At 40.5% G+C, this 57,671-nt stretch carries 59 protein-coding genes and 3 riboswitches (1 of these 62 running past the window's edge); of the genes, 48 read left to right on the top strand and 11 right to left on the bottom strand.

Features of this window, described 5'->3' with window-relative positions:
- The 11 genes from K0R93_RS12115 to K0R93_RS12065 all read left to right on the top strand — a co-directional run.
- Nucleotides 1-216, top strand: the 3' portion of a protein-coding gene (locus K0R93_RS12115) for an ASCH domain-containing protein (protein ID WP_300301619.1). 258 nt of this gene lie to the left of the window's left edge; only the last 216 of its 474 coding nucleotides appear in the window; the start codon falls outside the window, past its left edge; the stop codon is at nucleotides 214-216.
- Between the two features lie 214 nt (nucleotides 217-430).
- Nucleotides 431-898, top strand: coding sequence for a QueT transporter family protein (locus tag K0R93_RS12110; RefSeq protein WP_300301617.1), 468 nt, complete (start codon nucleotides 431-433; stop codon nucleotides 896-898).
- Between the two features lie 154 nt (nucleotides 899-1,052).
- Nucleotides 1,053-1,409, top strand: a complete 357-nt coding sequence (locus K0R93_RS12105) for a hypothetical protein (protein WP_300301615.1) — start codon at nucleotides 1,053-1,055, stop codon at nucleotides 1,407-1,409.
- A gap of 110 nt (nucleotides 1,410-1,519) precedes the next feature.
- A riboswitch (TPP riboswitch) is annotated at nucleotides 1,520-1,624 on the top strand.
- A 99-nt stretch (nucleotides 1,625-1,723) separates the two neighbouring features.
- On the top strand, nucleotides 1,724-1,924 hold the full coding sequence (thiS, locus tag K0R93_RS12100; protein ID WP_300301613.1) for a sulfur carrier protein ThiS: 201 nt from the start codon (nucleotides 1,724-1,726) through the stop codon (nucleotides 1,922-1,924).
- A 4-nt stretch (nucleotides 1,925-1,928) separates the two neighbouring features.
- Nucleotides 1,929-2,696, top strand: coding sequence for a thiazole synthase (locus K0R93_RS12095; RefSeq protein WP_300301611.1), 768 nt, complete (start codon nucleotides 1,929-1,931; stop codon nucleotides 2,694-2,696).
- Nucleotides 2,697-2,715: 19 nt separating this feature from the next.
- The gene (thiH, locus tag K0R93_RS12090) at nucleotides 2,716-3,819 is read left to right on the top strand and encodes a 2-iminoacetate synthase ThiH (protein ID WP_300301609.1); all 1,104 of its coding nucleotides are present in this window, start codon (nucleotides 2,716-2,718) and stop codon (nucleotides 3,817-3,819) included.
- A gap of 9 nt (nucleotides 3,820-3,828) precedes the next feature.
- Nucleotides 3,829-4,455, top strand: a complete 627-nt coding sequence (thiF, locus tag K0R93_RS12085; protein ID WP_300301606.1) for a sulfur carrier protein ThiS adenylyltransferase ThiF — start codon at nucleotides 3,829-3,831, stop codon at nucleotides 4,453-4,455.
- A 4-nt stretch (nucleotides 4,456-4,459) separates the two neighbouring features.
- Entirely contained in the window at nucleotides 4,460-5,089 is a 630-nt protein-coding gene (thiE, locus tag K0R93_RS12080; RefSeq protein ID WP_300301604.1) for a thiamine phosphate synthase, read from the top strand.
- Nucleotides 5,090-5,099: 10 nt separating this feature from the next.
- Nucleotides 5,100-5,897: a bifunctional hydroxymethylpyrimidine kinase/phosphomethylpyrimidine kinase gene (gene thiD / locus K0R93_RS12075; RefSeq protein WP_300301602.1), complete on the top strand. Its 798-nt coding sequence runs from the start codon at nucleotides 5,100-5,102 to the stop codon at nucleotides 5,895-5,897.
- A complete protein-coding gene (thiC, locus tag K0R93_RS12070) occupies nucleotides 5,898-7,199 on the top strand; it encodes a phosphomethylpyrimidine synthase ThiC (protein ID WP_300301600.1) in 1,302 nt (433 codons plus the stop codon). It begins immediately after the preceding gene.
- A 189-nt stretch (nucleotides 7,200-7,388) separates the two neighbouring features.
- On the top strand, nucleotides 7,389-8,540 hold the full coding sequence (locus K0R93_RS12065; protein WP_300301598.1) for a THUMP domain-containing class I SAM-dependent RNA methyltransferase: 1,152 nt from the start codon (nucleotides 7,389-7,391) through the stop codon (nucleotides 8,538-8,540).
- Between the two features lie 131 nt (nucleotides 8,541-8,671).
- Here the strand turns inward: K0R93_RS12065 and K0R93_RS12060 are convergent, their stop codons facing one another.
- The gene (locus K0R93_RS12060) at nucleotides 8,672-8,929 is read right to left on the bottom strand and encodes a hypothetical protein (protein ID WP_300301596.1); all 258 of its coding nucleotides are present in this window, start codon (nucleotides 8,927-8,929) and stop codon (nucleotides 8,672-8,674) included.
- Between the two features lie 257 nt (nucleotides 8,930-9,186).
- On the opposite strand from K0R93_RS12060, the gene K0R93_RS12055 reads away from it, so the two are divergent.
- From K0R93_RS12055 to K0R93_RS12040, 4 genes are all read left to right on the top strand, one after another.
- Complete coding sequence (locus K0R93_RS12055) at nucleotides 9,187-9,753, top strand: cysteine hydrolase family protein (protein ID WP_300301594.1); 567 nt, start codon at nucleotides 9,187-9,189, stop codon at nucleotides 9,751-9,753.
- A gap of 108 nt (nucleotides 9,754-9,861) precedes the next feature.
- The gene (locus K0R93_RS12050) at nucleotides 9,862-10,059 is read left to right on the top strand and encodes a hypothetical protein (RefSeq protein WP_300301592.1); all 198 of its coding nucleotides are present in this window, start codon (nucleotides 9,862-9,864) and stop codon (nucleotides 10,057-10,059) included.
- Between the two features lie 47 nt (nucleotides 10,060-10,106).
- Nucleotides 10,107-10,850: a tRNA pseudouridine(38-40) synthase TruA gene (gene truA, locus K0R93_RS12045; RefSeq protein ID WP_300301590.1), complete on the top strand. Its 744-nt coding sequence runs from the start codon at nucleotides 10,107-10,109 to the stop codon at nucleotides 10,848-10,850.
- 17 nt (nucleotides 10,851-10,867) lie between these two features.
- A complete protein-coding gene (locus tag K0R93_RS12040; protein WP_300301587.1) occupies nucleotides 10,868-11,416 on the top strand; it encodes a GNAT family N-acetyltransferase in 549 nt (182 codons plus the stop codon).
- A gap of 42 nt (nucleotides 11,417-11,458) precedes the next feature.
- Here the strand turns inward: K0R93_RS12040 and hcp are convergent, their stop codons facing one another.
- Complete coding sequence (hcp, locus tag K0R93_RS12035) at nucleotides 11,459-12,817, bottom strand: hydroxylamine reductase (RefSeq protein ID WP_330685153.1); 1,359 nt, start codon at nucleotides 12,815-12,817, stop codon at nucleotides 11,459-11,461.
- Between the two features lie 576 nt (nucleotides 12,818-13,393).
- Here hcp and K0R93_RS12030 point away from each other — a divergent pair.
- The 8 genes from K0R93_RS12030 (at nucleotide 13,394) to K0R93_RS11995 (ending at nucleotide 22,637) form a co-directional block, all read left to right on the top strand.
- Complete coding sequence (locus tag K0R93_RS12030) at nucleotides 13,394-16,807, top strand: 5'-nucleotidase C-terminal domain-containing protein (RefSeq protein WP_300301585.1); 3,414 nt, start codon at nucleotides 13,394-13,396, stop codon at nucleotides 16,805-16,807.
- Nucleotides 16,808-16,878: 71 nt separating this feature from the next.
- Nucleotides 16,879-17,050, top strand: a riboswitch (cobalamin riboswitch).
- A gap of 81 nt (nucleotides 17,051-17,131) precedes the next feature.
- Nucleotides 17,132-17,644 carry an ECF transporter S component gene (locus K0R93_RS12025; RefSeq protein WP_300301583.1) on the top strand — a complete coding sequence of 171 codons (513 nt, stop codon included), beginning with the start codon at nucleotides 17,132-17,134 and terminating at the stop codon, nucleotides 17,642-17,644.
- Nucleotides 17,634-18,356 carry an AIR synthase related protein gene (locus K0R93_RS12020; protein WP_300301581.1) on the top strand — a complete coding sequence of 241 codons (723 nt, stop codon included), beginning with the start codon at nucleotides 17,634-17,636 and terminating at the stop codon, nucleotides 18,354-18,356. The genes K0R93_RS12025 and K0R93_RS12020 overlap by 11 nt, the downstream gene beginning before the upstream one ends.
- Nucleotides 18,357-18,477: 121 nt before the next feature.
- Nucleotides 18,478-19,041, top strand: a complete 564-nt coding sequence (locus K0R93_RS12015; RefSeq protein WP_300301579.1) for a biotin transporter BioY — start codon at nucleotides 18,478-18,480, stop codon at nucleotides 19,039-19,041.
- A 19-nt stretch (nucleotides 19,042-19,060) separates the two neighbouring features.
- Entirely contained in the window at nucleotides 19,061-20,038 is a 978-nt protein-coding gene (gene bioB / locus K0R93_RS12010; protein WP_300301577.1) for a biotin synthase BioB, read from the top strand.
- Between the two features lie 60 nt (nucleotides 20,039-20,098).
- The gene (bioD, locus tag K0R93_RS12005) at nucleotides 20,099-20,842 is read left to right on the top strand and encodes a dethiobiotin synthase (RefSeq protein WP_300301574.1); all 744 of its coding nucleotides are present in this window, start codon (nucleotides 20,099-20,101) and stop codon (nucleotides 20,840-20,842) included.
- Nucleotides 20,835-22,178 carry an adenosylmethionine--8-amino-7-oxononanoate transaminase gene (gene bioA / locus K0R93_RS12000; protein ID WP_300301572.1) on the top strand — a complete coding sequence of 448 codons (1,344 nt, stop codon included), beginning with the start codon at nucleotides 20,835-20,837 and terminating at the stop codon, nucleotides 22,176-22,178. Before bioD ends, bioA begins: the two co-directional genes overlap by 8 nt.
- A gap of 111 nt (nucleotides 22,179-22,289) precedes the next feature.
- Complete coding sequence (locus tag K0R93_RS11995; protein WP_300301570.1) at nucleotides 22,290-22,637, top strand: hypothetical protein; 348 nt, start codon at nucleotides 22,290-22,292, stop codon at nucleotides 22,635-22,637.
- 38 nt (nucleotides 22,638-22,675) lie between these two features.
- Here K0R93_RS11995 and K0R93_RS11990 read toward each other — a convergent pair whose 3' ends face one another.
- Both K0R93_RS11990 and K0R93_RS11985 read right to left on the bottom strand, forming a co-directional pair.
- Entirely contained in the window at nucleotides 22,676-23,422 is a 747-nt protein-coding gene (locus K0R93_RS11990; protein WP_300301567.1) for a hypothetical protein, read from the bottom strand.
- Between the two features lie 98 nt (nucleotides 23,423-23,520).
- A complete protein-coding gene (locus K0R93_RS11985; RefSeq protein ID WP_300301565.1) occupies nucleotides 23,521-25,170 on the bottom strand; it encodes an MBL fold metallo-hydrolase RNA specificity domain-containing protein in 1,650 nt (549 codons plus the stop codon).
- A 172-nt stretch (nucleotides 25,171-25,342) separates the two neighbouring features.
- Between K0R93_RS11985 and K0R93_RS11980 the strand changes: the two genes are divergently transcribed.
- The 22 genes from K0R93_RS11980 to K0R93_RS11875 all read left to right on the top strand — a co-directional run bounded on the left by K0R93_RS11980 (nucleotide 25,343) and on the right by K0R93_RS11875 (nucleotide 47,557).
- A complete protein-coding gene (locus K0R93_RS11980) occupies nucleotides 25,343-26,248 on the top strand; it encodes a fumarylacetoacetate hydrolase family protein (protein WP_300301563.1) in 906 nt (301 codons plus the stop codon).
- 217 nt (nucleotides 26,249-26,465) lie between these two features.
- Complete coding sequence (locus K0R93_RS11975; RefSeq protein ID WP_300301561.1) at nucleotides 26,466-27,854, top strand: L,D-transpeptidase family protein; 1,389 nt, start codon at nucleotides 26,466-26,468, stop codon at nucleotides 27,852-27,854.
- A 229-nt stretch (nucleotides 27,855-28,083) separates the two neighbouring features.
- The gene (locus K0R93_RS11970) at nucleotides 28,084-28,863 is read left to right on the top strand and encodes a lipid II flippase Amj family protein (RefSeq protein ID WP_330685152.1); all 780 of its coding nucleotides are present in this window, start codon (nucleotides 28,084-28,086) and stop codon (nucleotides 28,861-28,863) included.
- A gap of 203 nt (nucleotides 28,864-29,066) precedes the next feature.
- Nucleotides 29,067-30,395, top strand: coding sequence for a tetratricopeptide repeat protein (locus K0R93_RS11965; protein ID WP_300301559.1), 1,329 nt, complete (start codon nucleotides 29,067-29,069; stop codon nucleotides 30,393-30,395).
- Nucleotides 30,396-30,419: 24 nt separating this feature from the next.
- Nucleotides 30,420-30,554: a hypothetical protein gene (locus K0R93_RS11960; RefSeq protein WP_300301557.1), complete on the top strand. Its 135-nt coding sequence runs from the start codon at nucleotides 30,420-30,422 to the stop codon at nucleotides 30,552-30,554.
- A 329-nt stretch (nucleotides 30,555-30,883) separates the two neighbouring features.
- Entirely contained in the window at nucleotides 30,884-31,069 is a 186-nt protein-coding gene (locus tag K0R93_RS11955; protein ID WP_300301555.1) for a hypothetical protein, read from the top strand.
- Between the two features lie 236 nt (nucleotides 31,070-31,305).
- Nucleotides 31,306-32,802 (top strand): putative glycoside hydrolase, encoded by a 1,497-nt coding sequence (locus K0R93_RS11950; RefSeq protein ID WP_300301552.1) that lies wholly within the window; start codon nucleotides 31,306-31,308, stop codon nucleotides 32,800-32,802.
- A gap of 112 nt (nucleotides 32,803-32,914) precedes the next feature.
- A riboswitch (purine riboswitch) is annotated at nucleotides 32,915-33,015 on the top strand.
- A 131-nt stretch (nucleotides 33,016-33,146) separates the two neighbouring features.
- Complete coding sequence (locus tag K0R93_RS11945; protein WP_300301550.1) at nucleotides 33,147-33,716, top strand: xanthine phosphoribosyltransferase; 570 nt, start codon at nucleotides 33,147-33,149, stop codon at nucleotides 33,714-33,716.
- A 32-nt stretch (nucleotides 33,717-33,748) separates the two neighbouring features.
- Entirely contained in the window at nucleotides 33,749-34,861 is a 1,113-nt protein-coding gene (locus K0R93_RS11940) for a BMP family ABC transporter substrate-binding protein (protein ID WP_300301548.1), read from the top strand.
- A gap of 68 nt (nucleotides 34,862-34,929) precedes the next feature.
- Nucleotides 34,930-36,438: an ABC transporter ATP-binding protein gene (locus K0R93_RS11935; RefSeq protein WP_300301545.1), complete on the top strand. Its 1,509-nt coding sequence runs from the start codon at nucleotides 34,930-34,932 to the stop codon at nucleotides 36,436-36,438.
- 11 nt (nucleotides 36,439-36,449) lie between these two features.
- A complete protein-coding gene (locus tag K0R93_RS11930; RefSeq protein WP_330685151.1) occupies nucleotides 36,450-37,559 on the top strand; it encodes an ABC transporter permease in 1,110 nt (369 codons plus the stop codon).
- Nucleotides 37,537-38,469, top strand: a complete 933-nt coding sequence (locus tag K0R93_RS11925; RefSeq protein WP_300301543.1) for an ABC transporter permease — start codon at nucleotides 37,537-37,539, stop codon at nucleotides 38,467-38,469. Before K0R93_RS11930 ends, K0R93_RS11925 begins: the two co-directional genes overlap by 23 nt.
- 106 nt (nucleotides 38,470-38,575) lie before the next feature.
- Nucleotides 38,576-39,208, top strand: coding sequence for an orotate phosphoribosyltransferase (gene pyrE / locus K0R93_RS11920; RefSeq protein ID WP_300301541.1), 633 nt, complete (start codon nucleotides 38,576-38,578; stop codon nucleotides 39,206-39,208).
- Between the two features lie 220 nt (nucleotides 39,209-39,428).
- Nucleotides 39,429-41,567 carry a ribonucleoside triphosphate reductase gene (locus tag K0R93_RS11915; protein WP_300301539.1) on the top strand — a complete coding sequence of 713 codons (2,139 nt, stop codon included), beginning with the start codon at nucleotides 39,429-39,431 and terminating at the stop codon, nucleotides 41,565-41,567.
- Nucleotides 41,568-41,738: 171 nt separating this feature from the next.
- The gene (locus K0R93_RS11910; RefSeq protein WP_300301537.1) at nucleotides 41,739-42,467 is read left to right on the top strand and encodes a GNAT family N-acetyltransferase; all 729 of its coding nucleotides are present in this window, start codon (nucleotides 41,739-41,741) and stop codon (nucleotides 42,465-42,467) included.
- A gap of 213 nt (nucleotides 42,468-42,680) precedes the next feature.
- Nucleotides 42,681-43,238 carry an NUDIX hydrolase gene (locus K0R93_RS11905; protein ID WP_300301535.1) on the top strand — a complete coding sequence of 186 codons (558 nt, stop codon included), beginning with the start codon at nucleotides 42,681-42,683 and terminating at the stop codon, nucleotides 43,236-43,238.
- A 66-nt stretch (nucleotides 43,239-43,304) separates the two neighbouring features.
- Nucleotides 43,305-43,775 carry an NUDIX hydrolase gene (locus K0R93_RS11900; protein WP_300301533.1) on the top strand — a complete coding sequence of 157 codons (471 nt, stop codon included), beginning with the start codon at nucleotides 43,305-43,307 and terminating at the stop codon, nucleotides 43,773-43,775.
- 64 nt (nucleotides 43,776-43,839) lie between these two features.
- Nucleotides 43,840-44,391 (top strand): GNAT family N-acetyltransferase, encoded by a 552-nt coding sequence (locus tag K0R93_RS11895; protein WP_300301531.1) that lies wholly within the window; start codon nucleotides 43,840-43,842, stop codon nucleotides 44,389-44,391.
- 62 nt (nucleotides 44,392-44,453) lie between these two features.
- Entirely contained in the window at nucleotides 44,454-45,185 is a 732-nt protein-coding gene (locus K0R93_RS11890) for a hypothetical protein (RefSeq protein WP_300301529.1), read from the top strand.
- A 157-nt stretch (nucleotides 45,186-45,342) separates the two neighbouring features.
- A complete protein-coding gene (locus tag K0R93_RS11885) occupies nucleotides 45,343-46,029 on the top strand; it encodes an anaerobic ribonucleoside-triphosphate reductase activating protein (RefSeq protein WP_300301527.1) in 687 nt (228 codons plus the stop codon).
- A 53-nt stretch (nucleotides 46,030-46,082) separates the two neighbouring features.
- Nucleotides 46,083-46,421: a hypothetical protein gene (locus K0R93_RS11880; protein ID WP_300301525.1), complete on the top strand. Its 339-nt coding sequence runs from the start codon at nucleotides 46,083-46,085 to the stop codon at nucleotides 46,419-46,421.
- A gap of 116 nt (nucleotides 46,422-46,537) precedes the next feature.
- Nucleotides 46,538-47,557: a DUF6765 family protein gene (locus K0R93_RS11875; RefSeq protein ID WP_300301523.1), complete on the top strand. Its 1,020-nt coding sequence runs from the start codon at nucleotides 46,538-46,540 to the stop codon at nucleotides 47,555-47,557.
- 15 nt (nucleotides 47,558-47,572) lie between these two features.
- Here the strand turns inward: K0R93_RS11875 and cobO are convergent, their stop codons facing one another.
- Nucleotides 47,573-48,091 (bottom strand): cob(I)yrinic acid a,c-diamide adenosyltransferase, encoded by a 519-nt coding sequence (gene cobO / locus K0R93_RS11870; protein ID WP_300301521.1) that lies wholly within the window; start codon nucleotides 48,089-48,091, stop codon nucleotides 47,573-47,575.
- A 262-nt stretch (nucleotides 48,092-48,353) separates the two neighbouring features.
- On the opposite strand from cobO, the gene K0R93_RS11865 reads away from it, so the two are divergent.
- Complete coding sequence (locus K0R93_RS11865; RefSeq protein ID WP_300301519.1) at nucleotides 48,354-49,658, top strand: cyanophycinase; 1,305 nt, start codon at nucleotides 48,354-48,356, stop codon at nucleotides 49,656-49,658.
- A 90-nt stretch (nucleotides 49,659-49,748) separates the two neighbouring features.
- Here the strand turns inward: K0R93_RS11865 and K0R93_RS11860 are convergent, their stop codons facing one another.
- The 6 genes from K0R93_RS11860 to K0R93_RS11835 all read right to left on the bottom strand — a co-directional run bounded on the left by K0R93_RS11860 (nucleotide 49,749) and on the right by K0R93_RS11835 (nucleotide 56,174).
- Nucleotides 49,749-50,939: an ABC transporter permease gene (locus K0R93_RS11860; protein WP_300301517.1), complete on the bottom strand. Its 1,191-nt coding sequence runs from the start codon at nucleotides 50,937-50,939 to the stop codon at nucleotides 49,749-49,751.
- A 5-nt stretch (nucleotides 50,940-50,944) separates the two neighbouring features.
- Nucleotides 50,945-52,228 (bottom strand): ABC transporter permease, encoded by a 1,284-nt coding sequence (locus K0R93_RS11855; RefSeq protein WP_300301515.1) that lies wholly within the window; start codon nucleotides 52,226-52,228, stop codon nucleotides 50,945-50,947.
- 15 nt (nucleotides 52,229-52,243) lie between these two features.
- Entirely contained in the window at nucleotides 52,244-53,179 is a 936-nt protein-coding gene (locus K0R93_RS11850; protein ID WP_300301512.1) for an ABC transporter ATP-binding protein, read from the bottom strand.
- A 29-nt stretch (nucleotides 53,180-53,208) separates the two neighbouring features.
- A complete protein-coding gene (locus tag K0R93_RS11845; RefSeq protein WP_300301510.1) occupies nucleotides 53,209-54,225 on the bottom strand; it encodes a hypothetical protein in 1,017 nt (338 codons plus the stop codon).
- A gap of 124 nt (nucleotides 54,226-54,349) precedes the next feature.
- On the bottom strand, nucleotides 54,350-55,006 hold the full coding sequence (locus tag K0R93_RS11840; RefSeq protein ID WP_300301508.1) for a response regulator: 657 nt from the start codon (nucleotides 55,004-55,006) through the stop codon (nucleotides 54,350-54,352).
- Nucleotides 55,007-55,010: 4 nt separating this feature from the next.
- Nucleotides 55,011-56,174 carry a sensor histidine kinase gene (locus K0R93_RS11835; RefSeq protein WP_300301506.1) on the bottom strand — a complete coding sequence of 388 codons (1,164 nt, stop codon included), beginning with the start codon at nucleotides 56,172-56,174 and terminating at the stop codon, nucleotides 55,011-55,013.
- A 115-nt stretch (nucleotides 56,175-56,289) separates the two neighbouring features.
- On the opposite strand from K0R93_RS11835, the gene K0R93_RS11830 reads away from it, so the two are divergent.
- A complete protein-coding gene (locus tag K0R93_RS11830) occupies nucleotides 56,290-56,475 on the top strand; it encodes a hypothetical protein (RefSeq protein ID WP_300301504.1) in 186 nt (61 codons plus the stop codon).
- Entirely contained in the window at nucleotides 56,453-57,301 is an 849-nt protein-coding gene (locus K0R93_RS11825) for a VanW family protein (RefSeq protein WP_300301502.1), read from the top strand. The genes K0R93_RS11830 and K0R93_RS11825 overlap by 23 nt, the downstream gene beginning before the upstream one ends.
- Nucleotides 57,302-57,671: the final 370 nt, after the last annotated feature.

Genomic DNA, 57,671 nt, shown 5'->3' with positions numbered 1-57,671 from the left:
GCCAAGTGTATCATTCAAACAAAGAGAGTAAACATAGTGCCCTATAACCAAGTTACAGAAGAGTTTGCAAGAATAGAAGGTGAAGGAGACTTGAGCCTGGATTACTGGAGAAAAGTTCATGAAATATACTACATTAAAGAATGTGAGCGCATAGGTAAGAAATTTACCCAGGAAATGCCAGTCATATGTGAGGAATTTGACGTGGTTTTTAAATAACTCAAGTGCTATTACTGATTAAGTATTGAGATGAGAAAAGATATTACATAAAATTACCAATGTTTTGGGAAATCTAAGTTTGACAAAGTGTAGAAGAACATGATACGATTGAATCTGTGTTTGTAGGACTTCCAATATACTTGAGTACCTATAAGCCAATGAAGTCAGTTCGCAACCATCCTGACTTTAAACAAAACTATGGAGGGATAAAAAAATGAAAAACACAAGATTTTTAGTGCAGGCGGCACTGATTGCGGCGATTTACGCTGTGTTGACAGTAGCTTTTGCACCGTGGAGTTATGGGCCGGTTCAGGTAAGAGTATCGGAAGCTCTTACAGTACTACCTGCCTTTACACCAGCAGCCATACCGGGATTATTTGTAGGGTGTATCCTTGCCAATATCTTTGGAGGCAATGGTATGATTGATATCGTCTTTGGCAGCTTGGCTACATTGTTAGCGGCATTCTTATCTTATAAGATGTCAAAGAAATGGATGGTACCTATACCGCCGATTGTAGTGAACGGAATTGTAGTAGGATTTATATTGAATTATCTCTACCAAATGCCTTTAGCGGCTACCATGGGATGGGTTGCCCTTGGACAGTTGGTGGCATGCTATGGATTAGGCTATCCATTGATGATGGGATTAGAGAAGTATAAGGATAAAATCTTTAAGGCATAGAGGATGAGACTTGGCTTCGGCTAGGTCTTTTTTTACATCAATATGATAAAATATTGATACAGAGTTTTTCAAAAAGTATGTAACGAATACATAAAGCCAGCGTCTAATAGGTGAAGAAGAAAAAACAAACAAACATTGAAAGGATGATGAATAGATGAAAAGAATCGTATCTTTTGTGTTGATCGGGATGATGAGTTTAGGGGTTTTTGCAGGGTGTACCAAGACCCAGACGGAAGAGAAAAAGCCTGAGGAGGCTGTTGTAACGCAACCGGTAGAAAATCAAGAACCGCCTCAGCAAGAAGACCAAGATGTAAAGAAAGTGGAAGGTATCTATATAGGGCAAATCGATGGAAACTCCATTGAGGTACAAGTAGATGGTGAGCCTATGGTCTTCTGGATGGAAGATATCGGAAAAGTGGTTGATGGCTTAGAGGACAAAGAAAAAATCAGCATCCACTATAAAGAAGAAAATGGACAATTAAAATTAACCAAAATTGAAAAACTTGATTAATGGGGATATTTTCTTCACATGGCGAATATGTAAAAAATAGGATGTTAAATTCTTCTTTACAATAAACTGAAAAAGATATAAGCTAATGTTAGAAAATTTCATTTTGTTACGAAAAGAGCTAGGGGAGCTGTTAAGGCTGAGAGGACATGAAAAAAGTCCGACCCTTTGAACCTGACATGGATAATACCAGCGTAGGGAAGCGAAAGTGGTCATATATATGATGTGCCTTATATGTCTATCAAAGCCTCTATGGAAAATATCCATAGGGGCTTTTCATTTTTTATTTTTTAAGTCATTGGAAAGGAGAGGGATGGATGGAGATTGTTGTAAATGGTAAGCGGGAGTTCATAGATCAGTCTGTGAGCATTCTTGAGTATCTGTCATTGAAGGGCCTGGACCCGAATCGAGCAGTGGTAGAACATAACTATCATGTGGTGAAAAAAGAAGAATGGGGAAATATCATTCTCAAAGAAAATGATCAGCTAGAAGTATTAAGATTTGTAGGAGGGGGTTGAAGCCATGGAGGATTTATTAAAAATTGGCGGTGTGGATTTAAAGAGCAGGCTTTTCGTGGGGACAGGGAAGTTCTCCAGCTATGAGGTTATGAAGAACGCTATTGGGGCTTCGGGTTCTCAGGTGGTTACCGTGGCTTTAAGGCGGATTGATCTTGAATCCCAGGAAGAAAATGTATTGAACTTTGTACCAAAGGATTGTGTGCTATTACCCAATACATCGGGAGCCCGTACCGCAGAGGAAGCGGTGAGAATTGCTCGGATCGCCAGAGCTGCCGGATGTGGAAACTGGATTAAAATTGAGGTTATATCTGACAATAAATATCTGCTGCCTGATAATTATGAAACCATCAAGGCCACAGAAATTTTAGCAAAGGAAGGCTTTATTGTCTTGCCTTATATGAATCCTGATTTGATGGTAGCCAAAAGGCTAAAGGAAGTAGGGGCTGCGGCAGTGATGCCATTGGGGGCGCCTATAGGCACCAACCGAGGTTTAAAAACCAAGGAAATGGTACGCATTCTTATCGATGAAATCGATCTGCCAATCATTGTGGATGCTGGGATTGGAAAACCATCGGAGGCGGCTGAGGCCATGGAAATGGGGGCTGCTGCTGTATTAGTCAATACGGCTATTGCCACGGCAGGAGATCCTGCCACGATGGCCAGGGCATTTGATTTGGCTGTTCAAGCTGGAAGGATGGCTTATCTATCCAGGCCAGGGGCAACGAAGCTTTATGCAGAGGCATCCTCGCCTTTGACAGGGTTTTTAGAATAATTGTAAAGAAGGGATTCTGATGAGTTTTTATCAGCGGTATCTAGAATATAAGGATTTTGATCTATATAAATTTTTCAATAATATTACGGAGCAGGATATACATCGAGCACTATCCAAGGAGAAGCTGGATGAGGGGGATTTTTTAACCCTATTGTCTCCCGCAGCTGGAAAGTATCTAGAAACCAAGGCCCAAAGGGCCCATCGGTTGACGGTGCAGCATTTTGGAAAGGTAATCTTTTTGTATACGCCTCTCTACTTGGCAGATCATTGTGTAAATCGCTGTGTATATTGTAGCTTCAATGTGGATAATAAGTTCTCAAGAAAGAAGTTATCCCCAGAGGAACTAGAGAAGGAAGCAAAAGCCATTGCCGAAACAGAGCTAAAGCATATTTTGATTCTCACTGGAGAATCAAGGCATCATACCCCAGTGTCATACATCCGAGATTGTGTCCGGGTATTGAAAAAGTATTTTTCATCAATTTCCATTGAGATTTACCCTTTGGAGACAGAGGAATACAAGGAACTCATGGAAGAAGGGGTAGATGGCCTGACCATTTACCAAGAGGTCTACAACGAGGAAATTTATGACGAGGTTCACATTTCAGGCCCTAAAAAGAATTATCGCTATCGGCTGGATGCCCCAGAGCGGGGATGTGCGGCAGGCATACGGTCTGTTAACATCGGTGCCCTGCTGGGATTAGACGACTGGAGAAAAGAGGCTTTCCTCACTGGGCTTCATGGGGCCTATTTACAAAATAAGTATTTGGACGTAGAGCTAGGTGTATCCTTGCCTCGTATCAGGCCTCATTTGGGCAGCTATCAACCTAAAAGTACAGTGACAGATAGAGATTTGGTGCAAATCATGATGGCCCTTCGATTATTTTTACCAAGGGCAGGAATTGCTGTTTCCACCCGAGAGCAGGCCCACCTAAGGGATCATTTGCTGCCATTGGGTGTAACGAAAATGTCGGCGGGGGTTTCCACTTCTGTGGGAGGTCATACCGATGATGACAAAGGATCAAGCCAATTCGATATTTCAGATCAACGCAGCGTATACGAGATGAAGATGATGTTAAAGGAAAAGGGATATCAGCCTGTATTCAAGGACTGGGACCACATATAGGAGGCAGTTATGAACTTGTTTGAAGAGGCTTTGTTAAGCTATATGGGGGAGGAAAACCTAGAGAAAGTACGAAGCTGCAAGATAGGTATTGCAGGAGCAGGAGGACTAGGGTCTAATTGTGCCTTTAACCTTGTGAGAAGCGGTTTTAAGCATTTTGTCATTGCAGATTTTGATGTGGTGGAGTTTACCAATTTAAATCGCCAATTTTATTTTGCTAAGCATGTGGGGAGAAAAAAGGTAGATGCGTTGAAGGAAAATTTGCTCCATATTAATTGTGATCTTTGGATTGAAACCTATCGAGAGAAGATAGAACCCCATAATGTAGGTGACGTATTCAAAGACTGCGACGTGGTGGTAGAAGCCTTTGATCAAGCTCACTATAAGCGGATGATTGTAGAGCATTATCTGAATTCCGATAAATTACTGGTTTCCGCATCGGGTTTAGCTGGATGGGGGAAAAGTGACGAGATTCAAGTCCATCGTATAAAAGAGAAGTTTTATCTCATTGGAGATTTGGAGACAGGGGTAGGGGAAGGTATACCGCCCATGTCTCCAAGGGTAAATATTGCAGCGGCAAAGCAGGCAGATGTGGTACTCTCCTATGTGTTAGGAGAAAATCCGCATGTAAAGGGGTGAAAAGATGCGAAGAAATATCATTGATACGGATTTGTATGGTATAACAGCGGAAGAACATTCCTTGGGTCGGAGCAACATCGAGGTTGTCAAGGAAATGATTCATGCTGGCATCAAGGTGATTCAATATCGAGAGAAAGATAAAAAGGGCCTATATAAATATGATGAATGTTTAGCCATACGTAAGCTGACCAAAGAAGCAGGAGTACATTTTATCGTCAATGATGATATTGATATTGCCCTTTTGGTAGAGGCAGATGGTATTCATATTGGTCAGGAGGACCTTCCCATTGAGAAGGTGAGGGAATTGGTGGGACCAGACATGATCATCGGTCTATCTACCCATTCTCCAGAACAAGGCCAGGATGCGGTGAAAAGAGGAGCTGACTATATCGGGGTGGGGCCAATTTTCAAAACCTATACCAAAAAAGATGTATGTGATCCTGTGGGACTGACGTACTTAGACTATGTGGTGAAGCATTTAGATATTCCCTTCGTGGCCATTGGCGGGATCAAGGAGAATAATATTGCCGAGGTAAAGGGTAGAGGAGCAAAGTGTATTTGTCTTGTCACAGAGATTGTAGGGGCAGAGCATATTGGAGAAAAAATTAGCACACTCAGAGGATTGATGAAATAGGGGTGAGATGATGAAAAAGGCATTGACCATTGCCGGCTCTGATTCCTGCGGGGGAGCAGGCATACAAGCAGATTTAAAAACCTTTTCAGCCTTGGGGGTCTATGGTATGAGTGTCATTACAGCCATTACGGCCCAAAATACCCAGGGTGTTTTGGGGGTGGAAGAGATCACCCCACAGATGGTGGGCATGCAGTTAGATGCGGTTTTCCAAGATATCACCGTAGATGCCGTAAAGGTAGGTATGGTATCCAATATAGAGATCATTGAGATGATTGGCGAGAAGCTTAAAGCCTACCATGTGGAAAAGGCTGTGGTGGATACGGTGATGGTATCTAAGAGCGGGTGCCATCTTCTCAGGCCTGAGTCCAAGGAAGCTTTGATTCAAAAGCTGATTCCCCAAGCCTATGTGGTGACACCGAACCTGTATGAAGCAGAGGTACTTACGGGAAGGACCATCAAAACCTTAGAGGAAATGAAAGAGGCTGCCAAGGTGATCTATGCCATGGGCCCAGGCCATGTGATTGTAAAAGGGGGGCATCTGGAGGGAAAAGCCACCGATGTCTTGTATGATGGCAAAGGGTTTCAATATTTTGAAGGAGAACGGGTGAATACAAAAAATACCCATGGTACAGGATGTACCTTTGCATCTGCCATTGCAGCCCATTTGGCATTGGGCAGTGATTTGGTGGAGGCAGTAGAGAGAGCCAAGGCCTATATTACCATGGCCATTACCCATTCCTTTAGTATTGGAAAGGGTGTTGGGCCAACCCATCATTTTTATCAGTTTTATCCTGAAAGGAGCATATAGATGACACAATTAGAAAGTGCAAGAAAAGGAATTATTACAAAGGAAATGGAAGCTGCGGCAGCCCTAGAAGGTATGTCGCCAGAGTTGTTAAGAGAAGGAATTGCCAAGGGTGAAATCGTACTGCCATGCAATATCAACCACAAAGGGATTCGACCTATAGCTGTAGGTAAAGGTTTATCAACAAAGGTGAATGCCAACATCGGAACCTCCGATGCTTATCCTGAAATAGAGAAGGAATTAGAAAAGTTGAAGGCTGCCATTGATGCAGGGGCCCACTCCGTCATGGATTTGAGTACGGGGGGAGACATCGATCAATCGAGGAAGGCCATTCTTCAAGCCAGTCCAGTGATGGTGGGAACTGTACCACTGTATCAAGCCTTGGTAGATGCAGAGGAAAAGGGCAGAGGTATGGTGGAAATGACCGCAGAGGATATTTTCCATGCCGTAGAAAAGCACTGTCAGGATGGTGCAGATTTCATTACGGTCCACTGTGGTGTTACCTTAGAAGTGATTGAGGCATTGAGAAAAAATGGAAGGGTTATGGATATCGTTTCTCGAGGCGGATCCTTCATGACTGCTTGGATGCTTCACAATAAGAAGGAGAATCCGCTGTATACCCAGTACGATAGGCTGTTGGAAATTGCAAAACAATATGATGTGACCTTAAGCCTTGGAGATGGTTTAAGACCAGGCTGTATCGAAGATGCCAGTGATGCCCCTCAAATTCGGGAGTTGATTATCCTTGGTGAGTTAGTAAAGCGGGCAAGAGCTGCAGGGGTTCAAGTGATGGTAGAAGGTCCAGGTCATGTACCTTTAGATCAAATCCAGGCAAATATGAAAATAGAAAAAACCCTATGTCACAATGCACCCTTCTATGTACTAGGGCCGATTGTAACCGATGTGGCACCTGGATATGATCATATCACCTCTGCTATTGGCGGGGCGATTGCGGCTTCTTCTGGAGCAGATTTTCTATGCTATGTGACACCGGCAGAGCATTTAGGGTTGCCAACCATGGAAGACGTGAAGGAAGGAGTCATTGCTTCTAGAATCGCTGCCCATGCTGCTGATATCGTCAAAGGAGTAAAAGGTGCAAAGGAATGGGATTTAGAAATGGCCAAGGCTAGAAAAAATCTAGATTGGGAAAGACAGATCCAATTGGCTATAGATCCTGCTAAGGCAGAGCGATTGAGAAAAGAGAAGAATACCGACAGCGAAGATTGCTGTACCATGTGCGGAAAATTTTGTGCCTATAAGATTGTCAGTGAACATTTAGGCAGAACTTTCCAAGGGGGATGTTAAAAAAGAAGCTGGGTGAAATATTTCGCCTGGCTTCTTTACATTTTTGTTGGTGCACTTGGATGTGGCTATTCTCTAGGTAATGGATTTTTATAGCATGTAGAAAAAGAAGGTTCATGTATTTCTCATGAAAGATTATGCTATAATACCAATAAGTAGGAAAACAGATGAAAAGTAGGAGAGATTGATGATATGGCGAAAATTGAGTTGATTGCTACGGCAACCTTTGGATTAGAAGAGATGGTAAAGCTAGAAGTGAAGCAGTTGGGATATGAAGATATAAAGGTGGAGAATGGCAAGGTGATTTTTACTGCCGATGAAGCAGCGATTCCAAAGACGAATCTCTGGTTGCGTACGGCAGATCGAGTGCTTTTGAAGATGGGAGAATTCGAAGCCAGAAGCTTTGAGGAGCTTTTTCAGAAAACAAAAGCCATACCTTGGGAGGAATGGATTCCTGAGAATGGTAAATTTCCTGTCATCGGTAAATCTGTAAAATCTCAGCTTTTCAGCGTGCCTGATTGTCAGGCCATCGTAAAAAAAGCTGTGGTGGAGCGATTGAAGAGTGTGTATAATGTGGAATGGTTTCAAGAAGATGGCCCGGAGTATGAGATCGAAGTGGCTCTTTTGAAGGATGTAGTAACGCTGACCATCGACACCAGTGGTGCAGGATTACATAAGAGGGGTTACCGGACAAAGGCCAATGAAGCACCATTGAAGGAAACCTTGGCTGCTGCCATGGTGATGATTAGTCGGTGGAGGGAAGACCGGGTACTAATAGACCCATTTTGCGGGTCAGGCACCATTGCCATCGAGGCAGCTTTGATTGGACGGAATATGGCGCCGGGCTTGGAGCGAAAATTCACAGCAGAATCTTGGCATCGAGTGCCTGAGCAATTGTGGAAGGAAGCCCGTATGGAAGCACTAAAGGCCATTCGTCAAGATGTAGATATTCATATCATGGCCTCTGATATGGACCCAAAGGCCATAAAGATAGCCGAGGAAAATGCTTATCAGGCAGGGGTAGATGATTGCATCACCTTTAAGGTTCAGGATATGGCCCAAATAGCCTCCGATGGAAAGTATGGCTATATTATTTGCAATCCACCCTATGGGGAGCGATTGGGAGAGAAAAAGGAAGTGGAGAGGCTCTATAAACGGATGGGTCAGGTGTTTAGCAAGTTTGACACCTGGTCTATGTATGTGATAACCTCCGAGGAACAGTTTGAAGCTCTATATGGAAAGAAAGCCAGCAAAAAGAGAAAACTGTATAATGGAAGAATTAAGGTAGATTATTATCAATTCTTTGGGCCAAAGCCACCAAAGGAGATGTTGGGAAAGGGGTAAGGGATATGCACCTAGTACTGTACCCTGTGGGGGCGGATGAGGAATTTAAAGAACTTCTGGAAGAAGATAAACCCCATAAACAATGGCTGTCGTGGAAACGACAGCCATTGTTATATAAAAGGATGGAATTGTTATTTTTGGAGAGATACCCTGCCCTCAGTAATCAGATGATGAATCACTTTAATGGACAAGTCCAACTGTGTTTGAATTTCCATGGTTGTAGCGCCGGGAAATTCCTCTAGATAGTCTTTAATCCTTATGTATGCATCCTGCATAATTTCTTCACATTTTTCACAATAACCGAAGATAGAAGAAGTGCGAATCAGACCTTTGCACCTTTTGCAGGTTTTTGAAGCATAGAAATCGGTATGTTGTTCCCCATAGACCATGGTTATTCCCCCGTTCCATATTAGACGTATATATAGATATATACGAGACAACAAAAAAATTTAGGTACCTTAAATATAATTTTATTTTGATTTGCAAAAGATTGAAATAGTGAGAAAGTACTAGTTATTCTTAAAATATACCCTTTAACCTAAAAAAGAATCTAAGAAGGATTGAATTAAGATTGTATTTGTTCTAAAATATGGGTATAAATAATAAAAATATTTTTAACATTTTAACATTGATAGGAGGAGATATGATGTTTAAGCTAATACCTGAGAAAACAGCTTTGCTGGTCATTGATGTGCAGTGGGATTTTTGGAAATATAAGCTTCCACAGGTACCTCCCCCGACACTGTTAACCAATATTAAAGATCTGATCCAGAACTGTAGAGCAAAGAATGTGCAGATTATCTATGTAAAACATATTAGTCATAATCAAAGCAGCAGCTTTTTCAGGGAGGGAACTGAAGGCGCGGAGATTATGGAGGAAATTAAGCCTTTGCCAGAAGACTATATCGTAACAAAGCATACACCAGGTGCCTTTTTCAATAGCGGTCTCGATGAGTATCTCCGAAAAAACGGCATAGAAAACCTAGTGATCACAGGGATGCAAACGGACCACTGCTGTGATACTACGACCAGGGAAGCCCACGCTTTAGGATATAGGAATTATTTTATTATCGATGGGACAGCTACCTTTGATATGACAGGAAAGAATGGAGAAAGAATTCCCCGGGAAGAAGTACAGCGGGTAGAAGCTGCAATCCTATCTAACGGGTTTGCCACCTGCTTGACCAAGGAAGAGTTTGAAAAGCTGCTTTAAATTCACAAGACATTAGATAGGCCCCTACGGATAGCGATCCATAGAATGAACCGCTGCCCTAAGGATAAAGAGAGAAAAAATACATGTATAAGTAGGGGGTTAAAGAAAATGAAGAGATTTATGGAAAATATACCGATGAATACAATGTTGATAGGTGCGTTCATCGGTTTCTTTTTTTCTTTGTTAACCAATGAGGCAGTTTATTTTCTTCTGTTCTCTGGGTTGGCTTTTGCCATCGGAAAAGAGTTAGAAAAGCGCTTAAATCCTTCCGCGGAGGAAGTAAAGTCAAAAAATAACATGAAATAGGGAATACTACATAAAAACGGCAAGGGGAAGGAGCAATAGAAGAACCCATGAGAAATATCAAATTGACCATAGAATATGATGGAACAAAATATAATGGATGGCAGCGGTTAGGCAATACAGACAATACTATACAGGCCAAGATTGAAGGGGTATTGAGCAAGATGACAGGAGAGACCATTGAGATCATAGGGTCAGGGCGGACTGATGCGGGTGTCCATGCTTATCACCAGATTGCCAATTTTAAAACCCAAAGCATGATGTCTGTATATGAAATGAGGGACTATTGTAATCAGTATCTGCCCCAGGATATTGTGATAAAGGAAGCCGTGGAAGTTGACGAGAGATTTCATGCAAGGTATAATGCCACAAGTAAAAAATATCTCTATCGCATATGGTGTGGAAGAGTTCCCGCAGCTTTCCACAGAAAATATACCTACTATATTCCTCAACGATTAGATATTGAGGCCATGAAAAAAGCAACAGGTTATCTCACAGGGGAACATGATTTTCAAGCTTTCTCCTCTGTGAAATCAAAAAAGAAATCCACAGTAAGGGAGCTATACGCCATAGATATCCACAGGGAAGGCAGCGAGCTGAACATGATGTTTCATGGCAATGGGTTTTTACATAACATGGTGCGGATCATGACAGGGACTTTGATTGAGGTTGGACTGGGAAAAATGAAAGCCGAGGAGATTCCAGAAATCATGGAAGGTAAAGTTAGGGCTAATGCCGGGGTCACAGCCCCTGCCCAAGGATTATTTTTATATGAAGTACATTACGGTGAATAAGGGAGTTGATCGGTGAGATGAAGCGGAAGGTATTGAAACTAAAAAACGGACAAACCATGATTCTTCGGGAGGCAGTAGCTGAGGATGCCGAGGCAATGATATCTTTTGTGAATCAAGTGGCAGGTGAAAGTGATAACCTTACCTTTGGACCAGGAGAATTTAATATTACCCTAGAACAGGAGAAAAATATTTTAGCAGATTTTCAACAGGGATTGAATCAACTGTTTCTTATTGGGGAAATCGATGGCGAGATCATAGGGAATATTACCTTTAGGGGCGGACAGCGACCGAGGGTTGCCCATGCAGGTGAGTTTGGGATCTCTGTATTACAGAAATACTGGGGATTAGGAATCGGAAGGCATCTATTGGAATATTTAATTGAATGGGCTAGGGAAGTAGGTGTCATCCGTAAGATCAATCTGCGGGTAAAAGAAGATAATGAAGGTGCGATCCAGCTTTATAAGAAAATGGGCTTTGAAGAAGAGGGCAGGATCACCCGGGAGTTCTACATCAATGACAAATTTTATGATTCCATTGCCATGGGGTTAAATATTGATCCTAAATAAAAAAGATTTGATGCTCATTGAGCATCAAATCTTTTTTATTTATTATGCGTTTGCTGCAGCTTCTCCGCCTAACATTACAGCTAAGTCTGCCTTTGCATCACCGCTGATTAACTGAAGGTTGAAGTTATCTTGTAATACACCTAATACACCAGGTGTAATGAATTTTGGTGCGCTTGGTCCTACATAAATGTTCTTCACGCCCAGGCTGAACAAACCAAGTAAGATGGCAACAGCTTTTTGCTCGAACCAAGACAATACGATGGACAATGGCAGGTCATTCACGCCGCATCCGAATGCGTCAGCCAATGCCAAGGCGATTTTCACAGCAGAACCAGAGTTGTTGCACTGACCTAAATCGATATATCTTGGAATTTCTGTGCCAGGAACAGTACCCATTTCTAAATCGTTGAATCTGAATTTACCGCAAGAAGTTGTTAATACAACTGCTTCTGGTGGCAATGCCTGCACGAATTCTCTATAGTAGTCTCTTCCTTTTGTTGGGGCATCACAGCCTGCAACTACGAAGAAACGCTTGATTTTTCCAGCTTTTACTGCATCAATGATTTCTGGTGCAATACTTAATACGGTATTATGGTGGAAACCTGTTGTTAAAGTTTTATCTGATTGCACGTTAGCTGGTGCTAAAGCAAGAGCCTTATTAATCACAGGTGAGAAATCATCGTTAGCGATTTTTTGTACACCCTCTAATCCTGCAGTACCATAAGTCCACATTCTATCAGAATAGCCTCCCTTGATAGGCATCAAGCAGTTTGTCGTACCAAGGATTGCTCCAGGGAATTCTTCAAATAATTTTCTTTGGTCAAACCATGCTTTACCCACATTGCCTTTTAAATGAGCATACTTCTTTAATTCTGGATAACCGTGGGCTGGAAGCATTTCTGAGTGAGTATAGATGTTGATATTTTTACCTTCAGTTTGCTTCAATAATTCTTCTAGGGCATATAGATTGTGTCCTGTTACAAGGATACAATGTCCTTCAATTTTATCTTGAGAAACCTTTACAGGCTGAGGAATACCTAATTTAGATGTATGGGCACGATCTAGTAAATCCATAACCTTTACAGCAGCCTGACCTACCTTCATGGCCATACCGATATGCTCATTTAAGCTAAAGTTAGAGTTTGTTAAAGTCGTATATAGAGCTTCATGGGCAATTGCGTCTACTTCAGCATCCACTGCGCCTAATTCTCTAGCATGGGTTGCATAGGCAGCCACACCTTTAAGACCTAAGATCATTGTATCTTGTAAGCTGGAGATATCAGGATTCTTACCACATACGCCAAACTTTGTACACCCAGTTTCAGGTGTCTGCTCACATTGGTAACAGAACATTGGATTTGGTTCACTTTTTTCAACTTTCTCTGCTTTCTTAAAAAACATTTGTAATCCTCCTTATAATGTATGATTTCATATGATTAGGGATGTTCCCTAGGTGTTGTTAAGTATAATACTATGATAATGGAATTGGAGGATTCAATCTGTGACATGTGTCACAGGATTATGTGATGATTATCAAAAAATCATAAAAAATGAGCCGATGAAAAATTCATTTCAATGGCTCATTTTTATGAAGAATAGAATCGGAAGTAACTATAGCAACCGATAAAACAATTTGGGTGTTGATCACTCACTAAATTTTCTACCTTCTTTCCTAGATACTTTACAGAAAACATTTAAATCTTTGTTCTAAACTATTGTTCACATTCATTATAGAGGGGTAAGGGGTTCATGAAACAAGCAACTTACATTTTGGTTGCCAGGGAGTTACCGGATTCTATTCGAGAGAAGGAATGTCCTTCTTATTCTATATATACCTAAAATTCTAGTGTTTAAACATATGAAAAAATGTTAAAAACTTAATTTTCGAAGTTGTCAAAATATAACAGTATTTTACATTTTTGATATGATAAAATAAATTTGCACAGTAGGTGCAATCAAAACTAGGGGGTAGTTAAAGTGAAGAGAAGGATGAAAAACTTATCAGCACTGGTACTGGCCATAATCATGGTGCTTTCGCTCATGATGCCAGCCACTTATTCGTTCGCTGAGGGAGGACAAGTAAAGGTTACTGTCCTGGGGACCACTGATATTCATGGAAATATCTACGACTGGTCCTATGAAGATGGTAAGGCGATCGATGCAGTAGGATTAACAAAGGTACATACCATTGTTAAGCAAGTGAGGGCGGAAAATCCCAATACACTGCTGATAGACAATGGTGATAATGTACAGGGAACGGTCCTAACGGATGACTTGTACAATTCAAACCTATCAGAACCAAATCCAATGATGGACGTTATGAACCTTATGGGCTACGATTCTATGACTCTGGGTAATCATGAATTTAACTTTGGCCTAGACTTGATCAAGAAGATGGAAAAGGAAGCTAAGTTCCCAATCTTATCTGCAAATACATATAATAAGGCAGATGGTACAAACTTCGTGAAACCCTATGTGGTAAAAGAGGTTGCAGGAATAAAGGTGGGTATTTTAGGACTAACAACACCTAACATCCCAAGATGGGATGGACCAAAGGTAACAACCCTTGAATTCAAGCATATGGCAGAAGAAGCAGAAAAATATGTAAAAATCCTTAAAGAACAAGAAAAAGTAGAACTGGTAGTTGTTGCAGCTCATGCAGATTTAAATGGGGAATACGACGTAAACAAGGGCGACGCTGCAGGTGAGATTATAAACAAAGTCAAAGGAATCGATGCACTTCTTAAAGGCCATGATCATAAGAATGAATCTGGAGAGCTAAATGGGGTGCTCTATGGTGGGGCAAAGGATAAAGGCGCTCAGGTTGTACGATTTGACTTCACCCTTCAAAACCAAGGTGGGACTTGGAATGTTGCAGATAAAAAAGTTCAGCTGATTGAGACAAAGGGTGTTGAACCCGCAAAAGAAGTAGTTGAACAAGGAAAGATGTACCATGAAAAAGCTTTAACATTCTTAAAGGATGTGCTTGCAACAGCTGAAGGTAACTTCCATCCAGACCCAGAACTGCCTGGTATTCCAGAAGCACAGTTGATAGATACGGCAGTTATTGATTTGATTAATAAAGTGCAATTAAAATATACAGGTGCAGACGTTTCTGCTGCAGCACTGTTTAAAAATGACTCGAATATCAAGGAAGGTCCTGTTACCTATAGCAGTATTTTTGACATCTATAAGTATCCAAACACTTTGGTGGCAGTGGAAGTAACAGGTAAAGAATTAAAGCAATATATGGAGTGGTCGGCATCTTACTATAATACATATAAGCCTGGAGATGTGACAGTTAGCTTTAATCCGGAAATCAGAGGCTATAACTATGATATGTTTGCAGGTGTGGACTATGAGATTGATATCTCTAAGCCTGCAGGGGAAAGAATTGTAAACGTAATGTTTAAAGGGGAACCCCTTAAGGATGAGCAAATTCTTAAATTGGCTGTAAACAACTATAGATATGGTTCTACCCTACAAACAAATAAATACATCAGTAAAGAAAAATACTTTGATTCTGATCCTAAATCCATCAGAAGCTTTATCGCAGATTATATCAAGGAGCAAGGAACAATTACACCTGAGGTGGATAATAACTGGAAGATTGTTGGGGCAGATTTAAATCATCCATTAAAGGATCAAATTTATGCATTGGTAAAAGCAGGAGCCATCAAGATCCCAACATCAGAAGATGGAAGGACGCCAAACGTAAAAGCCTTGAATGCCGATGAATTAGTGGCAGAAAATCAAATTCCTTTCATGAGTATTGTTCATACAAACGATACCCATAGCAGACTTGAAACAAGCAGCAGCGATGGGATGGGCTTTGACAAGATTGCTTCCTACATAAAGGAACTGAAGAAATCAAACATTAAGACCCTTGTGATTGATGCGGGTGATGCGTTCCATGGCCAAACTATCGCCAGCCTCGTAAAAGGTGAGTCTGTTGCCAAGGTGATGAATCAAGTTGGTTATGATGCCATGACACCTGGTAACCATGACTTTAACTATGGGCAAGAAAGACTTCTTGAATTAGACCAAATTACAAATTTCCCAATCCTTGCGGCAAATATCAAGAAGGATGGAAAAGATTTATTGACACCATACACTATTAAAGAAGTGGGGGGGAAAAAGGTAGGTATCTTTGGATTGGCAACACCTGAGACCACTTACAAGACCCATCCGAATAATGTAGTAGGATTAATCTTCGAAGATCCTATCAAAGCAGCAGAAAAAATGGTGGTAGAGCTTAAGGATAAAGTGGACATTATCGTTGCCATTTCCCACCTTGGTCTAAATGAAGATAGTGAATTTACAAGCAAAATGGTGGCTGAGAAAGTCAAGGATATTGATTTGATCATCGATGGCCATAGCCATACGGTATTACAGGATGGCCTGGTGGTTGGAGACACATTGATCGCCCAGACCGGTGAGTATGACAAAAACCTTGGCGTTGTGCATTTTTACGCGAAAGACGGAAAAATCACAGAAAAGAAAGCTGTATTGATTGATAAGGCTGCTGCGGCACAGATGCAGGCTGATACAGAGGTGAAAAACTTAATCGCTGCCATCAAAGCTGGAAATGAGCAGATCACTTCTGTGGTGGTAGGAAAGACAATGACAGAGCTTAATGGTGTGAGAGGTAATGTAAGAACAGGGGAAACCAATCTAGGTAACTTGATTACAGATGCAATGATTGATGCAACGAAAGCCGACATAGCCATCACGAATGGGGGTGGGATCAGAGCGTCCATCAATGAAGGTGAAATCACCAAGGGCGAAGTAATCACCGTGTTACCATTTGGAAACTATGTAGTTGTGAAAGAAATCAAGGGTGCCGATATATTGGCGGCCTTAGAGCATGGGGTAGACGCCTATCCAGCTGAAGCTGGTCACTTTGCCCACGTAGCTGGATTAACCTATAAGTTTAATCCAAAGCAACCAGTTGGTCAAAGAATCTCAGAAGTTATGGTTGGTAAAGCAAAGCTTGATCCAAATAAAACCTATAAGCTTGCAACAAATGATTTCATGGCTGCAGGTGGAGACAAGTACGATATGTTCAAAGACGAAGCCATTCTTGGAGAATATCCAGCCCTTGATGAAATATTGGCAAGCTATATTGCTGCAAAAGGTACCGTGGATGCTAAAGTAGAGGGAAGAATTGTTGCTACAGATAAAGTGGTTGTTCCAACAGAAAAAACACCTGCCTCAGTAGCAAAATCAGCTGTAGCTGCAATGAAAGAGTATGTTGTCAAGGCAGGAGATTTACTTTGGAAGATTGCAAAGGAATTTGGTGTGGCCTATGAAAAGTTGGCTGAGATCAATAACATCAAGAATCCTAATCTTATTGTTCCAGGACAAAAACTGGTGATTCCACAAAATTAATATGTAAAAGGCTGCCTAGGATGGCAGCCTTTTATTGACAGATCAATTAGGTCATATTATACTATAATTGGAAAATATATGCGTAGTTGGGTGCCCATGTGGGAGAATAGGGAATGAAGTGTAAATCTTCAGCGGACCCGCCACTGTGATGAGGAGCCTTTGCCATAACCACCTGTAGTATTCAGGGAAGGGGTATAAGGTGTTGAATCGAGCCAGGAGACCTGCCTTTCTGCGAAGCGTCATGAATGATGGTAAAGTTCATGGTCTATTTGTTATTCAAGTAGACTATGGGCTTTTTTATTTACAAAAAAGGAGGAAGGAAAAATGAAATTAAGTACGAAAAAAATGGTTTGGATGGGATTATTGATTGCTTTGAGCTTTGTGGGGGCAAATATAAAGATTCCTAGTCCATTCCAAAGTATTGCATTGGATGCAATGCCAGCATTTTTAGGAGCGTTGATGCTTGGCGGAACAGCGGGTGCTGTCATAGGATTTTTAGGACATATGCTTACAGCAGCTACAGCAGGATTCTATATGACGATTCCTGTACATATTATCGTGGCAGTGATGATGGCTATTACTATGGTTGGATTTAACTTTGCTTATAAGAAGACCAATCTCATAGGGGCAGGTATCGTAGGAATTCTTCTGAATGCCGTGGGCGCACCTTTTATATTGATATTTATGCCGAAGTTTGGGTGGCCGTTCTTTATGGGGGTAGTACCATTCCTTCTGGTAGCAAGTGCAGTAAATGTCATCTTGGGCATAGCTGTATTTACAGCCTTAGAGAAGTCAGGCATTCAAATCAACAAGGAATTTGGTCAAAATGGCAAATAAATACCGTGATGTAGATATCGTAACCTTACCCAGCAAAGATATTTTGGTGATTGCCTGTGATTCCTGTGGTGCCATTGGCTTAAAGGATCAGGATGTGGTGAAGGCGCCGCCTTTTATCGTAGGAAAATATACGGCGAGGGTATGCCTCATGGAGGTCATTGCTGTCGGTGCTTTTCCTGCAGCAATGACCGTGAACATCTGTAACGAGCTGGAGCCTACAGGCCGGGAAATACTTCAGGGCATCCATGATGAGCTAGAGGCGTGTAATCTTCTCATACCCATTACAATCAGCACAGAGAAAAACATGGAGACAACCATGACGGCCCTAGGTGTTACTGTGCTTGGAACCTGCAACGACGGGGATTTAAGGCACGATAAAGTAGCAAAAGGAAATGACATATATGTGATGGGCGTTCCGAAGATGGGGCAGGAGGTAGTGGAGGATCAAGGGGAAATTGCCACAATCTCATCTTTGCTTCCGATTTTGGAATGGGAGAATGTGACGGAGGTTATACCTGTGGGATCTTCTGGAATTAAAGGGGAATTGGAAAAATTATTAACCCAAACTGGTTTACATATAGATTTGGATGAAGGTCTCTCCATCGACCTGACAAAGTCAGCTGGACCTTGTACCGCAGTACTAGTGTTTAGCCGTGGGCCCATTGAAGGTAACTGCGCTGTTCCTTTAACAAGGATTGGAAAACTTAAATGATACTCTGGAAGCAGAGTATTTTTTTATTTTTAATGTTAACTAATTGTGAATATGAAGTTGACAAACAAGTTAACCTATAATAAGATAATATCAAATGTACATACCAAAGGAGGAGCAAGTGATGAAATTAAAAACGAGAGATATGATTCTTGTAGCACTTTTCGCAGCATTGACAGCTATAGGGGCTTTCTTAAAGATTCCAACGCCTATTGTGCCTTTTACGCTGCAGTTCTTATTCTGCGCTTTTGCAGGTATATTTTTAGGTTCCAGGTTGGGCTTATACTCTCAGTTGCTTTATGTAGGAATTGGATTAGCGGGGGTACCGGTGTTTACAAAGGGTGGCGGACTTACATATGTGTTGGAGCCAACCTTCGGATATTTGATCGGATTCATTCTTTGTGCATGGATGATCGGTAAGCTTACAGAGAATTTAAAAACAGTTACCTTTGGAAACCTTTTTCCACGGGTGCTTGCTGGACTCGCTATCGTATATTTATTCGGCGTAACCCACTTGTATCTCATCGTCAACCTATATATGGGTAAAGCGATGCCCGTTTCAGGCGCTATCGCAGCTGGATTTACACCATACATCTTATCAGACTTGATTTTGAGTGGTGTAGTGGCCTTTACGGCAACCATGGTGGTGCCAGCATTAAGACGTGCAGGTTACGTAGGAATTAGATAAAGCAGAGAGGGTGGACAAGGTGAAGCAGTTTATTCAAGAAATAACAGAGAAGGTACTGAATGGCGGGAAGATTACTTTCGACGAAGCAATGAAGATCATGGGGATTTCAGAAAGTGATGTAGAATCACTGGAAGCCCTATACGATGGTGCCAATGGAATTCGTAAAAAATATGCGGGAAATAAAGTAGATCTGTGTACCATTATGAATGCAAAATCAGGAAAGTGTTCTGAGGATTGTAAGTACTGTGCGCAATCAGCCCATTATCATACAGGAATCGGTGAGTACGATTTAATAGATTATGACCAAGTGATTGATAGGGCAAAGGAAATGGAAAGGGAAGGCGCCCACCGTTTCTCTTTGGTGACCAGCGGCAGAGGGGTAGAAGGGGAAGAATTCGAAAAACTTGTGGAAATGTACAGCCGCCTAAGTAAGGAGACGAGCCTGAAGGTCTGTGCGTCCCACGGCATCATATCCCATGAACAAGCTGTGAGACTGAAAGAAGCAGGAGTTAGCATGTATCATCACAATGTGGAAACCAGCAGCGATTATTACGGTGAGATCTGTACAACCCATACCTATCAAGATCGCTTGGATACCATTCGTAACATCCAAGAAGCTGGGATGGAGCTTTGCTGCGGTGGCATCATTGGAATGGGTGAAGCTGTGGAAGACCGTGTAAAGATGGCCTTTGAAATCGGAGGTCTTGGCGTAAAATCCATACCAGTGAATATTTTAAATCCTATTCCAGGAACACCCCTAGGTGAGTTAGAGCCATTATCTCCCGTAGAGGCACTAAAGACCATGGCATTGTATCGCTTTGTCATTCCAGACTGTTACATCCGCTATGCAGGCGGTAGAATGATCTTGGGTGAGTTACAAAAAATCGGCTTTAGGGCAGGGGTAAACGCAGCTTTGGTAGGTAATTATTTAACGACGATTGGCAGCAAGATTGAAGATGACATTCAGTTGATTCGCTGTGAAGGTTTTGATATATAAATTCTTAAACCCCCATACTTTCAAAAGCTATGGGGGTTTTAACGTAGGGAGAGGATAATAATGGCAAAGGGAGTTTTTATCATAGGGACAGATACGGATGTGGGAAAATCCGTGATTACTGCGGGGCTAGTATATCTGCTAAGAAGGCATGGTTACAATGGTGTAAGCTACAAGGCTGTTCAAAGCGGTGGGATTGAAGAGAATGGGAGGCTGATTTCAGCGGATGCAAGATTTGTAAACAATGTAGCTGGCTTAGATGAAAGCCTAGAAAGGATCAATGGATATTGTTTAAAAACCCCAGTTTCACCCCATTTGGCTGCCCAGCTGGAAGGCGTCAAACTGGAAAAGCCGGTCATTTTAAAGAAATATCAGTGGCTTTGTGGAAAATATGATTATGTTATTGCCGAGGGCAGTGGAGGTCTGGTGGTGCCCCTTATTGATGAGGGCTATATGGTTTATGATTTTGCAAAGGATTTGGATTTACCTGTATTGGTGGTGTCTAGGACAGGGGTAGGAACCATTAATCATACCATGCTGACCGTAAAGTATGCTCAAGCAGCGGGGCTGAGAGTAAAGGGCATGATCATGAACGGCTATAAGGGCAGCGCTGCTGAGGAAGACAATGTGAAAATGGTTCAAAAGCTTACTGGTTTGCCTGTGGTTGGTGTCATTGATAGGCTGGAGGATGTGGATGTGGAGAAAGGAACGTTCGGAAAGCTCAAAGAAGAATTTGAAAGAAAAATAGATATTCAAGTCCTCTTGGAAATGATGGAGGATGCAAAGGAGGTGAGCATACATGAATGAGCTGCAGCGTAAGGATCTTCAGTATATATGGCATCCCTGTTCTCAAATGAAGGATTATGAAAGCTTTCCTCCTATTGTGCTGGAGCGGGGTGAAGGAGCCTATCTCTATGATATAGAGGGAAAGAGCTATTTGGATGCAGTGTCCTCCTGGTGGGTAAATCTTTTTGGTCATAGTAACAAGCGGATCAACAAAGCCATTGCCAACCAAGTGGAAAAGCTGGAGCACGCCATTTTTGCAAACTTTACCCATAAGCCAGCCATAGAATTGGCAGAACGGATGGCAAGACTTACCCCCCAAGGTCTGAACAAGGTATTTTTTGCAGACAATGGTTCATCTGCTGTAGAGGTTGCTTTAAAGCTAAGCTTTCAATATCATCAACAGATGGGAAAACCGGAAAAGACTCGATTTGTAGCCATATCTGAGGCTTATCATGGTGAAACTCTTGCTGCTTTATCGGTGGGAGATATTGATTTATATAATGAAATCTATAAACCGCTCTTGTTGAATACGTTCAAGGCAGCGGGACCAAATTGTTATCGTTGTCCTTATGGAGAGACAAGGGAAACTTGTACGGGAAATTGTATTGAGAATATGGAACAGATCCTATCAGCTCACCATGAGGAAATTACAGCTGTGATTATTGAACCGATGGTTCAGGGAGCTGCAGGCATGAAAATCTATCCTGGCATTTATCTAAAGAAGCTACGGCAGCTATGTGATGCTTACGATATTCATTTGATTGCCGATGAAATAGCTGTAGGCTTCGGAAGAACAGGCAGAATGTTTGCCTGTGAGCATGCTGACATCTCTCCTGACATTATGTGTTTATCCAAGGGATTGACAGCGGGTTACATGCCGTTATCCTTGGTGATGATGACAGACAAGATCTATGAAGCTTTTTATGATGATTATGTAAATTTAAGGGCTTTCATGCACAGCCACAGCTATACAGGAAACCCTATGGGTTGTGCCATTGCTTGTGAATCTCTCAATATTTTTGAAGATGAAGAGGTGATCGAAAAAAACAAGATCACCAGCCGGCTTATTCGAGAAAGGGTAACTCCTTTGTTGAATCATCCCAACGTAGGAGAGTTCCGCCAGCTGGGGATGGTGGGTGCCCTTGAACTGGTGAAAGACAAGAAATCAAAGGAAGGCTTTGACTGGAAGCAGCGGGTAGGTTATCAGATTTATCAGATCGCCTTAAAGCATGGGGTGATGCTAAGACCTCTGGGGAACGTGGTTTACTTCATGCCTCCGTATGTGATCAATAAAAATGATATTGATTTGATGATCGGTACGGCAGAAAAGGCAATTTATGAATATTTGGGAAAGTAGTTATTTAAAAGACGCAATGATTTTGCGTCTTTTAAATATTTTACAGAATGATTGTCAGATGTAATATTCAGCAGAGAGATGGGATATATTGACTTAGAAGGAGGCGATTTGATGAAAAATCGGATGCTTATATATTTAGTCATCGGCACTTTGCTGGGGGGCATTGCGGGCTCTTTAACAACCCTAGGTGTGCTTCAATATAAGCTGAAGCATGATTCCGGTGCTTTGGTAAAAGAAATCATCATAGAACAGCGTGAAGTGATCATAGCCCAGCTGAGGGAAGAGGTAGAAAAGGAATTTGACCAAATGATTGATGCACGAAAGACAGAAATCATCGGTGAAGTGAGAAAGACCATGGAGGATGTCATTGGAGAAAAGAAAAAGAACCTAGACCAAGAGATTGAGCAAGCCATTGATAGCTATATAAAAGCAAAGCTGAGAAATATTTTTTCTAATTAATATCTCCTATAAAAAATAAACACTAGACTGTCTAGTGTTTATTTTTTATAGGAGATCGAGGAGGCAGAGAGCAGCTGTTGGTCACATTTTTCTAGTGTATCTTCATTTGTTGCCATAATGTAAAGAAAAAAGGTCCCGTTATATTCCTCGAAATATCGTGCATAGGTCCTGCCTTTTAGGTTGATGACAGGATAACTTACATCACGAAACCAAGCAGGATAGGGAAAGCCATACTGGTAGTATCCAGGACAATCTGCATGATCCCGTTGATGGATTGGGGCATTGGTCTGAATATCTGCATCGACCTTTACCCAATTAGTATAGCCGATGTAGGATTGATGAAACTGGATGTCTTTAGTCTGATAGCGAAAGACCCCTTGGTCTGCTGTGAGGCCCACGGAGGGCAGCACCAAGTGCAATTGATCGAAGATTGGTACCTTTGAAAGTTCATCAATGGAGGGAAATCCATTCTGATCAAAGCCATAATGCCATTGGGGATCTTGGGGAAACACTGCATAACCGCCGTAAAAGGCACCGCAGTAGGGGGAGTCTAGATCATAGAAGGAAGAGCTCCCCTTCCAAAAATCAAAGTGCCCAAAACTATACAAAATATCCAGAGATACATTTTTGCCAATGTATTGTGAAAAAGCCTCACTGCCGTTGTGATGGAGCATATAAGGATACCAATCTTTTTCCCGTGTTTGGCGTCCGTCGGGTATATGAAAACGAATATCTTTTTGATGAAGGGTACTGTCTTTTACTACACCAAGATCATAAATAGGCATGAAGAAATAGCTCCTAAGGGTGTACCAAAAGGACAGCCTTCCTGAGAAGAATAAGAGCATCAATAAGGGCAATAGAAAAAGAAACCATCTCTTTGTCATTATCCCATCCTTTCTTCTTTATCTCCCAATAACATATTTAAGTCGATAATGTCTTTCTCCAAATGAATGAGTTTGTTTTTTAAAGCCTGATAATCTTTGGAGGATAAATCTGATGCCATAAGTGTGTGAATACGTTCAATGGCAGTGTTCAAATCAAGAATCATATTCTTCGTGATGTTCATTAACCTATCGGTTTCTACGGTGTCGATCTTAGGAAGCGTCTCCAGTGGATTGAAGTCGTATTCGTTCAGGTCGAAGCTTTCATACAAATTTGGTACGATGGTTTCAACCTTAAATGTATGATCAATTGTTTGAGCAAAATGGGCAGCTGCTTCTGGTTCACCATGGACAATAAAAATTTTCTTTGGAAGCTTTTTAAAATGTCCAAGCCAACCCATCAGTTCCCTTTGATCTGCATGACCTGAGAAGCCTTCAATACTATGGATTTCGGCACGAATCTGAATTTTCTCGCCAAAAATTTTTACACTGGGAGCACCTTCTTTAATGGAACGGCCTAAGGTCCCCTCAGCTTGATAGCCAACAAAGATAACACTAGAATTTCTCTTCCATAAATGATGCTTAAGGTGATGTTTGATTCTGCCAGCCTCACACATACCACTGGCGGATATGATAATCTTTGGTTCTTCCGAGGCATTTAGCAATCGAGATTCCTCTGCAGTTTTTGTAAAACGAAGATTATGAAAATCAAGGGGATTATCTCCACTTAAGATGTATTTGCGCGTCTCCTCATCAAAACAGTCAGCATGCTTTCTGAAGATCTCCGTTGCAGAGGTAGCCATAGGACTATCCACATAAACAGGAACTTTAAGAAGATTTTCAATCATCTCCTTATTATCATAGTATTTATTAAATTCATAAATTAATTCCTGGGTTCTACCTACAGCAAAGGATGGAATAACAACGGTTCCGCCCCTGGTGATGGTTTTAGAGATGATATCCATGAGTTTAGCCACTCTCTTCTCTGGCTCTTCATGAAGACGATTGCCATAGGTGGATTCTAAAATCAAATAGTCTGCGTCTTCAATATAAGAAGGATTTCGAAGTAAAGGTCTATCCTTAGTGCCTATGTCTCCAGAGAATACGATTTTGGTTTCTTGATTCCCTTCACGAATCCAAAGTTCCACAATGGATGAGCCTAGGATATGGCCTGCATCCTGGAATCGAAGACTGATAGAATCAGTTATATCTATTTTTTGATCATAGAGTATAGGATCGAAATACTGAAAACTATTTTCTGCATCCTCAACACGGTATAATGGTTCCACTGGGTCTAGCCCAGCCCGAAGCCGCTTTCTGTTTTCCCATATGGCCTCCATTTCATGAATGTGCCCGCTGTCTTTTAACAGTATATTTGCCAGGTCTGCTGTGGCACGGGTACAAATGATCTTCCCACGGAAGCCTTCTTTAACAAGCTTAGGAATCCTGCCGCTATGGTCAATGTGGGCATGACTTAATATCAAAAAGTCGATTTCAGAAGGACTAAAGGCAAAAGGAAGGATATTGAGCTTCTCTGTTTCTTTTCCACCCTGAAATTGACCGCAGTCTAACAAAAATTTATGGGTGTCGGTAGTAATAAGGTAATTAGAACCAGTAACCATCTTGGCAGCACCTAAAAAGTTTATCTTCATAGAACGCACTCCTTTATCTTATGATTATCAAACCTATACCCTTTAATACAAAAGGTATAACGGATTATTCATAATATTCCATAAAATATTGAACAATACCTTCATAAAAAGAGGAATTAGGAGAAGTTTTATAGAAAATCTATGAACGATAATTTAGAGGGGAGTAATGAAGATGTATTTCGTAACTTATATAACAAGGGAAGAAGAGAAAATAGGGGTTTATGATCAACAACAGAAAAAAATTATCCCGATGGAGTATTTTTTCAATGGTAACGAAGGGGTGGACATTCCAAAAACAATGCTTGAACTGATAGAGGTGTTCACAGAAGAATTGGGAGAGAATATGGAGAATACCCTGAACCAAGGCACTTTTTCTAATGAGGGAATAGATCGCGGTGAAGTGAAGCTTCTAGCTCCGATCCCATATCCACGAAGAAATGTTTTTTGCCTGGGTAAAAACTATTTGGATCATGCAAAAGAGGTCGGAACAGTCCTTGGGGATCAGGAAGAGATTCCAAAGGCACCGATCTACTTCAGCAAGGTAGCTGCGCCTGCCACTGGAGACGGGGATTTTATTGATAGTCATCCTGGAATTGCCCAAAAACTGGACTATGAGGTGGAGTTGGCGATTGTCATAGGTAAAGAAGGAAAAGACATTCCCCTAGAGAAAGCAGAAGAATACATTTTTGGGTATACCATTCTTAACGATGTCAGTGAACGGGGGTTACAAAAACTTCATGGTCAGTGGCATAAAGGGAAAAGCTTAGATACGTTCTGCCCTATGGGACCTTATTTGGTACATAGGAGCCAGATTCCTTTTCCAGTGGAATTAGGGATCACTTGTCGCGTAAATGGTGAACTGCGTCAAAATTCGAATACGCGGAATTTGATCTTCGATATCCCTCAGATTATCCATGACCTATCAAAGGGGATGACACTAAGACCAGGAGATATTATTGCTACAGGTACTCCAGCTGGTGTAGGAATGGGATTCAACCCTTTTAAGTTTTTAAACCCTGGTGATGTGGTGGAGTGCAGCATTGAAAAGATAGGAACGTTAACAAATACAGTAAAATAGTCATTGTCCTAGGGGTTGCATAGTATGCAACCCTTTTATTTATGCAACCCCTACAAAAGGCATATTGTGAACAATGGAATGACTATAGAATCTCTTAGGTATATAAAGGATAATTGGATGAAAATGGATAAGAGAGAACGGGTAGGGGGATCATATTTTGGGTATAATGAGAATAAACTTCTAGGACTAGAAGACAAATATTTGGGAGGTGTAGTCGATGAAGAAACATATATGGATATTGATTGTAGTACTTGTACTAACAGGCTGTCAAATAGACATGCTGGTTAGCAAAGCTGACCCTGTGGAAACCCCTCCTGTTATACAAGAAGAGCCTTTAGAAAATCCTGAGAATCAAGGGGAGAACGATGTATCGAAGCCCAATGATGTAGAAGAAAACATTAATGATATTGACATTCAAGATGATGAAAATATTACGGAGCGGGCAGAAACTCAACAAAAGACAGAGGAAGCCCAGCTGCTGCCGCAAGAGACCATAGAACAACAAGTAAATGCAGTGTCATTATATACATCAATAAGAACCTTCGACACCCAATTACCCGTGAGTGTTCAAATGAATCTTGCCTATGATCGCTATCCCTTGGCATATAACTACTTTTTGGTATGGGGTTCTAATATTAATATCCGTGAGAATCCCAATACGAACGCTAAGGTATTGAGAAAAGCTGTAATATTTGAGAAATTAAACCTTACGGAAGCCGTTAAGGGTGAATACTTACCAAAATATCAGTCGGATTTGTGGTATAAGGTGTATTGGAAGACTGGAGAAGTAATTCAGCATGGGTACGTATTTGGTGCTTTGGGTGAGCCTAGGGAATTTCAATTTGAAAAAATGGAAAAAGAAATAAATTTGCTGAAACAGGAAGTAGAAAATAACACCACGGCATTCATTTCCAATTACAAGAATCGAAACGGCGTTGCCCCTGCTTATCAAGGCAAAGATGACGATGTCTATGGTACCTTGCGATACCAAGGTGCACCGGCTTATGAGGAGCCCGATACCCGTGCAGCATTTCGTTATATCTCTGATGGTACCCTTATTACAGTGCTAGGAGAGGACGAAAAATTTTATAAAATTACGACCCTAAATTTCGAAGGTGAATATTATGTTCCTAAGAAATATGTTTCTTTTAATAACAACGTACAACAACTAAACCAGGTCATCGTAGTAGATAGAAAAAATCAGAATCAGGGAGTGTTTGAGTTTAAGGATGGACAGTGGAACTTGGTTTCTTATACCCTTGCTACCACAGGAGCAAAGGAAAAATACAAGTTTGAAACACCACTAGGTTACTATATGGCCATTGAGAAGAAAACAAAATTTCTATATTTAGACGATATCACTAGGGAAATTGCAGGGTATGCACCGTATGCTGTAAGGTTTACAGGTGGCGCTTACATCCATGGCGTTCCCGTGGACTTTGAGAAAAAGGATGGGAAGCTTGTGGATCCAGGCCATAAGGAATATCTTTTTACCTTGGGCACAGTGCCTAGATCTCATAAATGTGTAAGAAATTATACCAGCCACGCAGAGTTTCTCTATAACTGGATAGAGATTGGAAAAAGTGCAGTTATTGTCATTGAATAAATGGAAAAGGGTCTCTTCAGACCCTTTTCCATTTATTCAACTAATTTTACAGCATGCAATGCTTTTCTATGATGTTTATCCAAGGTACATACAAGGATAAAATTTATGATAGAAGGGTAATTCCAAGATTTATTTCAGGTTAGATACATGTTAATATATCCTTAAGCGAGGAAAATATTGCCTCAGAAGAGGTTGGAGAGAGGTGGTTTATATAGGGGCTATGGTATCTTTGACATGGAAATTGGTTGCACTGACAGTGATTATTCATTTTATCGATACCTTATCTTATTCAGTGCGGCTAAATTCTGTACGAAGTGGAAATTTTGCCCTCTCTACTTCATTGTTTAATCTTATTGTATTGGTATCCAGAACTGCCAATATGCTTCAGGGGCCGTTGATTGGACTTATGATTGACCAGAGTATCCGAATGAATTATGATCCCGTTCAGGATGTAAGAAGGGTGATCTTAGCCACGACAATAGGGACATTATTCGGCATTTTCTTTATACCGACGTTTTTAAAGCTATTCGGTAAAGCGGTTACCAAGCTAGAGGCAACGGGGTCAATTCCAGGTTTGGTGATTCATGGGTTAAGCAGAGGAAACATGAGAAGAATTGCAAGGACTGCAACAAAACCTACCCGCGGCATGGTGGAAGGCTTACGCTTTAAGAATATCCCCAAACGATTACTGCTGCTCAATGCCTTAATTACTGGAATTTATAGTATTGGTGTTTTGGCAGCATACTACTCCGCAATTTATGTACCAGAAAACCGACTGGCGGCATCGGCATCTTCAGGGATGATCAATGGGGTAGCCAGTATTTTACTTACCCTGTTTATTGATCCTAAGGCAGCCATTATTACCGATGAAGCCTATCGGGGGAATCGAGAGTTTGGAGATGTGAAGGCCTTGGTGATTATGCTCATTGGAACAAAGTTTTTGGGTACTTTACTTGGTCAGCTGTTTTTGCTGCCTGGAGCAAGGTTTATCGCATACTTTTACAGATAAAACAGAATTTTACAGGAAATATAATTCATTAATACATATACAAAAAAATATAGGACTAGAGCATTAGTAAAAAAAACAAAAAAAATAATTGACAAATCGAATCGAAAATTGATAAAATATAGAAAAAGATACAGAAAATTGTAAAAAATTGCTGAGGTGATGGAGTTACAATTGCGATTTGTCAAGCAGCGGGAGGAAAGTACATGTATTTTCTAGAAAATACCATTTTGCCGCCAGGCGAAAAATTGAAAAGGCTTCGTGTCTACCTAGATGCAACCCAGCAAGATACATCAAATGGAAAAATCAGTAGAAATCTAATAAGTTATATTGAACAGGGAAAGACGAAGTTAACGAAAGATACTGCAGAGATTATTGTAGAAAATCTGAAGAGATTGGCACAAGAGAGAAATATATCCGTTGATTTTACTGCTGAGTACCTTATGCAAAGTGAAATAGAGCAGGCTGAAGGTATTTTGAACAGGCATTTAAATAATTTAAATACACTGTTTGATCAAGAAGGATCAAAGTTTCTTGAAGAGTTTAACAAGGCAAGAGGTGTATTGAAGGATTGGGATATAGCTGAAAAGAAAGCGGAGATTTATGAAAAAGTAGGAGATTATCATTATAAAGAAAAAAGATTCAGTGATAGTTACATAGATTATTTGATTTCTTTAGAGAATTATACAAGACTCTCAAGCAATTCAAGTGTAGCTCAGCTCTATTCAAAACTTGCTAGATGCGCCATTGAGCGAGGAAACTATGAAGAGGCGGTTCATTTAGACAATCAGGCCCTATTGATTATGCAGAATAATCATATTGTCGATAGAAATCTGATGCTTAGGTTACTGTTCAATAACGCTTTGGCCTACAAGAAATTGAATAAGTATGAGAGAAGTATCGAACTATTAAAGGAGTTAGAGAGTTCATATGGTGATTTGATAGCATCACGACGCATAGATGTTCTTATGCTAAAGGCAAACTGTTATTTAGCATTGGGAGACAGTAATATAGCACTTGAGATTTATCAAAAAATATACGAACTATCTAATGGAGCAGATAATTTAGAAGCTAAAGCACTCCTGTTAATTAATTTGGCTGAGCTACATTATAAAAATAATCAGATAGATAAGGCTATCGAATGCTTAAATGAAAGTATAAAAATTCGTCTGAAGAATAATAGTGTAGATTTACCAAATGCATATCTGATTTTAGGACATAGGCTTATGGCGGTTCAGAATTATGATGCAGCAGAAAATGCACTGACAAAAGCAATATTCAGAGCAAAAGAGTTAAATGATAAGAAAATAGTAATTGAGGCATATGATGGATTAGCTTATTGCTATATAAATAGAGAAAAAAGTATTTATTTAGAACAACTTATTGAAGAAATAAAAGGAGAAATTACCGCTGATTGCGATAAGTACTTTTATGAAATTGTAAAAGGAATTTTCCTAAGAATAGCCAGATATTTTATGGAGAAAGATTTAGAAAAAAGTATGGAGTTGCTAGACTTTGTTCTAGACAAATCCTAATTATAAACTAAAGGGGAGATTAATATGAAAAAGTTATTGGTTGCAATGATTTTAATGGTATTGATCAATATGGGTCTAGGTGTGGTAGCTTTAGCAGGGGAAGATCCACATCCATGGAGCATTAAACCAGGAATTTTGTTAACAGAGAGTGATAAATAAGATTTATTGTATTGAGCTGCTGGGTAACTGGTAGCTCTTTTCTTTTTTGAAATGTATTATATAGCAGAGAAAGATTTGTTTAAAGACAATTTATATTGGTATAAAGAGAATAGTAAGAATGAAGAAAATAAGAATAATAAAATATAGTAATAAAACAAAAATTATACATTGAATAAAACTCATATATAAATAAAAAATGTAACTCAAATAAATAATATAATTGACAAAAACCCATTTTTAAGATATATTAATAGTGCAAATGGTAAATCCATGAGCTTTGTTGTGTTTTTTCTACCACAATGCAATAAGTGAAAAAGGATGTTATGGGAATGTGTGAAGAGAACAAAGTGAAAAAGGATTTAACGGTGTTATGTCTAGAGTTCATTGAAATGATGGACAACCTTAAAAAACAGGGGATTATTGATCAGAATCAGTACCGACAACTTGTAGAGAACAAAAAACGGTTCTTAGAAGATCATGGTGGAAATGACCTAAAACAAGAAAAACACAGATGACAGCGAATAACGCTGTCAATTTTTTTTGATGCTTTTTAAGAATCATTGAAACAAATACTAGAGGAAATGCGTCCTAAAAATGTATATATTTCAAGGGGGAACGCCTAGATAATAGATTAGGGATAGGAAGGGAAAGGGAAGATAAATATAGTAAAATTTTCATATGAGAAATGAAGTGAGTCTTGGTACAACCCATGATATAATGAACTTAAAAAGGAAAAGGATGAGGTGGCTTAATGGACAAGAAAAAAGTTCTATTAGTGGTAATGGTCGCACTAGCCATTGTAAGTATTTTTGCTTTCAGCAGGCAAGTTGCACCGACATCTAAGGCTGATGAAGCCGGTAAGGGGCAAACTACCCAGGAACAAAATGCAGATGGAACCAAAGAAAATGAAGAAGCAAAGGATGAGCAAGAAGCAGTACAGCCTGAAGCGCCTGCAAAGGACGAGGGGGTAGTGTATATCAGTGCCAGTAAGTTAAATGTCCGCGAAGAAGCAAAAAAGGATGCAGGGATTGTGGACAGTTTGATGAAGGGTTCTGCTGTAAAGATTATTGAAGAAAAGACTGACGAGAACAATGAAAATTGGTATAAGATTGGCTTTGATGGCATGAAAGGTGAGGCTTCAGGGTGGATTGCTGCTTCCTTTACTGTAGAAGACAGAACAGAGCTTCTTAGCGAAGAGTTAAAGAAGTTAGATTATTCTCCTCAGGTGAAAACCTTCGAATACCCAAATAATCCGAGGGTAAAAGTAAAAGGAATTTACTTAACGCTCTATTCAGCTTCAAATAACCGACTTGATGAACTGATTGAATTATCAAAGAGAACACAAATCAATACCTTTGTTATTGATGTGAAAGATGACAATGGACATATGCTGTTTAAGACAAAGGCGGCGGAGAAGTATAGTCCAGATGCTAACGCCAAGGCGCCTGTAAAGGATATTGAAGCGTTAATGAAGAAGCTTAAAGAAAACAACATCTATACCATTGCTAGAATCGTATCCTTCAAAGATCCAACATATACAAAGCAGCATAAAGACCGTGCCATCGTTTATCGTGCAACGGGTGAGCCGTTTACAAACAGTGATGGACTTATCTGGGCATCAGCCCATGATAGGGATCTATGGAATTATAATATTGAGGTTTCTAAAGAAGCTGCTGAAGCAGGCTTCAATGAAATACAGTTTGACTATGTGCGTTTCCCAGCTTCTAATGGTGGAAAGCTGGACAAGCAGTTAGACTATAGAAATACAAAGGGTGAATCAAAGCCTGAGACAATCCAGAACTATTTAAAATTTGCTAGAGAGCAATTGGCACCGTTAAATGTATATATATCTGCAGATATTTATGGGTTGGTAGGATCAGTAGCAGATGATATGGCATTAGGACAATATTGGGAGGCTGTAAGTAATGTGGTAGACTACGTATCCCCAATGATGTACCCAAGTCACTATGCCAATGGAACCTATGGTCTTTCTATCCCTGATGCTTTCCCGTATGAAACAATCTACCATAGTACGAAGGATTCTGTGAATAGAAATAAAAATATTCAGACACCTGCAACGATCAGACCATGGATTCAAGCATTTACAGCACCATGGGTAAAAGGACATATTAAATACAACGCAAAAGAAGTAGCTGATCAAATCAGAGCTTTAGAAGAAAATGGCGTGGATGAATATTTACTATGGAACGCAGGCAATAAATATCCAGAAGAGGCAGTAAAGAAATAAATACTATAAAATGAGGGTGGTGCGGAAGCATCCCCTTTCATTTTATAGTGAAAAAATCAGATAAAAATGAATTATATGGTTGACAAGGAACGGGTCTGTCGATACAATATGTTTATTAAACTAAATAAAAACTCATATAATATTGGGAATATGGCCCAAAAGTTTCTACCCTAGACCGTAAATTATAGGACTATGAGTGAAAAATGTTCGGATATAGCAAAGCGTATTTCTGTTTTTGCTATTACTTTGTAAACCTAAGGTTTACCGTTTTCACTATGGGGGAAACGGAATGTCTTAGGTTTTTTTCTATTTAGTAAGACGATATCAACATTTGGAGGATAACTATGGAGACGCTGAGAGAAAAAATTAGACAAGAGGGTGAAGTTGTCTCCTCTTCTATATTGAAGGTAGATTCCTTTCTCAATCATCAGATTGATGCAGGATTTATGATGGAAATTGGAAAAGAGTTTGCCCGTAGATTTCAGGATGAAAAAATTACGAAGGTGATGACCATCGAGGCTTCTGGTATTGCGCCGGCCCTGAGCACGGCAGCGGTATTGGGTGTACCTGTGGTGTTCGCAAAAAAAACGACGGCAGCCACTATGGATACAGATGTGTATGTGGAACAAGTAGAATCCTTTACAAGGGGGACTACCTATGACATAAAGGTAGCCAAGAAATTTCTTAATCAAGGAGATCGGGTGTTGATTATTGATGATTTTCTAGCCTATGGACATGCAGCCCTGGGACTTGCCGAAATTGTGAGAAAAAGCGGTGCTCAACTGGTAGGCGTAGGGGCTGTGATTGAGAAAGGTTTCCAAAGCGGAGGAAAACTCCTGCGGGATCGGGGGATTCGGACGGAATCCTTGGCCATTGTAGAAAGAATGGAAGAAAAAGAAGTTATTTTTAAATAATACTATAAACCAATAAAAAGGAGAGGGCGCAAATGAAAAAGAAATTACTTTTGATTCTATGCATCGCAATGATTGGGGTACTGATGATCACAGGTTGTACACCGAAGCCAACAACAGCAGACCCAGCACCAGAGGCAGCAAAGGATGAGAATCTAAAGGTTGCATTTATCTATGTAGGACCAGTGGGAGATGCAGGATGGTCCTTTGCCCACGACAAAGCCAGAGAATATCTTGTGTCTCAAATGCCTGAGGTGGAAACAACGTTTATCGAATCTGTACCTGAGGGTGCTGACGCAGAAAGAGTACTAACAGAACTAGCTGAGAAAGGAAACAAGGTGATTTTTGCCACTAGCTTCGGTTATATGGATTATGTACAGAACGTGGCAAAGAAATATCCAGATGTTACCTTTGTCCATTGTTCAGGATATAAGACGGCAGAAAATGTGGGAACCTATTTTGGCAGAATGTATCAGCCAAGATATCTATCAGGTCTTGTGGCTGGAAAGAAAACAGAATCAAATGTAATTGGCTATGTAGCAGCGTTTCCAATTCCTGAAGTTATCAGAGGGATCAATGCCTTTACCCTAGGGGTAAAAGAGGCGAATCCGGACGCGGTAGTGAAAGTTGTTTGGACCAATACTTGGTATGATCCAGCAAAGGAAAAAGAAGCTGCAAAGAGTTTGTTGGATGCCGGTGCTGATGTGATTGCCCAGCACCAAGATACACCGGGACCACAACAGGCGGCAGAGGAAAAAGGCGCATTCTCTATTGGATATAACACAGATATGAGTCAATTTGCTCCCAAAGCATATCTGACATCACCTGTATGGAACTGGGGACCATATTATGTAGAGACGGTGAAGGCTGTAAAAGAAGGCACATGGAAATCAGAGCAATACTGGGGCAGTATGAAGGATGGTGTAGTAGAATTGGCACCCATGACAGACTTGGTAGATGAGGAAACGAAAGCTCTGGTAGAATCTAAGAAAAATGAAATGCTACAAGGTACATGGGATGTATTTACTGGTGAAATTAAAGATCAGACTGGAACGGTTCGTGTAAATGTTGGTGAAAAAATGGCGGATGAGGAAATGCTCTCCTTTGATTGGTTTGTGGAAGGTGTAGAGGGAACAATTCCTAAGTAAAAATAGATATACCCATAAATGGCACACAGGCACAACTTGTGTGCCAATTTTAACTGGAGGTGAAGAAATTGGCTGAGCTTTTGGTTTCAATGAAGGATATTACGAAAAAATTTGGAGGCGTTCCAGTAAATGAGCATATAGATTTTCAGCTGGCACCCGGTGAAGTCCATGCCTTGTTAGGAGAAAATGGTGCAGGAAAGTCGACGTTAATGAATATTTTGGCGGGCTTATACCGTCAAGATGCAGGAGAAATCATCCTACATGGAAAAAGGGCGGAGCTTTCATCTCCCCGGGATGCCATCAATCATAAGGTGGGTATGATCCATCAGCATTTTAAATTGGTAGAAAACCTAAGCGCTGCAGAGAATATCATACTAGGCAGCAGTCAAGGGGTATTTCTCAATCGGAAGAAAATAGAAGAGAAGATACGACAGTTTTCTGGGGAATATGGATTGACCATTAACCCTAAGGATGTAGTGGCCCATATGTCTGTAGGAGAAAAGCAGCGGGTAGAGATTCTTAAGGCATTGTATCGAGGAGCAGACATTTTGATCTTGGATGAGCCAACGGCGGTATTGACACCCCAGGAAACAAAAGAACTATTTGTGATCATAAAAAAGATGACAGAGCAGGGGTGCGGGGTTGTCATCATTACCCACAAGATGCAGGAAGTAATGGAAATTGCAGATAACATCACAGTACTGCGAAAGGGTAAAAAAGTTGGTACGATACAAAAATGTGATGTGAGCGAACAGCAGTTAACAGAAATGATGGTAGGGGAACATATTCGAAAGATACGAAAGAAAGAACAGCAAAAGGATGATGAAGTGGTATTGGAAGTGGAGGGACTTTCAGTAAAGAATGATAAGGGAATGATGGCTGTAAAAGGAGCCAGTTTCCAAGTGAAGAAAGGTGAAATTCTTGGGGTAGCGGGGATATCAGGAAATGGACAAAAGGAGCTGGCTGAGGCTATCGCTGGATTAAGGAACATTGAAGAAGGAACCATACGTATTCAAGGAATAGGGTTAGAAGGAAAGTCGGCTGCAGATATTATTGATTTAGGGCTTAGCTATGTGCCGGAGGATCGATTGGGTATGGGTCTGGTTGGCAACATGGATATCGCTGAGAACTTAATTCTTAAGGACTATAGAAAGAAAAAATTTCGCAAAGGAATCTTTATTGATAGAAAAAGAATGGAAGAACATGCGGAGGCAGTGGTTCGTCAATTTGACATAAAAGTTTCTAAGGCCAATGGGGCTATCCGCGTATTGTCAGGAGGGAATCTTCAGAAGGTACTTCTGGGGAGAGAGATATTGGAGGAGCCCAAGGTATTAATTACAGCCTATCCTGTGAGAGGATTGGATGTAGCCACAACGGAAGCTGTATATCATTTGCTTTTGGAACAGAGGAATAGAGGCTGTGCTGTCATTTTCATCTCAGAGGATTTGGATGAAATTATGGATTTGTCAGACCGCATCATCATCATGGAGGGCGGAAGGATTGCTGGTTCGGTAAGTCCAGAGGAGACGTCGATAGAGGAAATCGGTAAACTGATGCTCAATGGGAAGATAAGTTAGGAGGAAAAGAGATGATCCCGATGATACAGATAGAAAAGAAGGTAGTCGACAACCCCTATATTTTGATGGGGATTCGGATAGTAGGCATTCTCCTGGCTTTGGTAACAGGGGGGCTCTTTCTAACGTTTACAGGTCATTCCCCTTTATCCATTTATCAGACGATGCTGGATGGAGCTTTTGGTTCTACCTATGGTGTAAATGAGACCATTGTAAAAATGATTCCGTTGCTTCTGTCAGCCTTGGGAATTTCCATCGCGTTTCGTATGAAGCTTTGGAATATCGGTGCGGAAGGGCAGATTTATGTAGGTGCTATTGCAGCAAGCGGGGTGGCATTAAAGTTCCAAACCTTGCCATCCTACGTATTATTGCCCATGATGCTGCTAGCTGGATTTATAGGAGGTGCCCTATGGGCATTGGTGCCTGCTGTGTCTCGGGCATTCTGGAAAACCAATGAGACCATAACGACCCTTATGATGAACTATGTGGGGATTCTATGGGTAGATTATTTAGTGTTTGGACCATGGAAGGACCCGAAAAGCTTTAACTTTCCCATTACACCGGAATTCAGTGCCAGTGCAGTATTGCCCAGCTTTGGCAGGTCTAGGGTCCATATGGGGATTGTTATAGGATTGCTATTGGCAGGGATTATCTATATATTGATTAACAAAACGGTATGGGGTTATGAAATCCGGGTGGCAGGTGAGAATAGTGAGGCTGCACGCTATGCAGGCATAGGGGTGACGAGAAATATCATCCTAGCATTATGTATCAGCGGAGGAATCGCGGGAATCGCAGGAATGACAGAAGTTGCTGGGATTACCCACCGTCTTCAGTCTAATTTTTCACCGGGTTATGGATATAGCGCCATCATCATTGCCTGGCTGTCGCGGTTAAATCCAATTGCTGCCATTGTGGTATCCTTTCTGTTTGGAGGACTTTTGGTTGGAGGTTATGCAGTTCAGACCAGCGGGTTGCCAGCTTCGACAGCTCTGATGCTGCAGGGCTTAATTCTTTTCTTTATTCTGGGCGGGGAGTTTTTTACCCAATACAAGGTATCCATTCGTAGGAAGGAAACACAAAAAAAGGGGGTCGCAGTCCATGGACTATCCAGTAGTAATTAGTGCTTTGGCTGCAGCTGTTACGGCGGGGACACCCATTCTGTACGCTGCCCTGGGAGAGGTACTTTGTGAAAAATCAGGGAATTTAAACTTAGGCGTAGAAGGAATGATGTTGGTAGGTGCTGTTTGTGGTTTTCAAGCAGCTGTGTTGACCGGAAATCCTTGGATGGGCATTTTAGCGGCTATGCTGGCTGGCGGTGCATTGGCCCTTATACATGGATTTTTGACCATCACATTAAAAGCTAGTCAGGTGGTAAGCGGCTTGGCCTTGACCATCTTTGGAACGGGGTTGAGCAGTTTTATCGGGAAAAAGCTTATTGGTATTCCTGCACCTGTAAAGTTTAGCAAAGTAGGATTTCCAATATTGGAGAAGATCCCCTTTGTAGGAGAGATTTTTTTCCAGCAGGATCTGTTGATTTATATCAGCTATGGGATTGCTATAATGATTTGGATTTATATATATCGTACAAATATGGGATTAAAGCTCAAGGCTGTAGGGGAAAATCCTGCTGCTGCCGATTCTGTAGGTATCTCGGTAACGAAGGTACAATATGCCCATGTGTTTCTAGGGGGTGTTCTTGCAGGGATGGGCGGTGCCTATCTATCCTTAGCCTATGCACCTTCCTGGTTGGAAAATATGACGGCAGGAAGAGGATGGATAGCTGTGGCACTGGTAATTTTTGCTCTTTGGCATCCGCTTAAAGCCGTGGCAGGGGCATATATTTTCGGAGGTTTGGATATATTGGGATATCGCGTCCAGACATTAGGAATAACAGCTTCACCATTCTTGATGAAGATGATTCCTTATTTGTTCACCATCGGTGTTTTGATTTTTATTTCCGCCAGAAAAGGTATCCAGCATACAGCTGCCCCTGCCAATTTAGGCGTTGCTTATCATCGAGAAGAGAGATAGACGCCTGATTTTGGCAAATTGACAAAGAATAGCTACTGTGTTACGATAGACAAAATGAAAATGCCTTTAAAGGAAGTCCAGTGAGGCTAACAAGGAGGAGTAAAAAATGAATATGTGTAAAGAAATTGCAGGAAAGTTGTTGGAGATCGGTGCTGTAACTGTGAGAGGAACGGAGAATCTTTTCACATGGGCATCAGGAATTCAATCCCCTATCTACTGTGACAATCGTCTTACCATGGGTTATCCAATGGTGCGGGAAATGATTGCCCAAGAATTTGTAGATGTGATCAATGCCTATTATCCAGAGGTGGAGGTTCTTGTGGGTACTGCCACAGCAGGAATACCTCATGCTGCCTGGGCTGCACAGAAGATGAACTTACCCATGGCCTATGTGCGCAGTAGTGCAAAAGGACATGGAAAGGGAAATCAGGTTGAAGGAAAGATTGAAAAAGGGCAAAAGGCAGTGGTTATTGAAGACTTGCTTTCTACAGGGGGGAGTTCTGTAAAAGCCGTCCAGGCCCTTCGAGAAGAGGGTGTGGAAGTGCTGGGTGTTGTGGCAATCTTTACCTATGGATTTCCTCAGGTAGAAGAGACCTTTGCCGCAGAAAAAATCCAGTATCATACGCTGACAAGCTATCAAGCACTTCTGCCCATGGCAGTGGAACAGGGAATGATTCGAAGGCAAGAGCAAGAGTTACTGGAGAAATGGGGCAAGAACCCCTATATATTTATGAAATAGAACGGGTACACCTTCGGGTGTGCCTTTATTATTTCCTATTGTTCGGAAAAATGAAAATTTTAATTCTAAGGATAGGGGAGAAAGTGAAAGCTACCTGTAGAATTATATCAAAATCCGTAACATTTGGGCCCTCAGGATTATTGTCATACCCGTCCAAAATAGTGCATAATATACAATATGTAGTATGTGAGGAAATAAGCGTCACAAGAGGAGGGGTATCATGTCCGTTACTAAGATTCAAAAGAGAAACGGAGAAATTGTCGATTTTGACAGTGGTAAAATTAAGAATGCCATCTTTGCAGCGGCCAAATCAGTTGGCGGGAAAGATGAAATGGCTGCCCAGAAATTAACCAAGGCGGTGATGGATATCGTCAACGAAACCCATGCTGCCAGTATTCCATCGGTAGAAGATATACAAGATATTGTGGAGAAGGTATTAATTGAAGAAGGGCATGCAAGAACGGCAAAGGCATTTATCTTATATCGGAAAAAACATGAAGAAATCCGTGAGGTTAGAAACCTTTTCATGGATGCAGAGCAAATGGTAGAGGAATATGTGAACCTAGAGGATTGGAGAGTAAATGAGAATGCCAACATGGGCTTTTCATTACAGGGGCTTAACAATCATATCGTAGAGAGTATCACAACGAAATATTGGTTACATAAGATTTATAGGAAAGAATTAAGAGACGCCCATATTCGAGGCGATTTACATATACATGATCTTGGTTTGTTGGCACCTTATTGCTGCGGATGGGATTTGGAGTCCTTCTTAAGGTATGGATTTAAAGGAGCCAAGGGGAAAATTGAGTCAAAGCCGCCAAAGCATTTTGAATCGGCTTTAGGACAATTGGTAAATCTTTTATATACACTGCAGGGAGAATCGGCAGGTGCCCAAGCGGTATCTAGTATTGATACATACTTAGCGCCATTTATCTACTATGACGAGTTGGATTATAATCAGGTAAAGAAGGCGATACAGCGATTTGTATTTAACTTGAACGTGCCTACAAGGGTAGGCTTTCAGACACCGTTTACAAATATAACTCTGGATATTGCGCCCCATCAACTACTAAAGAATCAAGCAGTCATTATCGGTGGAAAATCCATGGATAAGACCTATAAGGAATTCCAGAAGGAGATGGATATGTTCAACAAGGCCTTCTGTGAAGTCATGATGGAAGGGGACGGCGCAGGAAGAGCTTTCAGCTTCCCGATTCCTACGGTAAATATCACCAATGATTTCCCATGGGACACTGAGGTAGTAAACCATGTGATGGAAATGACGAGGAAGTTTGGCACACCATATTTTGCCAACTTTATGAATTCAGACCTCTCTCCAGAGGATATTCGTTCCATGTGCTGCCGTTTAAGACTAGATAATCGTGAGCTGCGCAAGCGTGGAGGCGGCCTTTTCGGAGCCAATCCATTAACGGGATCCATCAACGTGGTTACGTTAAATATGGCTAGAATCGGTTATGTATCTAAGACTGTGGAGGAATTCAAACGTAGAGTACGAGAGTTGATGGAGATCGCTAAGGAAATCTGCGAAAATAAGCGGCACGTGTTGGAGCAATATATGGATGCGGGGTTATATCCATACTCCAGGCACTATCTTCAGGGTGTGAAGGATGCAACGGATGAATACTTCAAGAATCATTTCTCTACCATTGGATTAAATGGTATGAATGAGGCTTGTGTGAATCTTCTAGGCGTAGATATCACCACAGAGGAAGGTAATGAATTTGCAGTAGAGATCATGGAATTTATGAATCGCGTGATTCAAATCTTCCAAGAGGAAACAGGCAGTCTTTGGAACCTAGAGGCATCTCCTGCAGAAGGTGCATCCTATCGATTTGCTAGACTGGATAAGAAGATGTATCCAAACATCTTTACCCAGGGGAAGGATGAGCCGTACTATACCAACTCTACCCAACTGCCAGTGGATTACACAAGGGATATCTTTGAAGCCCTTGAGAAGCAAGAAAAGCTGCAATCCTTGTACACCGGTGGAACTGTTCTTCATGGTTTTATTGGAGAGGAGATTGAGAGCATTGAAACGTGTAAGATGCTGATCAAGAGAGTGTTTGAAAACAGCAGCTTACCATACTTGACCATTACACCGACCTTCTCCATCTGTGCAGAACATGGCTATATTTCGGGAGAACACTTCAATTGTCCGCACTGTGACAGAGAAGCAGAGGTATGGACCAGAGTTGTAGGCTTCCATAGACCAGTTCAATCATGGAATAGAGGAAAGCAAGAAGAATTCAAGGATCGTGAAGAATTCTCTTGTGAAGAATCATTAAAGTTGAATGAAGACAATATTATTGAATACCAAGAGGAAAAAATTTCATAATAGATCATACATAGAAATATTGAAACCCCAGGGGAGACGGACGCGGAAACCTTGGGGTTTTTGCATCTGGAAGTATATATCAAATAGATGAACGCTTTCTTTTTAACAGAACAATAGTGTGCTATAATAAAAAGGCTATAAGGAAAAATATGGAATAAAGAGGGCGATTCTTTGCAAAAACTGCTGGATTATTTAAGAAAGAATGAATATGAAAATGTATACATCATTCGAGGATTGATCCATGGCATAAAGGATTTTCATTATGAAATTATTCGGAATGAGTATAACTGTATTGATGGAATTGTCGCCATTTGGGAAGATGAAAAAGGCGCAGCTTTAAGAGGGAATACACTGGAATGCAGCAAATGGTTTGATCGGTTGTACGGGGAATACAGCTTATATGAACTGGAAGAATCTTTTGTACAAGAGAAATTGAAAGCATCTGATGGGAAGGCTTCAAAGGTATCTATTGCATATAACCTAATTATGGTGTATAAACCCCAGAGGCGGCTTCTCGAAGCGGGATACATCGATTATATAGCAATTGATAAGGTTGAATGGTATAAAATAGCGAAGAAGTTCAAAGAAAAATATAATAAAGAATTTATAGAATTTGAACCCGATAATATGGAATGGTTATGTGTATATAGGGAAGAAGAAGTCATTGCAACGATCTGCATCGAAAAGGTAGATCGTGATTTGGCAATGCTATCAAGTTTTTATGTGGTTCCAGAATTACGACAACAGAGTATTGGCACAAGCTTGTTAAGGGCTGTTCTTCGGGATTACGGAGATCGAAGACTCATGCTGTTTGTGGATCAGGACAACACAAAGGCAAGGGGACTGTATGAAAGGCTGGGATTTAAAGTCTATAAAAGGGTGGTGAATATAGAGATTTAAACATTATGGGGGATATGTAGGAAAATCCGATAGAAGATTGCGATGGTTTTGTACGGGTCGCATAGTATGCGACCCGTAGGAATGCCATAAAATTTAGGCGGGTTGCATATTATGCAACCCCTACGTTGAAAATCATGATCTATGGATTTACGTCGCATCCTTTGTCGGTTACATCATTATTTAAAACACCATATCATAATCACGGAGGTAAACATGGATTGGATTAGAGAAATAGAAAGGTATATTCCATGTAATGAACAGGAAGAAAAGGATAAACTACTTATTTTACAATGCATGGACAGCTTTAATGATATACTAACTAGAAACAACAACATAGCTCATATAACAAGCTCAGGGTTTATCGTGAACAAAACCAGAGATAAAGCGCTGATGATACACCATAACATATACAATACATGGGCTTGGACTGGAGGGCATGCCGATGGAGAAGAAGACCTGCTTGGGGTCGCTGTTCGGGAGGCTCAGGAGGAAACAGGGGTAAAAAATATTCAGCCTGTTACTACGAATATCATCTCGCTAGATGTATTAACAGTGTTGGGCCATGTGAAAAGAGGGAAATATGTATCCGCCCATCTTCATTTGTCTGTTGCTTATGTATTGGAGGCGGATGAAAGGGAGCCGCTAGTTGTCAAAAATGATGAAAACAGCGGAGTGAAATGGATCCCCATTGAAGAAATCGATAAGTACTCGAATGAACCTCATATGCAAGAAGTATATAAAAAGATTGTATCTAAGACAAAAGCATTATGAAGGTGATAATGAATCAATCTAAAATAGGTGGACTCTTGGAAAACTATATGGGCAGGGGATGTGCATATGATCAATTTTAAAACAAAAGAGGGCATTTTTAACTTTCGCGTGGCAGGGATTCTACTGTATGAGGATCAGGTGTTGATCCATCGTTCCATGAAGGATGACTTTTATGCCTTTCCTGGGGGCAGGGTGGAAATGTTTGAACAAACAGAAGATACCATTGTGCGGGAGATGGAGGAAGAGTTAGGGGTTACAGTGAGGGTCGATCGATTGCTGTGGATTTGTGAGCACTTTTTCACCCATGAGAACCATCAATACCACGAAATTTGTTTCTACTATTTGATTGAATGTAAGGATGCGAGTCTATTAGGGAGAGGGAATCTGTTCTATGTGACGGAGGGGAAAACTGAGTTTGAATTCAGATGGGTTCCCCTGGAAAAGGTTCAGGATGAATCCCTATATCCCACATTTATTAAGAGGCGACTAGAAGATCTCCCAGCTACGGTCGAACATGCTGTTGATTTTGGAGAGTGAAAGAGGGTGGTTGTATACTATCGTCATTGTAAAGAATCATATAGGAATCCAAGGAGGCATTTTGTTGAAAAGCATATATGAAACGGAACGACTTGTATTGAAAGGATTAGACAAAACCTATGCAGATATGACCTTAGATTATTTTATAAGAAATAAAGATTTTTTTGAGGAATGGGATCCCCATAAGGGAGACGATTTTTATACAAAAGAATACCAAGAAGAGCTGCTAGATAGAGAAGCATCCAATAGTGAAAGTGGCAGTGCCCTTAACCTTTGGATTTTTAGAAAGGATGATGATAGAAGAATTATCGGTTATATTTCATTTGGTAATATCGTGAGAGGTCCATTCCTATCCTGTTATTTAGGGTATAAGTTAGATAAGGATGAAGTCAACAAAGGTTATGTGACAGAAGCGATTAGAATGGGAATTGATATTGTGTTTGATGAATATGGACTCCATAGGATCGAAGCCAATATTATGCCTAAAAATAAACGATCCCTAAGGGTGGTTGAGAAGTTAGGGTTTTATCATGAAGGGCTAGCCTACAAATATTTAAAAATTAATGGCGTATGGGAGGATCATATTCATATGGTGCTCCTAAATGATAAGATCTAACTGAAGTAATTGATACGTATGAAGCGTTACACGGACAATATGAATGGAAAAGGGGAAGACATATGGCAATGGATGTGTTTGATCGGTCGGGAAAGCATATTGGGGTGGTACATAAACGGTTTCCTTATGCAAAAAATGTGTGTATGGTGGCACTGACGGATGTAAGGGCAGCGGATTTGCATGTGAATATGGATAAAATCAGAAAACATGTAGCCGCAGGCTATGATTGCAAGAATATTCTGGGTACAATTGATGATGAAAAGTTAGAAAATGTATTGGATGGTTTGTTAGGAAGAGAGAGCAGAAATACGCTTATCTATGATCAACGGATTATGGCTGTGTTTTTGATGGAGTTTGGGGAGAAAGCACCAGCGGCATATATGGATGAAAGTGTGTTGGAAAATCGCATTACAGGATATATTTTATGTGATATAAAAAAGTGTAGTTTTCGAGAGGGTGGCATCATAATAAAAGAAAATATAGATTGTTACAGTGAGCAAATTGGGATCGATTGGCTTTCAAGTGCTGTCTATGCCACAATCATTGATTATCCAGTTTTGGATACGGATATTATGGGCGCCATGGGGATGCTGATAGGGGCAGACTTGGCAGATTTGGGAGGTAGAAACCACAGACATTCTACGGAGATCCGAATAAAATCTGGGAACTACGAAGATTGTATACGCCTCCCTATCGTCATAGATTGTAAAAAGGATATGAATATTTATCTGAATGTTGTAGATCAGAAGATTGATAAGGTGTTTTGTGATGGAAGAATCTATAGATTCTGGTAAGAATATACCGGTAAAAAACATTGATTATTGCTTTGTACAAGGTAATGGGGGTATGATATTATAGGAAAGAGAATCCAGATTTTATTATGATAATTTTTTGGTAATAATAATAGAATGAGGATAAAAAAGAGATAGAACAAAAAAGGGGACAATGAAAATGTATATTGCAGGACATGAGAAAACATCTTTTATTGATTATCCTGATAAGATCTGTACCATGTATTTCGTTGCATCCTGTAACTTTAGATGTCCATACTGTCACAATGGGCATATCGTAGCATGGGATGGAAAAAATATAGATGAAGAAGAGGTGTTTTCTTTCCTGAAGAAAAGGAAGCCCTTTATAGATGCCGTATGTATCTCTGGTGGAGAGCCTACCTTACATAAGGATTTACATGGGTTTATCAAGAAAATCAAGGAAAGGGGATTTCTAGTGAAGTTAGATACCAATGGAACCCATCCTCGTGTTTTAGCAGCCCTGCTGGATGAAAAGTTATTAGATTACATAGCCATGGATATAAAAGCACCCTTTCACAAATACGGGTTGGTTGCTGGCGCAAAGGTAGATATCGAGGATATAAAAGCCAGTATCAATATAATCCGGCACTCAAACATAGATTATGAGTTTAGAACCACTGTCTGTAAAGAACTCCATACAAAAGAGGATATTTTGGAGATCGCAGCATACATAAACCCTAGTAAGCGTTATTCTATACAAAACTTTAAAGATGGCGATACGGTATTGGCTGGAACAAACCAATTCCATCCTTATGACCCAGGAATCTTAGAGGGAATTGGAAAGGAAATAGAAGGGTATTTTGAAAAACTTAAAATTCAAAAATAAGAGACTTACTGATTTGAGATGGATGATAATCTTGGAAAAAAGGATGATGATATATGAATAGTGTTTTGGAGATTCTATGGATCATTTTGATATATATCTTTATTCAAAGAATTGTATTGATAGGAATGGGTGTAGTGAGAAAGGCGGCTTCAGCAACGAATAGGAAAAGAGCTCAAGAGAACGGATTAGATGAGGCTATGGTTGAAGAAAAAGAAATGGAAGAACCCATAGAAATGGTTTCAACCTTTTGTTGTGATAAGGAAATCCCTCGAAAAAGGGCGTATCAAGTGGCTGCTGAAGAGGGAAGTATGCATTTTTTCTGCAGCTGGCAGTGTCGTCAGGAATTTGTTGAGAAACAATTGAATGAAACAAAACAAGAAGAAGGGATCTAAGATCCCTTCTTCTTGTTTTGTTTAGGGAATGGTACCGATTCTTGAGAATTACCATAAAATGCTCATAAGAGAGTATTTTATCACCAATAAATTGAAAGAATCGGGAGGTGAAAATCATGCAAAGAGATTTTCATTATTATAGTATATATACATTGTGCCGATTGGCTGGAATAAAACCGGAAGAAAGCGAAATTATTGCCTATGCTTCTCAACATACGGATGATGCCATCTATAGTCATGAATTGACTTTTGAAAGCGGCGGGCGTTTTCAGCAGCAAATGTCTGCCCATAAAATTTTAGACTTGGGGATATTTAAGAAAGAAGTGGGCTATGAGATCTTGATGCCCTTTCATTTTCTCCCTGGACTCGAGGGAGATGATTTCTTTGAACAGATTCGCTGCAGACAGAATAGTAAAACAGCGAAAGCAGTAATAGAGGATACGTTGGAGACTTTAGCAAAACCTTATGGACTCCACCGTCTAGGTATTGCATTACACATGTATGCAGACACATGGGCACACCAAAATTTTAGCGGTTTGAGGAAACCCCACAATGAGGTAGAAGCATTAAAATATGAGAATCGTAAATATAGCATATTTGAAGAATTTGGATCAAATATTTTCTCAGAACTGCTGCCCCCCATAGGCCATGCCCAAGCCTTCACATGTCCCGATGAGCCCTATTTGGTGTGGAGCTATAAGCCTCATGGGTATGAGAGTGTTATTCGAATTGATAACTTAAACAGGTTTATGGATGCAGTTCTTCATATTTATGAATTTCTGTCCCAGAACATAAGGGAGCAAATGCCCCAGATTTTTAAAGAAGACCCTAAGTCTTGGAAAACGGTTGAGGGTAGGGTAAGGTATATCTTTGCCATGAGGGGAACATTGGAGGAAAGGGTGAGAATCTGGGAGAAAAAGTTGATGGAAGGATACTTTGGATTTAGAGCAGCGGTTCAATATGATGAACGCCAATGGTTTCGAAGGGCAGTAACGGTTTTAGATAAATCAGCCATGAAATTCGATAAGAATGAGGAATTTGCTTATTCAGACTGGAAGTACTTCCATGACGGGCTAACGGTGCATAAATTCTTTGTAAAGAATGAACTTCTGCCTCGATATGGAATTATCACTTAAAAAAGAGAGGGACGACTAGCGGTCGATGCCCTCTCTGCTTAATACACCTTGGGTATAGTAGTGTTTGATTTCTTTCATTTCTGTGACAAGGTCTGCTCGGTCCAATATTTCTTCTGGGGCATAACGGCCAGTGAGTACAAGTTCAACACCATAGGGTTTTGCATCCATTAAGGATAAGACTTCTTCTAAACCAACCAGTTGATAAAAAATCGCAATGGTAATCTCATCGAGGATGATGACTTGATAGCGGTTACTGTGAAAAATCTCTCTGATTCGCACAAGACCGGCTTTGGCTGCGGCGATATCTTGTGGATCGGGATCTTTGGTGATAAAACAACCATGACCAAATAACTCGATAGCAATAGAATCCTTTAGTAGCGTCATAGAATTGAGTTCGCTGTATTCCATAGATTTCACAAACTGTCCGATAAAGACATTTTTACCAGCGCCAGCGGCTCTGACTGCAAGGCCAATAGCAGCTGTTGTTTTGCCTTTACCATCTCCTGTATAAACATGGATATATCCTTTTTCCAATGAAAAACCTCCTTTAAATGGTATTAGTTATATTGTACCACGATTTCAGTAGATAAAACGGTGGATCTCTTTTTAGAAAAATGGTGGGTGAAAAAAGCCAATAAACACCAATAAAAACATTGAACGAAATACACAGTCAAAATACCTATTTAAATAATAAGCAAACTTATACGTTGGGAATAAGAAATCTTCGATAGGGGGTTGGCATGAATGTTGCATTTTATAAAAACGAAAAAAAGAGATAAAAAAGGGAGGAATGGGAATGAGAAAAAGGATTGCATGGACATTAATCGTTGTTTTGGTGTTAACTATGACAGGTAGCGTATGGGCGCAGTCACCAACGGAATATGATATCAAGGGAAGCTTGGTTATCGTGGGTGGTGCCATGGAAAGTACCAGTGAAGGGATATACAATAAGTTTATCGAGCTGGCAGGGGGAAAGGATGAAGCAAAAATAGCCATTATACCAGCAGCCAGTGGAAGCCCGTCAAAGTACGCCAATGAATTTAAGAAGGATTTAATGGCCTATGGGGTTAAGGAATCCCACATTGAAATTATACCTATAGCAGTAAAGGATGAGAAAAAAACTGCCGATGTAGATGAATCTACTTGGGCAGGAAATGGCAGTAAGCCAGAAATTGCGTCCCAAATCGAAAAGTGCACAGGGGTTTGGTTTGTTGGTGGGGATCAAACGAGAATTACCCAGACTCTATTTAAAGAAGATGGAAGCAACACCTTGGCTTTAGATGCTATTTGGGATGTTTATAAAGAAGGCGGTGTCATCGGTGGAACAAGTGCTGGAGCGGCCATCATGAGTGATATCATGATCGCAGGCGGCAACAGTCTAGGGGCCTTGGTCAATGGTTTTACCACAGAGTACACCAGTATGAATGATCAAGAGCAGGGACCTGTATATCTTCAGAAAGGTCTAGGGTTCTTCAAGCATGGCATTGTGGATCAGCACTTTGACCGGAAGGCTAGATTGGGTAGATTGATTGTAACAGCTCTTGAAAAAGGAAAGAAGGATGAATTGGCCTATGGTGTAGATGAAAATACAGCTATGATTGTAAACAATGAAACAAAAATGATTGAAGTTGTCGGCGCTGGCGGGGTAACCTTAGTGGATATATCCAAAGCCACAAAGGATCTTAAGAGCAAAAGAACATCCATAAAGGATATTGTGATTAGCTACATAGAGCAAGGAGACACCTTTAATATATCTACAAAAGAGTTTGTATTCAATCCCGATAAGGTCGATACTGCAGGATATGAGTATTATGAAGTAAATGGACCTATTTTGAATACGGGTGTTATGAGCGCCAATGGATATTGGAAACAGTTTATTGCCTTTGACCTAGTGGACAATGGGGCGGTAAAAGAGGTAAAAAGCTACTTGTTTGATGATAAAGGTTTAGGGTTTGAATTGATTTTTAGAAAGACTGAGGAATCCAATGGGTATTGGGCATACCTCAATGGTGGAACAAAGGATTATTATTCCGTATTGAAGGTTGCTTTAGATATTGAACCTATTCAAGTGGAAATAAAATACGATGACAAGAAGAAGTAGAAAAGAACTGCACACGAATAAGACAGTCAAAGATAGATATCTAAAATAAAGGGAAGTGGGGTTGCCATTGTAATAGGGCACCCCACTGTTTTAATTCTCCCATTTTAATAATTTTAATCCAAGGCCAAAATAAGAGGCAGCCATGAGAAATAAGATTCCCAAGGATAAAGTTATATCCTTAAGACCATATCCTTGCTGGATGATTCCTTCAATGCTGGAGATTGCCCAATACTGGGGAGTTAGTTTTGCTAAAAATAGCAAAAGCTTGGACTGGACAATATCCAATGGCCAAAAGGTACCACCTAACATAGCAGAGCAAACAGTAATCAATGGCGTGATTGTCTGGAGCTGGGCGGAGGTTTTAACTATACTGGATAGGAATAAACCGAGACAGGTAACGGTCAGTACAAAGACGCCCATCACCAGGAGTGTGGCAGATAAATTGGCACCCCAGTTCACACCAAATACATAAATACCTAAGAGAATCAAAATAAAGATTTGAAGAAAGCCTACAGTGAAAGTGCCCAGTAGATTCCCTGTCAAAATTTCTGCCTTAGAAACAGGAAGGGTAAGAATTCGCTGCCACGTACCATTTTTTTTCTCATCTAAGATTTCACCGATACCGAATATGATGGTATACATCACAAAGAACATACTGAACCCAACGGAGTAATGGGCTAGTGGGGTATAGCCGTCAAATTCCTGCTGATTCAAACTAGATAGTGTGGTGTATACAGGAGGATAGGGAAACCATTTGCTTAAAGCATTGTTGTAGGCACGCTGCCAAATCAACTCTTTTTTATTATTGATGTTCTTTTTTTCTGAGATTTGAGCTACGGTATAATCGGCTATTTTGATATTACCGTGGATAAAGTTCAGATTGGACCGAAGTTCATTTTGCAAGGTGATCAATTCAAAGGATTCCTTAAGACGAATGATTTCGATCTTAGGAGTGCCCTTTGCTTTTACAGATTTTTCAAAGTCTTTTGGAATAATCAATGCAGCAGATATATTGTGCCGCTTAACGTGATCTATGGCTTCTTCTTGATTATACTGGAAAACATGATAGGTGTTATTGCTGGTGAATCGCTCAACAAGCTTGTTAGAATAAGTGCTTTGATCCAAATCTACAAAAGCGATGGGCATACGATAATTACCCGAACCCATATTGCCCATGAAATACGTAAACAAGATGGGAAGGAGCAGCATGATGATAAAGAGACCAGGCTCCCTTATAAATCTAAGAAATCGTAAGTAGGTAATCGATAATATTTTTCTCATATTCATCACCTCTCTGCGGGACGGAAGACACAGACGCCGATCAACAGGCATAGGGTTCCGAATCCAAATAACATCAAAACGCTGGATGAAATACTGCTCCACTGACCGCCCTCAATCAAGTGAACAAAAGCCCTGGAGGCACGACCGTTGGGCGTAAGATCTGCCAATGGTCTGAAAATTTTAGGCATAACCTCTATAGGGATAAAGCTGCCGCCCAATAGGGAAAGTATATTGATGATCAAGCCTTGGAAGATGACAGCGCCTCTCTGATTCTTCACAATACCGCAGAGGAGGACGGATAAACCTGCCATGGCAAAGCTAGCGGCACAGATCAGTATCATAAAGGCCAATAAATCCGATGGAAGTCGTATCCCCATGGCGATATACCCGTAGGCAAATAAAATACTCAATTGTATGACACATAGAAAAAGCGTATATAAAAATTTGCCCAAGAGCATTTGAAATTTAGACGCCCCTGCGATCAACTGGCGCATAAGGGTATAATGGTCACGATCATGGAGCATATTCATCAGACCATAACCGGCTGAAAATAGCATGAACATGACAGCCACTGCTGATGTATAGTATTCTTTTGAAGAGATGAGCTGCTTTCCAGCTTCTGTCTTTTGAAGAAATTCAAGTGAAATCCCTTTATCCGACACCAAGGATTGGATATCTTCTCCTGTCTTTGAAAAGGAAAAGGTGCCAACACCTTCCTTTATGTTTTCCTCTTGAACGACACTGACGGCAATCCTGGGCAGAGAAAGCTGATCGCTAAAGCTTCTAAAAACTGCATCCAGAATCATTTGATCTATTTGACTATCCGTATTGGTTACGATTTTGATTTCTGACTTGTTTCCCATAATGTAGCGATTGGCAAATTGGTCAGGAAGATAAACGATCCCTGCAACGTCTTTGGCCTGCAGCTTAGACAGGGCGGTATGATGATCTAGGACTTCGTAGGATACAAGGCTTTTAATATCCTCTGATTGAAGTACCTCTTCTTTTACGATACGATTTATATCTAAATCAGAAAGGGATGTTTCAATCTCTTCCATCTGATCCATGGGAATAAATCGTTCAAGGTCATTCAAGTTAGCAGCTTCACCTTCGACGATGGCAATTGTAATTTGATGGAGATCTGTCATGGTATCGGGGGTGAAGGCAGAGGAAAGGGCAGACCCAAGCACTGTTATAAGCAAAATCGGCATAAGCAGCAAAATTGTTGTAACTTTTCGATCCTTTAAAGTAATTTTTAAATCATTAAGGGCGATAAATAATCCATGCATTTTCTTCCCCCCCCCCTAATCTCTTAAAGCTCTGCCAGTAAGATGAAGAAATACAGATTCTAAATTAGGCTCTTGAACATCTAGGGATGTGATTTTGGACTTCTCCGTATTGAGGATGGTTAGGATATCGCCTAATACAGAATGTATTTTTTTGCCTAGTACCGTGAGAATCCCATCTCCATAATGCATTGTATATTCTGGAAGGATGGTTTGCAGCTGTTGAAGATGTTGGGCGGATAGCTGAGAGATATGAATCGTGAGGGTTTCTTCGTTGCCAGCCAAGGCACAGACCTCTTCTTTGGAGCCTTGGGCAATAAGCTTGCCCTGATCCATAATACCGATATGCTTGCAAAGAAACTCTACCTCTTCCATGTAGTGACTGGTATAAATTACGGTCATGCCTCTTTGGTTTAAATTTTTTACTGTTTCCAATATATGATTGCGGGATTGGGGGTCGATGCCTACTGTAGGTTCATCGAGGATCAAGAGTTTAGGATCATTCATTAACCCGACGCCGATGTTGATTCTTCGCTTCATACCTCCGGAGTAGGTATCTATTTTTTCATTTCCCCGATCACGGAGGCCGACGGTTTCTAGAATTTCATCTGCCTTCTTCGAAAGATCCTTCCCTCTTAACCCATACAGCTTTCCGAAAAAAGACAAATTTTCTCGGGCAGTTAATGTAGGGTATAGTGCCACATCTTGAGGTACCAGCCCGATGAGTTTTCGTATGGCTGATGCCTTTGTTAGAATGCTGTGGCCGCCCACCAGAATGTCACCTGAAGTAGGCTGAATGAAGGTACTAATGGTAGAAATGGTGGTAGACTTTCCAGCACCATTGGGACCTAGAAGGCCGTAGAGGTCTTCAGTCTCAATCTTCAAACTAATATCATCTACAGCTGTCAGAGAACCATATTTCTTTGTTAAATTATTTATTTCAACCATGTACATGGTATTGCGCCCCTTTCATGATAGTTCTTCTATTTTTTTGGAGATTTGATCAAGTCCTCGATGAGTTTGGGGGTATTTTCATCTAATTGATCCAATGTAAAGCTGTTCTCTTCAGTTATGTCAGGCATTTCAATTTCAAAGCTCTTATTGATATCCCAACGGGTTATTTGGAGGACATAAGACACTTGGATGTTTTTAGCTGGCTCTACCTCCATCGCATAGTTCAGAGAAATATTCTCTTCGATGATATAGTGGTCTTTATCAAATGAACCTGTATGACGGAATTCATTGATCTTCATCTGGTCGATGCCTTTCTCCATGTGACCTAGGAATTCTTCAAAGTCCTCTTCTGTATTCAAGAATTGATCTGCATCTTCTCCTGTCGGCATATCGTTCATGAACTTCATGAAGGATTGTTTTGTTTCTGGATTTTTTAGGATAGTTTGGATAAAGGTCTTGCCCAGTTTTTTGATCTCAGCATCTTGAAGGGTAACTTCAAAGGCTGTGGTTCTGATTTCACCTTCGTTGGTGCTGACCATCTTATTGCCGATTTTTTGAATGCTAGACTGGGTAATCATACTATTCCATAGGGTTTTGATTTCCTCTTCATCTATCTGAATCATGGAAAAATTCTTTTGCAAGGAAGTAGGATCTTGATCTTTATGGATTACCATGTATTTGGAGAAGATGGGCATTAAAGCCACAATCCTTTCCTGATCTTCGTAAATCTTTACATCAAAGCCGAGATTTTTCATGTCGATATGACCATCGAGGAAAGAGATACCCTTCTCTTTGTCATGCTTCGAAACAAAAGAACCTTTAACACTGCTGAACATATCCAATTGCTTTTTTTCCTCCAGTGTAAGGTCCAAGTCGCTAAAGTCTAACTCGGTGGTGAATTCTATGAGTTCGCTGGATCTTTGGATGTTTTCTGTCTGTTCTAGGGCTTGCATATACTGATTCATAATATTACCACTGGTACAGCCGGTGATGAAAAGTGAAAGGATTATTATGATCAGTAGTGAAATGCAGAATGCTTTTTTCATACTGGAAACCTCCTTTGGTTATTATCTAATGCTATTATAGATAATTAGAGAAGACATTACATGTGCAAAAAATCATTTTAAATGATTATCACCCCATGACATTTGTCATGGGGTGATAATGAAATTATGTCAGTTGATTTTTAATCGCAAAGATTGCTAACTGGGTGCGATCTCGAAGATCGAGCTTTTCTAACATGTGACTGATGTGATTACGAACAGTTCCTTCGCTAAGGTATAAGTGAACGGCAATTTCCTTGTTGTTCATGCCTTCACCGATGCATTGGATGATATCCTTCTCACGGTCGCTGAGCAGATGGATTCGTTCATCTACAGTGTTGGTTTTTGTATGGGAAGCCATTCTCGTAAATTCTTCAATGACCTTGGAGGCGACATTCGGTTGGAGAATAGACCCTCCTTGGTGGACGGTACGTATGGCATGGATGATATCTTCCGGTGGAGATTCCTTCAATAGATAGCCGGAAGCTCCTTTTTTTAAAGCATCAAAAATATACTCCGTATCATGGAATGTTGTGAGGACAATGATTTTGGGATGAACAAATTGTGACTTGATAGTTTCTGTGGCATCCACACCGTTCATAATGGGCATTTTTATATCCATTAAAATGATATCCGGACACTGCCAGTGACATAGGGAAACTGCCTCTTGACCATTGGATGCCACGGCAATGACTTCTAAGTCCTTTTCCATTTCGAGGATCATTTTTAAACCTTGGGTTAGTATGGTTTGATCATCTACGATCATAACTTTAATCTTTTTCATCTTATCACCTCACTGACGAATTGGGCTGTAAAGATACAGGAATCTGTACTTCTACACAGAATCCAGGAGTTTGGGAAAAATTTATGGAGCCATTCAATGCCGTAACCCTTTGTCGCATACCTTTCAAACCGTTCCCTTCTATATAGGGTGTGCATCCTTCGCCGTTATCTAAAATTTTTATGCCAAGAACAGCATTTTGTAGCTGGATGGTTATGTTTATTGTAGTACAGCGACCATGCCGAGCTGCATTGGTCAAGGACTCTTGCAGAATCCGATAGACAACAGATACGATAGATGATGGAAGTTGAATCTTATCAGGATCAAGGTGTACATGGATATCCAATCCTGTTTGATTACGGAAATGATGAATCATTTCCATCCAGTTCTCAGATTTAAGCTCAGAGCTTTTCGCTTTTAAAGCATCCACAGATCTGCGTATATCTACGAAGCCTTCACGGGCAGTGTCTAGGGCATGTTGAATCAGTTGCACCCCTTGATCTTGGCTTTTTGGAATGACTCGCTTGCACATCTCCAATTCCATGATCAAGCCTGTCATGGTGTGACCGATAGAGTCATGGATCTCCATGGCCAGATGGTTGCGTTCTTCCGCCTGGGTAAGCTCCCTTATCTGATCAGCATAGGCTTTTAATTCACGATAGAGTTCTTTGAATTTTTGCTGTTCTTCCGAATAGTATTTTCCATAGTTCAATAGGATGATCATCAATAGAGAAGTAAAGAAAGTAAAAATTGTCAAAGATACATTGGATAAGTTCCAATTGATCTGAAGAATCTGGGTAAACTTGAACATGGATGCCAAGAAGATGACAATATTGATGATGGCACCGTGGAAACGGGAGAGAAATAATCCTGCAGATAGCATCAAGATAAAATAAATGAAATGAAAATAATAGTTTAGAAGAAACTTAGAATTGTACTCCAGAATCAAAAGTATGATAACATCTAATATGTAGGTATAGGGGTAGTATCTAGAGGATTGAATTTTGGGAAGTTCCTTGAGGTGCAAAGAAAACAGCAGAAATAAGAAAGTGAGTATAAGGATCATATAGCGACTGGTGCTGGGAAGCTCAAGGCCAATGGCGAAGATAAAGCAGCACATCAAAAGGATGAACCGTAGGATAAAAATAATATGCTTGGTTGAATTTTTCATTTTCATCATCCTCTATAATTTTTCTCTTACATTTGTTATCCTTATTATATAAGATGATGAAATGAGATGAAAGAGGGGATCGGTTGATTTTTCCATAGAAGAGGGAGGTGCGAAAATGGCAGACAATAGTTTCAAGGAAATATTCAGAAAAGATTTCGACGTGGAGAAGGATGATTATGATCGTTTGAAGGATTTATATAGCAATCAAAAGAGGAGCAAAGGATTTACAAATAAGGCGACCATGAAGAAATTTGAGTTTGATTATGAGGAAGATGCTTATGAACCAGAGAAAAATAAATAAACAGGAGTCGGATAAGAGACCTAAAGAACGATCCAGTGTAAGAATATTTTTAGGGAAAATGGCATACACCCTAAAGCGATATCTATACTGGTATGGATCAAAGGTGAAGTTTGCTCATAGAAAAGAGAATATTCTACATTATAATGAAGTAATTTTTAGGCATCGGACTCCGCTGCTCAGGAAACTAAGAAAAGTGGATATGTGGCTCCAACAGAATAAGATTACAAATCTTCGGATTGCCATTGAAAGAATAAGCGGTCTTGTGCTCTACCCGGGAGAAACTTTCTCCTATTGGAAGCAGATAGGAAAGCCGAGGAAAAAAGATGGATTCGTTGATGGAATGGTCTTATTTTATGGGAAATTCAAACCGGGTATAGGGGGAGGCTTGTGTCAGTTGTCCAACCTTATTTATTGGATGACACTGCATACCCCACTGACGGTGGTGGAACGATGGAGGCACAGTTATGATGTATTTCCTGACGTAGATCGAACCCAACCCTTTGGCAGCGGGGCTACATGTTCTTATAATTATATAGATTTACAAATCAAAAATGAAACAAGCCAACCTATGCAGCTCCATCTCTATTTGACGGAAACGGACCTGGTAGGAGAGTGGAGAAGTATAGCGGCTATAGAAGGTTATTATGAGGTCTATGAAAAAGGACACCAAATTCAGCAAGAATACTGGGGTGGATATACCCGTCATAATCAGATATATAGGAGAAAGTATGATTCCAAGGGTGTTTTGCTGAATGATGAATTTATCTCAGAGAATCATGCTGTTATGATGTATGAACCATTATTAGAGGCGAAAAAGAATGTTTGATGGAATAATTTACAACATCAAAGTCTATTGATTTCATAGAAAAACTATGGTATAGTATATCTTGTCCTTGAGACAGCAGGGGTTGGTCATCAGCCCTTCATTTTTTACTGAAATACATGTTGACAAGAGAAGAGATGCATGATATAGTTAACATCTGCTCAAGAAGAAATAAGACAGAAATTACCAATAAAAAGCAGCTTGACATAAGCGCAAGATTAGTGTAACATAATAAGAGTCAACACGAGAGGTTGGCCAATGAAAACGTTACCATATTTGGTCTTTGAAAACTACACAGTGTAAGAATTAAGCCAGCATATATATTGGTTAGCAGTTAGCCGTTAGCGGTTAGCAGCGAAACCACCCAGAAATT

Origin of the sequence: Anaerosolibacter sp. (genome assembly GCF_029240175.1) — a bacterium.
Taxonomy (GTDB): Bacteria; Bacillota; Clostridia; order Peptostreptococcales; family Thermotaleaceae; genus Anaerosolibacter.
Note: the sequence above shows the minus strand (reverse complement) of the source record. Positions and strands in the feature narration are given on the sequence as shown.

What these genes read in the sequence shown, in the direction of transcription:
- K0R93_RS12110 (WP_300301617.1), top strand. Translation starts at nt 431, where the DNA reads ATGAAAAACACAAGATTTTTAGTGCAGGCGGCACTGATTGCGGCGATT.
- K0R93_RS12105 (WP_300301615.1), top strand. Translation starts at nt 1,053, where the DNA reads ATGAAAAGAATCGTATCTTTTGTGTTGATCGGGATGATGAGTTTAGGG.
- thiS (WP_300301613.1), top strand. Translation starts at nt 1,724, where the DNA reads ATGGAGATTGTTGTAAATGGTAAGCGGGAGTTCATAGATCAGTCTGTG.
- K0R93_RS12095 (WP_300301611.1), top strand. Translation starts at nt 1,929, where the DNA reads ATGGAGGATTTATTAAAAATTGGCGGTGTGGATTTAAAGAGCAGGCTT.
- thiH (WP_300301609.1), top strand. Translation starts at nt 2,716, where the DNA reads ATGAGTTTTTATCAGCGGTATCTAGAATATAAGGATTTTGATCTATAT.
- thiF (WP_300301606.1), top strand. Translation starts at nt 3,829, where the DNA reads ATGAACTTGTTTGAAGAGGCTTTGTTAAGCTATATGGGGGAGGAAAAC.
- thiE (WP_300301604.1), top strand. Translation starts at nt 4,460, where the DNA reads ATGCGAAGAAATATCATTGATACGGATTTGTATGGTATAACAGCGGAA.
- thiD (WP_300301602.1), top strand. Translation starts at nt 5,100, where the DNA reads ATGAAAAAGGCATTGACCATTGCCGGCTCTGATTCCTGCGGGGGAGCA.
- thiC (WP_300301600.1), top strand. Translation starts at nt 5,898, where the DNA reads ATGACACAATTAGAAAGTGCAAGAAAAGGAATTATTACAAAGGAAATG.
- K0R93_RS12065 (WP_300301598.1), top strand. Translation starts at nt 7,389, where the DNA reads ATGGCGAAAATTGAGTTGATTGCTACGGCAACCTTTGGATTAGAAGAG.
- K0R93_RS12060 (WP_300301596.1), bottom strand. Translation starts at nt 8,929, where the DNA reads ATGGTCTATGGGGAACAACATACCGATTTCTATGCTTCAAAAACCTGC.
- K0R93_RS12055 (WP_300301594.1), top strand. Translation starts at nt 9,187, where the DNA reads ATGTTTAAGCTAATACCTGAGAAAACAGCTTTGCTGGTCATTGATGTG.
- K0R93_RS12050 (WP_300301592.1), top strand. Translation starts at nt 9,862, where the DNA reads ATGAAGAGATTTATGGAAAATATACCGATGAATACAATGTTGATAGGT.
- truA (WP_300301590.1), top strand. Translation starts at nt 10,107, where the DNA reads ATGAGAAATATCAAATTGACCATAGAATATGATGGAACAAAATATAAT.
- K0R93_RS12040 (WP_300301587.1), top strand. Translation starts at nt 10,868, where the DNA reads ATGAAGCGGAAGGTATTGAAACTAAAAAACGGACAAACCATGATTCTT.
- hcp (WP_330685153.1), bottom strand. Translation starts at nt 12,817, where the DNA reads ATGTTTTTTAAGAAAGCAGAGAAAGTTGAAAAAAGTGAACCAAATCCA.
- K0R93_RS12025 (WP_300301583.1), top strand. Translation starts at nt 17,132, where the DNA reads ATGAAATTAAGTACGAAAAAAATGGTTTGGATGGGATTATTGATTGCT.
- K0R93_RS12020 (WP_300301581.1), top strand. Translation starts at nt 17,634, where the DNA reads ATGGCAAATAAATACCGTGATGTAGATATCGTAACCTTACCCAGCAAA.
- K0R93_RS12015 (WP_300301579.1), top strand. Translation starts at nt 18,478, where the DNA reads ATGAAATTAAAAACGAGAGATATGATTCTTGTAGCACTTTTCGCAGCA.
- bioD (WP_300301574.1), top strand. Translation starts at nt 20,099, where the DNA reads ATGGCAAAGGGAGTTTTTATCATAGGGACAGATACGGATGTGGGAAAA.
- bioA (WP_300301572.1), top strand. Translation starts at nt 20,835, where the DNA reads ATGAATGAGCTGCAGCGTAAGGATCTTCAGTATATATGGCATCCCTGT.
- K0R93_RS11995 (WP_300301570.1), top strand. Translation starts at nt 22,290, where the DNA reads ATGAAAAATCGGATGCTTATATATTTAGTCATCGGCACTTTGCTGGGG.
- K0R93_RS11990 (WP_300301567.1), bottom strand. Translation starts at nt 23,422, where the DNA reads ATGCCTATTTATGATCTTGGTGTAGTAAAAGACAGTACCCTTCATCAA.
- K0R93_RS11985 (WP_300301565.1), bottom strand. Translation starts at nt 25,170, where the DNA reads ATGAAGATAAACTTTTTAGGTGCTGCCAAGATGGTTACTGGTTCTAAT.
- K0R93_RS11980 (WP_300301563.1), top strand. Translation starts at nt 25,343, where the DNA reads ATGTATTTCGTAACTTATATAACAAGGGAAGAAGAGAAAATAGGGGTT.
- K0R93_RS11975 (WP_300301561.1), top strand. Translation starts at nt 26,466, where the DNA reads ATGAAGAAACATATATGGATATTGATTGTAGTACTTGTACTAACAGGC.
- K0R93_RS11965 (WP_300301559.1), top strand. Translation starts at nt 29,067, where the DNA reads ATGTATTTTCTAGAAAATACCATTTTGCCGCCAGGCGAAAAATTGAAA.
- K0R93_RS11960 (WP_300301557.1), top strand. Translation starts at nt 30,420, where the DNA reads ATGAAAAAGTTATTGGTTGCAATGATTTTAATGGTATTGATCAATATG.
- K0R93_RS11955 (WP_300301555.1), top strand. Translation starts at nt 30,884, where the DNA reads ATGTGTGAAGAGAACAAAGTGAAAAAGGATTTAACGGTGTTATGTCTA.
- K0R93_RS11950 (WP_300301552.1), top strand. Translation starts at nt 31,306, where the DNA reads ATGGACAAGAAAAAAGTTCTATTAGTGGTAATGGTCGCACTAGCCATT.
- K0R93_RS11945 (WP_300301550.1), top strand. Translation starts at nt 33,147, where the DNA reads ATGGAGACGCTGAGAGAAAAAATTAGACAAGAGGGTGAAGTTGTCTCC.
- K0R93_RS11940 (WP_300301548.1), top strand. Translation starts at nt 33,749, where the DNA reads ATGAAAAAGAAATTACTTTTGATTCTATGCATCGCAATGATTGGGGTA.
- K0R93_RS11930 (WP_330685151.1), top strand. Translation starts at nt 36,450, where the DNA reads ATGATCCCGATGATACAGATAGAAAAGAAGGTAGTCGACAACCCCTAT.
- K0R93_RS11925 (WP_300301543.1), top strand. Translation starts at nt 37,537, where the DNA reads ATGGACTATCCAGTAGTAATTAGTGCTTTGGCTGCAGCTGTTACGGCG.
- pyrE (WP_300301541.1), top strand. Translation starts at nt 38,576, where the DNA reads ATGAATATGTGTAAAGAAATTGCAGGAAAGTTGTTGGAGATCGGTGCT.
- K0R93_RS11915 (WP_300301539.1), top strand. Translation starts at nt 39,429, where the DNA reads ATGTCCGTTACTAAGATTCAAAAGAGAAACGGAGAAATTGTCGATTTT.
- K0R93_RS11905 (WP_300301535.1), top strand. Translation starts at nt 42,681, where the DNA reads ATGGATTGGATTAGAGAAATAGAAAGGTATATTCCATGTAATGAACAG.
- K0R93_RS11900 (WP_300301533.1), top strand. Translation starts at nt 43,305, where the DNA reads ATGATCAATTTTAAAACAAAAGAGGGCATTTTTAACTTTCGCGTGGCA.
- K0R93_RS11890 (WP_300301529.1), top strand. Translation starts at nt 44,454, where the DNA reads ATGGCAATGGATGTGTTTGATCGGTCGGGAAAGCATATTGGGGTGGTA.
- K0R93_RS11885 (WP_300301527.1), top strand. Translation starts at nt 45,343, where the DNA reads ATGTATATTGCAGGACATGAGAAAACATCTTTTATTGATTATCCTGAT.
- K0R93_RS11880 (WP_300301525.1), top strand. Translation starts at nt 46,083, where the DNA reads ATGAATAGTGTTTTGGAGATTCTATGGATCATTTTGATATATATCTTT.
- K0R93_RS11875 (WP_300301523.1), top strand. Translation starts at nt 46,538, where the DNA reads ATGCAAAGAGATTTTCATTATTATAGTATATATACATTGTGCCGATTG.
- K0R93_RS11865 (WP_300301519.1), top strand. Translation starts at nt 48,354, where the DNA reads ATGAGAAAAAGGATTGCATGGACATTAATCGTTGTTTTGGTGTTAACT.
- K0R93_RS11860 (WP_300301517.1), bottom strand. Translation starts at nt 50,939, where the DNA reads ATGAGAAAAATATTATCGATTACCTACTTACGATTTCTTAGATTTATA.
- K0R93_RS11855 (WP_300301515.1), bottom strand. Translation starts at nt 52,228, where the DNA reads ATGCATGGATTATTTATCGCCCTTAATGATTTAAAAATTACTTTAAAG.
- K0R93_RS11850 (WP_300301512.1), bottom strand. Translation starts at nt 53,179, where the DNA reads ATGTACATGGTTGAAATAAATAATTTAACAAAGAAATATGGTTCTCTG.
- K0R93_RS11845 (WP_300301510.1), bottom strand. Translation starts at nt 54,225, where the DNA reads ATGAAAAAAGCATTCTGCATTTCACTACTGATCATAATAATCCTTTCA.
- K0R93_RS11840 (WP_300301508.1), bottom strand. Translation starts at nt 55,006, where the DNA reads ATGAAAAAGATTAAAGTTATGATCGTAGATGATCAAACCATACTAACC.
- K0R93_RS11835 (WP_300301506.1), bottom strand. Translation starts at nt 56,174, where the DNA reads ATGAAAAATTCAACCAAGCATATTATTTTTATCCTACGGTTCATCCTT.
- K0R93_RS11830 (WP_300301504.1), top strand. Translation starts at nt 56,290, where the DNA reads ATGGCAGACAATAGTTTCAAGGAAATATTCAGAAAAGATTTCGACGTG.
- K0R93_RS11825 (WP_300301502.1), top strand. Translation starts at nt 56,453, where the DNA reads ATGAACCAGAGAAAAATAAATAAACAGGAGTCGGATAAGAGACCTAAA.